The 57,671-nt window shown below is 62.5% G+C and carries 49 protein-coding genes and 3 tRNA genes (1 of these 52 running past the window's edge); 27 read left to right on the forward strand and 25 right to left on the reverse strand.

Annotated features, from left to right (window positions below):
* Positions 1 to 233 precede the first annotated feature (233 nt).
* Positions 234 to 1,346 (reverse strand): branched-chain amino acid aminotransferase, encoded by a 1,113-nt coding sequence (locus tag AC6CH8_RS05505; protein ID WP_498189267.1) that lies wholly within the window; start codon positions 1,344 to 1,346, stop codon positions 234 to 236.
* A 120-nt stretch (positions 1,347 to 1,466) separates the two neighbouring features.
* Positions 1,467 to 2,519, reverse strand: coding sequence for a 3-isopropylmalate dehydrogenase (locus AC6CH8_RS05510; protein ID WP_498189269.1), 1,053 nt, complete (start codon positions 2,517 to 2,519; stop codon positions 1,467 to 1,469).
* 136 nt (positions 2,520 to 2,655) lie between these two features.
* Between AC6CH8_RS05510 and AC6CH8_RS05515 the strand changes: the two genes are divergently transcribed.
* The 4 genes from AC6CH8_RS05515 to AC6CH8_RS05530 all read left to right on the forward strand — a co-directional run bounded on the left by AC6CH8_RS05515 (position 2,656) and on the right by AC6CH8_RS05530 (position 7,909).
* Positions 2,656 to 3,840 carry a sensor histidine kinase gene (locus AC6CH8_RS05515; protein ID WP_498189271.1) on the forward strand — a complete coding sequence of 395 codons (1,185 nt, stop codon included), beginning with the start codon at positions 2,656 to 2,658 and terminating at the stop codon, positions 3,838 to 3,840.
* A gap of 3 nt (positions 3,841 to 3,843) precedes the next feature.
* Positions 3,844 to 4,557: a response regulator gene (locus tag AC6CH8_RS05520; protein ID WP_498189273.1), complete on the forward strand. Its 714-nt coding sequence runs from the start codon at positions 3,844 to 3,846 to the stop codon at positions 4,555 to 4,557.
* A gap of 88 nt (positions 4,558 to 4,645) precedes the next feature.
* Positions 4,646 to 5,440: an ABC transporter ATP-binding protein gene (locus AC6CH8_RS05525; RefSeq protein ID WP_498189275.1), complete on the forward strand. Its 795-nt coding sequence runs from the start codon at positions 4,646 to 4,648 to the stop codon at positions 5,438 to 5,440.
* Between the two features lie 27 nt (positions 5,441 to 5,467).
* The gene (locus AC6CH8_RS05530) at positions 5,468 to 7,909 is read left to right on the forward strand and encodes an ABC transporter permease (protein ID WP_498189277.1); all 2,442 of its coding nucleotides are present in this window, start codon (positions 5,468 to 5,470) and stop codon (positions 7,907 to 7,909) included.
* Positions 7,910 to 8,021: 112 nt separating this feature from the next.
* Here AC6CH8_RS05530 and metG read toward each other — a convergent pair whose 3' ends face one another.
* The 10 genes from metG to AC6CH8_RS05580 form a co-directional block, all read right to left on the reverse strand.
* Entirely contained in the window at positions 8,022 to 9,581 is a 1,560-nt protein-coding gene (gene metG / locus AC6CH8_RS05535; RefSeq protein ID WP_498189279.1) for a methionine--tRNA ligase, read from the reverse strand.
* Positions 9,582 to 9,615: 34 nt separating this feature from the next.
* Entirely contained in the window at positions 9,616 to 10,371 is a 756-nt protein-coding gene (locus tag AC6CH8_RS05540; RefSeq protein WP_498189281.1) for an ABC transporter ATP-binding protein, read from the reverse strand.
* Positions 10,368 to 13,178, reverse strand: coding sequence for an FtsX-like permease family protein (locus tag AC6CH8_RS05545; RefSeq protein ID WP_498189283.1), 2,811 nt, complete (start codon positions 13,176 to 13,178; stop codon positions 10,368 to 10,370). Before AC6CH8_RS05545 ends, AC6CH8_RS05540 begins: the two co-directional genes overlap by 4 nt.
* Positions 13,179 to 13,387: 209 nt before the next feature.
* Positions 13,388 to 14,983, reverse strand: a complete 1,596-nt coding sequence (gene serA / locus AC6CH8_RS05550) for a phosphoglycerate dehydrogenase (protein WP_091468213.1) — start codon at positions 14,981 to 14,983, stop codon at positions 13,388 to 13,390.
* A 290-nt stretch (positions 14,984 to 15,273) separates the two neighbouring features.
* The gene (gene ilvC / locus AC6CH8_RS05555) at positions 15,274 to 16,299 is read right to left on the reverse strand and encodes a ketol-acid reductoisomerase (protein WP_309072880.1); all 1,026 of its coding nucleotides are present in this window, start codon (positions 16,297 to 16,299) and stop codon (positions 15,274 to 15,276) included.
* 67 nt (positions 16,300 to 16,366) lie between these two features.
* A complete protein-coding gene (gene ilvN / locus AC6CH8_RS05560) occupies positions 16,367 to 16,879 on the reverse strand; it encodes an acetolactate synthase small subunit (protein ID WP_011775174.1) in 513 nt (170 codons plus the stop codon).
* Between the two features lie 2 nt (positions 16,880 to 16,881).
* Complete coding sequence (locus tag AC6CH8_RS05565) at positions 16,882 to 18,786, reverse strand: acetolactate synthase large subunit (RefSeq protein WP_498189287.1); 1,905 nt, start codon at positions 18,784 to 18,786, stop codon at positions 16,882 to 16,884.
* Positions 18,787 to 19,080: 294 nt separating this feature from the next.
* Complete coding sequence (ilvD, locus tag AC6CH8_RS05570; RefSeq protein WP_179017214.1) at positions 19,081 to 20,802, reverse strand: dihydroxy-acid dehydratase; 1,722 nt, start codon at positions 20,800 to 20,802, stop codon at positions 19,081 to 19,083.
* 10 nt (positions 20,803 to 20,812) lie between these two features.
* A complete protein-coding gene (locus AC6CH8_RS05575) occupies positions 20,813 to 20,956 on the reverse strand; it encodes a hypothetical protein (protein ID WP_498189572.1) in 144 nt (47 codons plus the stop codon).
* Complete coding sequence (locus AC6CH8_RS05580; RefSeq protein WP_091468222.1) at positions 20,934 to 21,866, reverse strand: LysR family transcriptional regulator; 933 nt, start codon at positions 21,864 to 21,866, stop codon at positions 20,934 to 20,936. The genes AC6CH8_RS05575 and AC6CH8_RS05580 overlap by 23 nt, the downstream gene beginning before the upstream one ends.
* A 179-nt stretch (positions 21,867 to 22,045) precedes the next feature.
* Between AC6CH8_RS05580 and AC6CH8_RS05585 the strand changes: the two genes are divergently transcribed.
* The 4 genes from AC6CH8_RS05585 to AC6CH8_RS05600 all read left to right on the forward strand — a co-directional run bounded on the left by AC6CH8_RS05585 (position 22,046) and on the right by AC6CH8_RS05600 (position 24,743).
* Positions 22,046 to 23,047, forward strand: a complete 1,002-nt coding sequence (locus AC6CH8_RS05585; RefSeq protein WP_498189291.1) for a sunset domain-containing protein — start codon at positions 22,046 to 22,048, stop codon at positions 23,045 to 23,047.
* A gap of 55 nt (positions 23,048 to 23,102) precedes the next feature.
* Positions 23,103 to 24,281, forward strand: a complete 1,179-nt coding sequence (locus tag AC6CH8_RS05590) for a PQQ-dependent sugar dehydrogenase (RefSeq protein ID WP_498189293.1) — start codon at positions 23,103 to 23,105, stop codon at positions 24,279 to 24,281.
* A 117-nt stretch (positions 24,282 to 24,398) separates the two neighbouring features.
* Positions 24,399 to 24,474, forward strand: a tRNA-Lys gene (locus AC6CH8_RS05595).
* 193 nt (positions 24,475 to 24,667) lie between these two features.
* Positions 24,668 to 24,743 (forward strand) — tRNA-Lys (locus AC6CH8_RS05600).
* A gap of 103 nt (positions 24,744 to 24,846) precedes the next feature.
* Here AC6CH8_RS05600 and AC6CH8_RS05605 read toward each other — a convergent pair.
* A complete protein-coding gene (locus AC6CH8_RS05605) occupies positions 24,847 to 25,308 on the reverse strand; it encodes a MarR family winged helix-turn-helix transcriptional regulator (RefSeq protein WP_091468228.1) in 462 nt (153 codons plus the stop codon).
* 84 nt (positions 25,309 to 25,392) lie between these two features.
* Between AC6CH8_RS05605 and bcp the strand changes: the two genes are divergently transcribed.
* The 7 genes from bcp (at position 25,393) to AC6CH8_RS05640 (ending at position 34,475) form a co-directional block, all read left to right on the forward strand.
* Positions 25,393 to 25,866: a thioredoxin-dependent thiol peroxidase gene (gene bcp, locus AC6CH8_RS05610; protein ID WP_498189295.1), complete on the forward strand. Its 474-nt coding sequence runs from the start codon at positions 25,393 to 25,395 to the stop codon at positions 25,864 to 25,866.
* A gap of 63 nt (positions 25,867 to 25,929) precedes the next feature.
* Positions 25,930 to 26,011 (forward strand) — tRNA-Leu (locus tag AC6CH8_RS05615).
* 168 nt (positions 26,012 to 26,179) lie between these two features.
* Positions 26,180 to 27,847 (forward strand): ABC transporter substrate-binding protein, encoded by a 1,668-nt coding sequence (locus AC6CH8_RS05620; RefSeq protein ID WP_091468234.1) that lies wholly within the window; start codon positions 26,180 to 26,182, stop codon positions 27,845 to 27,847.
* A gap of 79 nt (positions 27,848 to 27,926) precedes the next feature.
* Positions 27,927 to 29,432, forward strand: coding sequence for a malate:quinone oxidoreductase (locus AC6CH8_RS05625; RefSeq protein WP_420178358.1), 1,506 nt, complete (start codon positions 27,927 to 27,929; stop codon positions 29,430 to 29,432).
* Between the two features lie 67 nt (positions 29,433 to 29,499).
* Positions 29,500 to 32,739: an efflux RND transporter permease subunit gene (locus AC6CH8_RS05630; RefSeq protein ID WP_498189298.1), complete on the forward strand. Its 3,240-nt coding sequence runs from the start codon at positions 29,500 to 29,502 to the stop codon at positions 32,737 to 32,739.
* A 150-nt stretch (positions 32,740 to 32,889) separates the two neighbouring features.
* A complete protein-coding gene (locus tag AC6CH8_RS05635) occupies positions 32,890 to 34,014 on the forward strand; it encodes an LLM class flavin-dependent oxidoreductase (RefSeq protein ID WP_429330077.1) in 1,125 nt (374 codons plus the stop codon).
* Positions 34,014 to 34,475, forward strand: coding sequence for a MarR family winged helix-turn-helix transcriptional regulator (locus AC6CH8_RS05640; RefSeq protein WP_054808488.1), 462 nt, complete (start codon positions 34,014 to 34,016; stop codon positions 34,473 to 34,475). Before AC6CH8_RS05635 ends, AC6CH8_RS05640 begins: the two co-directional genes overlap by 1 nt.
* Here the strand turns inward: AC6CH8_RS05640 and AC6CH8_RS05645 are convergent.
* Positions 34,472 to 35,278: a transglutaminase-like domain-containing protein gene (locus AC6CH8_RS05645; protein WP_498189301.1), complete on the reverse strand. Its 807-nt coding sequence runs from the start codon at positions 35,276 to 35,278 to the stop codon at positions 34,472 to 34,474. The two genes, AC6CH8_RS05640 and AC6CH8_RS05645, sit on opposite strands and share 4 nt — an antisense overlap.
* Positions 35,279 to 35,347: 69 nt before the next feature.
* Entirely contained in the window at positions 35,348 to 36,202 is an 855-nt protein-coding gene (locus AC6CH8_RS05650) for a RodZ family helix-turn-helix domain-containing protein (RefSeq protein ID WP_498189303.1), read from the reverse strand.
* Positions 36,203 to 36,256: 54 nt separating this feature from the next.
* Between AC6CH8_RS05650 and AC6CH8_RS05655 the strand changes: the two genes are divergently transcribed.
* Entirely contained in the window at positions 36,257 to 36,925 is a 669-nt protein-coding gene (locus AC6CH8_RS05655) for a DUF1684 domain-containing protein (protein WP_420178363.1), read from the forward strand.
* Here AC6CH8_RS05655 and AC6CH8_RS05660 read toward each other — a convergent pair.
* A complete protein-coding gene (locus AC6CH8_RS05660; RefSeq protein WP_498189306.1) occupies positions 36,922 to 38,118 on the reverse strand; it encodes an SLC13 family permease in 1,197 nt (398 codons plus the stop codon). The two genes, AC6CH8_RS05655 and AC6CH8_RS05660, sit on opposite strands and share 4 nt — an antisense overlap.
* Before the next feature lie 116 nt (positions 38,119 to 38,234).
* Here AC6CH8_RS05660 and AC6CH8_RS05665 point away from each other — a divergent pair, with 116 nt between their 5' ends.
* The 3 genes from AC6CH8_RS05665 (at position 38,235) to AC6CH8_RS05675 (ending at position 40,353) form a co-directional block, all read left to right on the forward strand.
* Complete coding sequence (locus AC6CH8_RS05665; RefSeq protein WP_256871379.1) at positions 38,235 to 38,855, forward strand: DM13 domain-containing protein; 621 nt, start codon at positions 38,235 to 38,237, stop codon at positions 38,853 to 38,855.
* 100 nt (positions 38,856 to 38,955) lie between these two features.
* Complete coding sequence (locus AC6CH8_RS05670; RefSeq protein WP_498189308.1) at positions 38,956 to 39,840, forward strand: fumarylacetoacetate hydrolase family protein; 885 nt, start codon at positions 38,956 to 38,958, stop codon at positions 39,838 to 39,840.
* A 27-nt stretch (positions 39,841 to 39,867) separates the two neighbouring features.
* Positions 39,868 to 40,353 carry a GtrA family protein gene (locus AC6CH8_RS05675; RefSeq protein ID WP_498189310.1) on the forward strand — a complete coding sequence of 162 codons (486 nt, stop codon included), beginning with the start codon at positions 39,868 to 39,870 and terminating at the stop codon, positions 40,351 to 40,353.
* Between the two features lie 18 nt (positions 40,354 to 40,371).
* On the opposite strand, the gene AC6CH8_RS05680 is transcribed toward AC6CH8_RS05675, so the two are convergent.
* The 6 genes from AC6CH8_RS05680 to AC6CH8_RS05705 form a co-directional block, all read right to left on the reverse strand.
* The gene (locus AC6CH8_RS05680) at positions 40,372 to 41,538 is read right to left on the reverse strand and encodes a cysteine desulfurase family protein (RefSeq protein ID WP_498189312.1); all 1,167 of its coding nucleotides are present in this window, start codon (positions 41,536 to 41,538) and stop codon (positions 40,372 to 40,374) included.
* Between the two features lie 13 nt (positions 41,539 to 41,551).
* On the reverse strand, positions 41,552 to 42,430 hold the full coding sequence (gene nadC / locus AC6CH8_RS05685) for a carboxylating nicotinate-nucleotide diphosphorylase (protein ID WP_498189314.1): 879 nt from the start codon (positions 42,428 to 42,430) through the stop codon (positions 41,552 to 41,554).
* Positions 42,423 to 44,342, reverse strand: a complete 1,920-nt coding sequence (locus tag AC6CH8_RS05690; protein ID WP_498189316.1) for an L-aspartate oxidase — start codon at positions 44,340 to 44,342, stop codon at positions 42,423 to 42,425. The genes nadC and AC6CH8_RS05690 overlap by 8 nt, the downstream gene beginning before the upstream one ends.
* Before the next feature lie 57 nt (positions 44,343 to 44,399).
* Complete coding sequence (gene nadA / locus AC6CH8_RS05695; protein ID WP_498189318.1) at positions 44,400 to 45,707, reverse strand: quinolinate synthase NadA; 1,308 nt, start codon at positions 45,705 to 45,707, stop codon at positions 44,400 to 44,402.
* The gene (locus AC6CH8_RS05700) at positions 45,704 to 46,423 is read right to left on the reverse strand and encodes an NUDIX hydrolase (RefSeq protein WP_498189320.1); all 720 of its coding nucleotides are present in this window, start codon (positions 46,421 to 46,423) and stop codon (positions 45,704 to 45,706) included. The genes nadA and AC6CH8_RS05700 overlap by 4 nt, the downstream gene beginning before the upstream one ends.
* 110 nt (positions 46,424 to 46,533) lie before the next feature.
* On the reverse strand, positions 46,534 to 47,007 hold the full coding sequence (locus AC6CH8_RS05705; RefSeq protein ID WP_420178371.1) for an Lrp/AsnC family transcriptional regulator: 474 nt from the start codon (positions 47,005 to 47,007) through the stop codon (positions 46,534 to 46,536).
* Positions 47,008 to 47,181: 174 nt separating this feature from the next.
* Between AC6CH8_RS05705 and AC6CH8_RS05710 the strand changes: the two genes are divergently transcribed.
* The 5 genes from AC6CH8_RS05710 (at position 47,182) to AC6CH8_RS05730 (ending at position 51,990) form a co-directional block, all read left to right on the forward strand.
* Positions 47,182 to 48,567 carry an amino acid permease gene (locus tag AC6CH8_RS05710; protein WP_091468278.1) on the forward strand — a complete coding sequence of 462 codons (1,386 nt, stop codon included), beginning with the start codon at positions 47,182 to 47,184 and terminating at the stop codon, positions 48,565 to 48,567.
* A gap of 138 nt (positions 48,568 to 48,705) precedes the next feature.
* A complete protein-coding gene (locus AC6CH8_RS05715; RefSeq protein ID WP_420178373.1) occupies positions 48,706 to 49,758 on the forward strand; it encodes a thiamine pyrophosphate-dependent enzyme in 1,053 nt (350 codons plus the stop codon).
* Complete coding sequence (locus AC6CH8_RS05720; protein WP_498189324.1) at positions 49,751 to 50,836, forward strand: alpha-ketoacid dehydrogenase subunit beta; 1,086 nt, start codon at positions 49,751 to 49,753, stop codon at positions 50,834 to 50,836. Before AC6CH8_RS05715 ends, AC6CH8_RS05720 begins: the two co-directional genes overlap by 8 nt.
* The gene (locus AC6CH8_RS05725) at positions 50,829 to 51,158 is read left to right on the forward strand and encodes a biotin/lipoyl-containing protein (RefSeq protein WP_017200407.1); all 330 of its coding nucleotides are present in this window, start codon (positions 50,829 to 50,831) and stop codon (positions 51,156 to 51,158) included. The genes AC6CH8_RS05720 and AC6CH8_RS05725 overlap by 8 nt, the downstream gene beginning before the upstream one ends.
* A gap of 1 nt (position 51,159) precedes the next feature.
* Entirely contained in the window at positions 51,160 to 51,990 is an 831-nt protein-coding gene (locus AC6CH8_RS05730) for an alpha/beta fold hydrolase (protein ID WP_498189326.1), read from the forward strand.
* A gap of 4 nt (positions 51,991 to 51,994) precedes the next feature.
* On the opposite strand, the gene AC6CH8_RS05735 is transcribed toward AC6CH8_RS05730, so the two are convergent.
* Complete coding sequence (locus AC6CH8_RS05735; RefSeq protein ID WP_091468286.1) at positions 51,995 to 52,408, reverse strand: winged helix DNA-binding protein; 414 nt, start codon at positions 52,406 to 52,408, stop codon at positions 51,995 to 51,997.
* Positions 52,409 to 52,494: 86 nt separating this feature from the next.
* On the opposite strand from AC6CH8_RS05735, the gene AC6CH8_RS05740 reads away from it, so the two are divergent.
* Positions 52,495 to 53,163 carry a phosphoribosyltransferase gene (locus AC6CH8_RS05740; protein WP_243836842.1) on the forward strand — a complete coding sequence of 223 codons (669 nt, stop codon included), beginning with the start codon at positions 52,495 to 52,497 and terminating at the stop codon, positions 53,161 to 53,163.
* A 96-nt stretch (positions 53,164 to 53,259) separates the two neighbouring features.
* On the opposite strand, the gene AC6CH8_RS05745 is transcribed toward AC6CH8_RS05740, so the two are convergent.
* Positions 53,260 to 54,594, reverse strand: a complete 1,335-nt coding sequence (locus AC6CH8_RS05745) for an MFS transporter (protein ID WP_091468291.1) — start codon at positions 54,592 to 54,594, stop codon at positions 53,260 to 53,262.
* 129 nt (positions 54,595 to 54,723) lie between these two features.
* On the opposite strand from AC6CH8_RS05745, the gene AC6CH8_RS05750 reads away from it, so the two are divergent.
* Positions 54,724 to 55,470 carry an IclR family transcriptional regulator gene (locus AC6CH8_RS05750; RefSeq protein ID WP_370628992.1) on the forward strand — a complete coding sequence of 249 codons (747 nt, stop codon included), beginning with the start codon at positions 54,724 to 54,726 and terminating at the stop codon, positions 55,468 to 55,470.
* Positions 55,471 to 55,606: 136 nt separating this feature from the next.
* Positions 55,607 to 56,419, forward strand: a complete 813-nt coding sequence (locus AC6CH8_RS05755; protein ID WP_498189329.1) for a MoaF C-terminal domain-containing protein — start codon at positions 55,607 to 55,609, stop codon at positions 56,417 to 56,419.
* A gap of 76 nt (positions 56,420 to 56,495) precedes the next feature.
* On the opposite strand, the gene AC6CH8_RS05760 is transcribed toward AC6CH8_RS05755, so the two are convergent.
* On the reverse strand, positions 56,496 to 57,671 hold the 3' portion of the coding sequence (locus AC6CH8_RS05760) for an APC family permease (protein ID WP_420178376.1). 300 nt of this gene lie beyond the right edge of the window; the window shows 1,176 of its 1,476 coding nt (coding positions 301–1,476); the start codon falls outside the window, past its right edge — the gene reads right to left on this strand; it ends in the stop codon at positions 56,496 to 56,498.

Raw genomic sequence — 57,671 nt, forward strand, 5'->3', positions numbered from 1 at the left:
CCTTCCCACCAACCCTCACTCACCTCCCTAGCCCTTCCCACCAACCCTCACTCACCTCCCTAGACCTTCCGCCGGGAGGTGATAGAGCGTCCGCCCCAAACCCGAGGGAGGTGATAGAGCGTCCGCCCCAAACCCGAGGGATCTGATAGAGCGTTGGGGGAAGCAGAACGGCGGCCCTTCCGCTTGTTGCCAAGTGGAAGGGCCGCCGTCGTGCGTGCTGTTGAGCCGAAAGCCTAGACCAGGCGGGTCAGCCAGCCGTGGGTGTCCTCGACGGTTCCGGTTTGGATGCCCAGGAGCTGCTGGCGGATGGCCATAGTGGTTTCCCCGGCCTTCGCGTCCTCGGAACCGATGAATTCGGTGGCGTCCTTGAGCACACCGATCGGCGTGATCACGGCTGCGGTGCCACAAGCGAAGACTTCGGAGATCTCACCTGAGGCCACGCCGTCGCGCCACTCGTCCAGGGTGATCTTGCGCTCGGTGACTTCACGGCCCATGTCCTTGGCCACCTGGATAACGGACATGCGGGTGACGCCTTCAAGGATGGTGCCGCTAAGGGCCGGAGTGACCAGGGAGCCGTCCTTCATGACGAAGAACACGTTCATGCCGCCGAGTTCTTCCACGGCGTCGTCGTTGAAGTGGTCCAGGAAAAGCACCTGCTTGCAACCGTTCGCTTCGGCTTCCTGCTGCGCGATCAGGGAAGCTGCGTAGTTGCCTCCGCACTTGGCGGCACCGGTTCCGCCGCGGCCGGCACGGGCATATTCGCGGGAGATCCAGATGGAGACGGGCTTGAGCTCGCCGCCGAAGTAGTTGCCGGCAGGAGAGGCGATGACGCGGAAGGACACTTCGCGGGCGGCACGAACACCAAGGAACGCCTCCGTGGCGATCATGAACGGACGCAGGTAGAGGGCTTCACCGTCGCCGGAAGGAACCCATTCCCTATCAGCCTGGACGAGTTCCCGGATGGCGCCGAGGAAGTACTCCTCGGGCAGCTCCGGAAGGGCGAGGCGACGGGCGGACTTGTTCAAGCGCGCGGCGTTGGCTTCGGGCCGGAAAGTCCAAACGGAGCCGTCAGCGTGGCGGTAAGCCTTAAGGCCTTCGAAGATTTCCTGGCCGTAGTGCAGAACCGCAGCCGACGGGTCCAGGGAGATGGGTCCGTAAGGCTCGATCCGGGCATTCTGCCAACCGCCATTTCCGTCGGCGTCAACCTTGTAGTCGACGACGGCGGTGTGGTCGGTGAAGTAGTCGCCGAAGCCTGGGTTCGCCAGGACGGCTGCACGCTCCTCAGCAGACTTCGGGGTATCCGAAAGCTGCTGGCTGAATTCGACGCCATGGGCAGTCTGAGTCATGTTTCCTCCACAGTCAGCTACCTGGCAGGGCGAACCGGGCCCCAAAAAAGGGTGTGGTTCAGCGATGGACCAGGGAAGCAGGTAAATAATTCAACACAAGCTTACGCCTGAGAAATGGGCCTAAAGTGCGGCCGCAATGGCATCGCCAATAGCAGCCGTGCTGCGTGGCTCGCCGGTGCGGGTTTCGACGTCGGCGACTACTGCCGCTTCGATCTTGCGGGCCGCCGTGGTGTAGCCAAGGTGGTCCAGGAGGAGCACTGCGGAGAGGATGGCCGCGGTGGGATCGGCTTTCTGCTGTCCGGCGATGTCCGGGGCTGAGCCGTGGACGGGCTCGAACATGGACGGTGCGGTGCGGTCCATGTTGATGTTGCCCGATGCCGCCAGGCCGATGCCGCCGGTGATGGCAGCGGCGAGGTCGGTGAGGATGTCGCCGAACAGGTTGTCGGTGACTATGACATCGAAACGGGAGGGGTCGGTCACCATGAAGATGGTGGCGGCGTCAATGTGGAGGTAGTCGTGGGTGACCTCGGGGAATTCCAGGGCCACAGCCTCGACCGTGCGCTTCCACAAGTGCCCGGCGAAGACCAGCACATTGTGCTTGTGGACGAGCGTGACGTGCTTGCGCGGACGCTCGTTGGCGCGGCGGAAGGCATCGCGGACGACCCGCTCCACACCGTGAGCCGTGTTGAGGGAAACTTCCGTGGCCACTTCGTGTGGTGTTCCGCCGCGCAGGGTGCCACCGTTGCCCACATAGGGACCTTCAGTACCTTCGCGGACGACGATGAAATCGATGGTGCCGGGGTTCGCCAGGGGGCTGCCGACGGTGCCGTACAAGCGGGACGGGCGCAGGTTCACGTAGTGGTCCAGGCTGAAGCGGAGCTTGAGCAGCATCTCGCGTTCGATTATGCCGGAAGGGATGCGGGTATCCCCCGGGGCTGCGCCCACTGCTCCGATTAGGATGGCGTCACGCGTGCGCAGGTCTTCCAGGACCTCGTCCGGGAGGGTCTCGCCAGTCTCAAGCCAGTGCTGGGCGCCGAGCTTGTAGTTGGTCAGCTCGAGGGCCACGCCTTCGGCGGCGACAGCCTTTTCGAGGACCTTGACGGCTTCGGCGATGACCTCAGGGCCAATGCCGTCGCCAGGGATGACAGCGAGATTGATGGACGTTGCACTCATAGCTCTATCTAGCCAAGCAATCCACATGCTGGTCAAAATCGTCTCACTCTTTGAACACTGGCCGTGCCCCGGACTTGGGTAAGAATCAGACCACGGCATGATGCCCGGGCCGGTCGAGGGCACATAGAGTCATAGCGTGGATAGAAGGCACGAGATATACGAATGGTTCCGGATCAACCGCTTCAAAGTTGATATGACGGCCACGTGCCTCCTCATCCTCCTCTTTGGTCCCGTATATCTGGTCGCGGACCGCCCTTGGCTGTTCCTCTTGTCCTGCAGCCTCCTGCTGCCCCTCGCATGGCGACGCACCCGCCCGGCCGTGGCGGCCGGCGTCGTCATCCTGGTGTGCCTCATCCAGTGGGCAGCGGGCGTCGAACCCGTAGCTGGCCAAATCGCCGTCCCGCTGGTCATCTACGCTACGGCGGCTTATGGGCCCGCGTGGGCAAGCCGGACGGTTCTTCTGGCCGGACTGTTGGGTGGAGTCATGCTCACTACCCGGCTCTTTTCAACCACAGCTGAGTCCGGCATCCTGGGTCTCACCATCGGTGCGCTCTACACCGTGCTGATATGGATGCTGGTGCTGGTGAGCTGGACACTGGGCGACCTCACACGCGTACGCCGGTTACAACTTCAGGCTCTTGAGGATCGCACGCGGAGGCTTGAAGTGGAGCAGATGCAGGAGCGCAAGCTGGCCGCCGCCGACGAACGTTCCCACATTGCCCGGGAAATGCACGACATCGTGGCGCACTCCCTGTCCGTCATCATCACCCAGGCCGACGGAGCCCGATACGCTGCCGCCGCCAAACCCGAACTCGCGACCGAGGCGCTGGCCACTATTGCGGCTACGGGCCGGGATTCGCTGGGCGAGATGCGAAGACTGCTGGGCGTACTCCGCTCCGACGACGACTCCCCTACCCGCCCTCAACCCCGGCTTTCCGATCTTGACGAACTCCTCCTCGGCTTCCGCGCCGCAACACTGCATTTGGCGTTCGAACAGACCGGTGTACCACGCAGGGCCCTACCATCCGGCGCGGAACTCACGGCTTATCGAATCATCCAGGAAGCCTTGACCAACGTGATGAAACACGCAGGACCGAAGGCGACGGCGGGTGTCACCCTGACGTGGCAGACCCGCGGCCTGCAACTGGACATCATCGACGACGGCCGGGGCGCCGCTGCTGATCCGCCCTCGGCAGGGGGCGGTAACGGACTATTGGGAATGGGTGAGCGTGTCTCCCTCTACGATGGTTCCTTGACCGCGGGACCCGAACAGGGCGGCGGTTTCCGTGTGTCCGCATTTATCCCGTATTCGGAGGCCTGATCCATGCCTGAAGTTCCCGCACTCATCCGGGTGGCCCTCGTTGATGACCAGCAGTTGGTCCGATCGGGCTTCGGCATGCTCATCAATTCGCAGCCGGACCTTGAAGTAGTTGCTGAGGCCGGCAACGGCATCGAGGCGGTCCAAGCCCTGAGCGCCACCGCTGCCGACGTGGTCCTGATGGATGTTCGAATGCCTGGTATGGACGGGATTGAAGCGACCCGTCGAATCCTGGAACAGGCAGCGGCCCAGCCCGTCGGTTCGCAGCGGGCCGATGTCAAAATTGTGGTCCTCACCACCTTTGACCTTGACGAGTACGCCCTTGCTGCCATTCAGGCCGGCGCCAGCGGATTCCTCCTGAAGGATGCGCCGCCGGAGGAACTGCTGGAGGCCATCCGCACTGTCTACCGCGGGGACGCCGTGATTGCCCCCTCCACAACCCGACGCCTGCTTGACCACGTGGCGCCACTACTGAGGACGCAGACACCGGAGCAGACTGAACATGCTGCCGCCGTCGAGCGCCTCACAGCCCGCGAGCGCGAGGTTTTCCAGCTGATCGCGCAGGGACAATCAAACCCGGAAATCGCGGCGGGGCTGTTCTTGTCCGAGGCTACGGTCAAGACCCACGTGGGGCATATCCTGGCGAAGCTTGGTGCACGGGACCGCGTTCAAGTAGTGGTCATCGCCTATGAGACCGGCGTTGTAGCCCCGGGTACCTAGCAACTCAGACCAGGGTATGAGCAAGCCTCCGGGATAATGGGCCTGCGGCCCGATCCGGCAGGGCCGGCCGGAAACATAGCGTGGAACCATGACAACATTCACGCCTCTCCCCTACCCGTCAGGAACCGACCGTCCCGCAGGCCCGGAAGACGCCCACGCTCGTCCCGCCGTGGAGGCGCATGAGCTGACCAAGAGCTACGGCCGTGCTGATACCACCGTCACTGCCTTGAACAAAGTGTCAGTGAGCTTTGATGCCGGAAAATTCACTGCCATCATGGGACCGTCCGGCTCCGGCAAGTCCACCTTGATGCATTGCCTTGCCGGCTTGGACACTGCTGACTCCGGACGGATCTTGTTGGGCGGCACCGAATTGACGGGGCTCAATGACCGTCAGCTCACCGCTTTGCGCCGCGAGCGGATCGGTTTCGTTTTCCAGGCGTTCAACCTGGTGCCCACCTTGACCGCCGAACAGAACATCACGCTTCCGCTCGCCTTGGCGGGAACCACCGCCGACGCCGGGTGGCTGGATACGGTTGTCACAACGCTAGGGCTCAAGGACCGTTTGAAGCACCGGCCCCATGAGCTCTCGGGTGGCCAACAGCAGCGCGTGGCGGTTGCCCGGGCGTTGCTGACGCGTCCCGACGTCGTCTTCGGCGACGAACCCACTGGAAACCTGGACTCACGGGCGGGCGGGGAAGTCCTGGCGTTGCTGCGCAGGAGCAGCCAGGAGATGGGGCAAACCATCATCATGGTCACCCATGATCCCGTGGCGGCGAGTTACGCGGACCGCGTGGTGCTGATGAGTGATGGAGGCCTGGTGGGTGAGATCCACGATCCCACTGCCGATTCTGTGCTGGCTGCGCTCGGCAAGCTGGGGGCCTAGAGCATGTTGCGTGTTGCCCTTTCCCAATTGACCACCCATTTCCGGCGTTTCGTGGCCATCGGGCTTGCAGTTATGTTGTCTGTCATGTTCCTCTCCGCCACGCTGATGGTGGGCGCGAGCACCAATGCATCATTGGGCGCGAGCATCGGCGAGGCGTACCGCAACGCCGACGTTGTGGCTACGTCCAAGAACGGGGAGCCGTTCACCCAGGCAGCGGTGGACGCAGCGGTTTCCGCGCCCGCAGTGCAGGACAACTATCCCGAGCGTTCCACCTACGTGACGTTCGAGGCTGGTGGCGGTGAACAATACGGCCGGTTGCGCAATGCGGCACCGGCTTCCCTGGAGGGCGCAGTGCTTTCCTCCGGGTCCATGCCATCGGGTGCCTCGGAAGCGGTCATTGACGTCAAGTCGGCCGGGCATTTAGGCCTCACAGTGGGCAGCACCTTGGAGCTGCGGGGGTCAGGACCCGTCAAGACTGCAAGAGTGACTATCTCGGGCCTGACGAAGGCAACCAATGATCCCTTCTCGTCGTCGACTGCCCAGCTGGTGGGTTCTGAGTCAGTATTGAATGCGGTCCAGGACGCGGGCGCCGGATACTCGGGGCTACAGTTTGCACTCAAGCCCGGGGAAGACGTCACCGCAGCCAAGGACTACATTGCGCGCCGCATGGAAGCAGCAGGTGCCGTTGAGCCCGTGCTGGAAACGGCGCAGGAGAAAGTCACCTCCACAGTGGCCATGCTCAGTGCAGGCCAGGACCAGCTGACCGTTGTCCTGCTCGCCTTCGCAGGGGTGGCCATCCTCGTTTCCACGTTGGTGGTGGCCAATACGTTCTCAGTGCTGGTAGCTCAACGGACCAGGGAGTTGGCGTTGCTCCGATGCTTGGGCGCCGGCCGGGCACAGATCCGCGGGTCGGTGATGCTGGAGGCCGTCGTGGTTGGTTTCATCTCTTCAGTGTTGGGTGTCCTCGCTGCCACGGGACTGATGACCGGCTTGATCGCCTGGGCCAAATCCCAGCCCGAGCAGGCGTTCGCTACGTTGGCGGTGCCGCCGTCGGCCATCATTGCCGGCTTGGTGGCCGGAACGCTTCTGACCGTAGTTGCCGCGCTGGTGCCCGCGAAGGCGGCCACCGCCGTCGCACCACTCGCCGCCCTCCGCCCGGCCGACGACGCCTCCGTAAGCAACCGCCGCGGCAGGATTCGCCTTGTCCTGGGCCTGTTGGCCCTGCTGGGCGGAACAGCCCTGCTGGTGTACGGCAGCATGACTGTTTCCTTGCTTGTGGCGCTGCTGGGTGGAGCTGCCTCGTTTGTGGGCATCCTGTTGTGCTCCACCCTGTTCATTCCCTCCGTGGTGGCCCTGGCCGGACGTCTGGCCGCACCGGCCGGTGTGCCAGGCAAGCTTGCCGCCGTCAACGCGACGCGGAACCCGGCACGTACCTCCGCTACTGCCGCCGCGCTGCTGATCGGCGTCACCTTGGTTTCCCTCATGATGACGGGGGCGGCTACCTCCAGGCACGCCTTCAACGACACCTTGGCTGAAAACTACCCGGTGGACCTGTCCGCCCAGACCGCGGTGGACGCCAGCGATCCCGCCCAGGCTGTATCCCGGATCAAAGCGCTCGACGGCGTCAGCGCTGCAGTGCTGCTGCAGCCGGTGGGGACGCTGAATGACAAGGCGACGCCCGACGGCGGCATGACCATCTATGGTCTCTCCGCCGCAGACGCTGCATCCGTGGTGCGTGATAACCACCTGAAGCCGTCCGCGGGCACCGTGTATCTGCCTGAGGACTCCCCCGAAGGCCCGGCAAGCATCACGACGGCGGCCGGAACCATTTCGCTCGATGCCAAAGTCCTGCGGACCCGCCATGTGCCTGCCTTCGTGGAAAGCTCCAGCATCTCTTCCGGTACGCTGCCGGAAATGCCCGGGATGGTGTGGGTGAAACTGGATGATTCCGTGTCCGCAGATCGGGTTCAGGCCATCCAGAAGGAGATCGCCGCAGAGCTGGGCGTGCATGAGCGCACTGTCAGCGGTGCCGCGATTGAGCGGGTGACGTTCAACAGCATCATCGATGTCCTGTTGCTGGTAGTCACGGGGCTCCTTGGTGTCGCGGTGGTGATCGCGTTGATCGGCGTGGCCAACACGTTGTCACTTTCGGTCCTGGAACGGACGCGCGAGAACTCCTTGCTCCGTGCTTTGGGGCTGACCAGGGGCCAACTCCGCGGCATGCTGGCCATCGAGGCCGTGCTCGTCGCAGGTGTGGCAGCGATCATGGGGGCAGGTTTGGGCATCGTTTATGGCTGGCTTGGCGCGCAGGCAAGCCTGGGAGGCGTAGCCACTGTTGTTCCGGCCGTGCCGTGGCTTCAGCTGACGGCTGTCTTTGGGGTCGCCGTGGTGGCCGGACTCCTGGCTTCGGTGGTCCCTGCCAGGCGCGCGGCACGCTTGTCACCGGTGGAGGGACTAGCCACAGCCTAGACCCTCTCCCACCTCATCGCCCTATAACAGGAAACGCTCTCTCACTACCCCGGACGGACCGGAGGGAAGTGAGAGAGCGTTTCCTGTTTATGGCTGTTATGTGAAAGACGGTCTACGCTTCGACGGGTGATTCGTAGCGTGGGAAGACGGGCGCCGGGGCGGGCAATTCCGTGCCGGCAACAATCGGGGTGGCGACGGCGGCGAACCGGCGCGACTCGCCTTCAGGCTGCCCGAGCACCTCAAGGAGCTTCGCGGACGACGACGGCATGACCGGCTGGGCGAGGATCGCCACGATGCGGACAACCTCCAAGGTGACGTACAGGACCGTATTCATACGCTCCGGGTCAGTCTTGCGCAGCACCCACGGAGCCTGCTCCGCGAAGTAAGCGTTGGTGTCGCCGAGGACAGTCCAGATCGCTTCAAGGGCCCTGCTGAATTCCTGCTTATCGAAGGCAGCACGTGCAGTGCCCAACAATTCGCCGGCCTGGGCCAACAAAGCGCTGTCCTCGGCCGTATACGCGCCGGGAACCGGAACCTTGCCTTCACAGTTCTTCGCCACCATGGACAGCGAACGCTGCGCGAGGTTGCCGAAGTTGTTGGCCAGATCCGAGTTCATGCGGCCCACGATGGCTTCGTGGTTGTAGTTGCCGTCCGCCCCGAAAGGAACTTCACGGAGGAAGAAGTAGCGGCACTGGTCCAGGCCGTACTGCGCCACAAAATCCTGGGGTGCCACAACATTCCCCAAGGACTTGGACATCTTCACACCGTTGTTGGTGAGGAAGCCATGGATCATGACGCGCTTGGGCAGTTCCAGCCCTGCGCTCATGAGGAACGCGGGCCAGTAGATGGCGTGGAAGCGTGAGATGTCCTTGCCGATGACGTGCACGTCAGCGGGCCAGAACTTCTTGAAGGATTCCGACTCGATGTCCGGGTAGCCGACGCCGGTCAGGTAGTTGGTGAGCGCGTCAACCCAGACGTACATGACGTGCTTCTCGTCGCCAGGGACCGGGACACCCCAGTCGAAGGTGGTGCGGCTGATGGACAGGTCCTCCAGACCACGTCGCACAAAGCTGATGACCTCATTGAAACGGGATTGCGGCGCACCGAATTCAGGCTGTTCCTCATACAGGGCAAGGAGTTTGTCCTGGTAGTTGGAGAGCCGGAAGAAGTAGCTTTCCTCGGCAGTCCAGGTGACAAGGGTGTCCGTCTCCTTGGAGTAGCGGAGCCCGTCCTCCTTCACCACGGTGTCGTCCTCGACGTAGTAGGCCTCGTCGCGGACCGAGTACCAGCCCTCGTACTTGGACAGGTAGATATCACCGTTGGCTTCCATCTTCTTCCAGATGGCCTGGGAAGCCGCGTAGTGGTCCTTATCCGTGGTGCGGATGAAGCGGTCGTGGGAGATCCCCAAGTCCTGGCTCATCTGCTTGAAGGCTGCCGAGTTGCGGTCAGCGAGCTGCTCGGCAGTAATGCCTTCCTTCTCGGCTGATTGCTGCATCTTGAGTCCGTGCTCGTCCGTTCCGGTCATGAAGAACACCTCATGGCCGTCAAGGCGCTTGAACCGCGCCATGGCATCAGTCGCGATGACCTCGTAGGCGTGGCCGATGTGCGGCACGCCATTGGGGTAGCTGATTGCGGTGGTGATGTAGAACGGGGATTTCTCTGGAGACGTCACTCTAAGAAGTTACCTTTTTTTGGGATGAAATAGCTTAGTTAAGTTCGGTCAGCGTATCGCTGAGCCGGACCAGTTCATGGTCGTGGGAAGCAACCAGGACGGCAATGCCATCGCTGGTGGTGTCCTTGAGAATGCCGATGATGCGGTTGGCCGCTGCGCGGTCGAGGCTGGCCGTGGGCTCGTCCACCACCAGTACGCGGGTGCCCAGAATCAGGGCGCGGGCAATGGCGACACGCTGGCGTTCACCACCGGAGAGCTGCGCGGGACGGTGGCGCATACGGCGTCCGAGGCCCACCAGGTCCAGGAGGTCCTTTGCCATCTCGGTACGCTGTTCCACTTCGCCGTCGGGTACGGCGGGGAGCAGGACGTTCTCCAAGGCGCTCATGCCATCGATCAAGGCGCCGCCCTGGTCCACGTAACCAATCAGGGCCCGTCGGCGGTCCGCGATCTCGTCGTCGCCCACGGTGTCCAACGGCTGGCCTTCCCACAAGACCTTGCCCGACGTCGGGAGCGTAAGTCCCGCGCTCACCGTCAGGATGCTGGTCTTACCGGAACCGCTTCGTCCGGCGATGCAGTGCATCTCACCAGCGTGAAGGGTGAGGTTGAAGTCGTCCACGACGTCCACTTCCTCGGCACCGCCCTTGTCTCCACCGTAATGAATGGTGACCCGGCTCAGTTCCAAGGGAGTTGCGTGGTCCGTGGCCCTCACGATGGTGTTGGCACGGGTCTGCAGCGACTCGTCCGCGGATTCCGGGGTGGCCGTCAGCTCGGGGTTGAGGTTGTCAGTCATTTGACTACTTTCGTTGCAATCGGAATCCAGCAAATTACGGCCAGCAGACCGGCCAAACCGGCCCAAAGAGCCGCGTAGGGAGCCAGGAGCAGTCCCAGCCCCAGGGCACCTAGGACACCCAAGGGAAGTGCCACGGTGCCCACAAGTGCGTTTTCGAAGAAGCGGACCTGGCCAAGCATGTCCGGGTTCCAGCCCATGGCACGCAAAGTACCGAGGTACTCCCGTTTGGCGTGGAGCTCGAAGCGGCCGGTGACCAAGGTCAGGAGAAGGCCAACAACCACACCGAACACAGCGAGGATGATGCTCGGCAAGGTGATGCTGGCAGCGGCCAGACCGCTCAAAGCGCTTGCGCCGGCTGCTCGGGGAATGTCGATCAGGAGCGCGATCAGGGCACCCACTGCTGCACCGAACACACCCACTGCCACGGCCAGGGAGATCGAGTTGAAGCGGTTGGTGGTGAGCTGCCTGTTGGCGAACGTCAGGGGCGAGTCAACAGTCACCAGGCGTTCATCGTGCTGCGGTTCCTGATCAATCACCACGCGGTGGCGCAACTGCTGGGCGGCGAGCAACGCGGCAGCGCTGTAGATGACCAGCATGGTGACTGAGACGATCACGGTGGCAACGTTCCAGCTCAGCAAGCTGAGGACGAGTCCCGCCGCCGCGAGTGCGGCAGCTCCCACAGCGAATTCCTCCAGGACCCAGGAGCGGATCCGTTTCTGGGTCCAACCCATGGCGCGGAGGATGCCGGCTTCGCTTCGGCGTTGTCGGATGTAGCTGACTGTGGAGGCGCCTGTCAGGAGCGTTGCACCAAGCAGCGTCAGGAACAGCAGGGTGATGTTGGTTCCGGTGAGGGAACCTGAGACGGCATCGGCCGCGTCCTGGCGCACCCACGACTGCTGGATAGTACCCAGGGGTGATTCCTTGCCGGCGTCGTCCTTGCTGTAGCCGGGGACGAAGATATTGGCATCTTCACGGGCGGAACCCGCCACGACCGTAGCCTCAAGGCCGAGCTCACGGATCTGGGTGGCCAGCTTCTCAACCTCGGGCTGTGCCGTCTTCCAGTTTCCGGTTGCCGACGCCTTGACACGGATAGCGTCAATGACGTCCGCGTTGGTGTCGTAACCACGGGCGGCTGCCAGACCGTAGTAATCGGTGATGGCGCCGGCGGACTGGCTGACCAAGCCCGTAGCACTCAGCGATGGCTTCAGCTCTGTGCCCTCAACCTCTTTGCCCTCAGCGTCCTTGGTGAGGGTCATCGGCGTGGGGTCGTAGCCGCCCAAGGGCAGCTTGTTGACGTCCCCGGCAGCTGACTTCACCGCGGCAGGGTCGAAGGTGCCGTACACCATGGGCAGCGGCGTTGCCGGCTTCTTGCCTGTTTCCAGGTCTTCCCGGTATGAGCGCTCCTCCACTGGCTTACGCTGCGTCTGGTCCACGGGCGCACCGAAGGACGACTTCTCCGGCAGACGGTTCACCGTAACCCAGTCCCCCGGTGTGGCGCTCTTATCCGAAGCGCCGTTGGAAGCTTCGTCGCCGTCCTTGTACTGGGGCGCTGCGGCAAATGCCGTGCTCCACGTGGCGGGATTGTACAAACCCTGGCTGAAGGAGGCCGTGCTGCCCAGCAATTTGCTGTGGTCCGTTGATCCAGGCCACTCGAGGGCGAACGGGGACTTCGACACGAACGGAAGGTAGTCCTTGTCCAGTGAACGCGTTACCGTGCCCACCTCATTGACTACCTTGCCGCTGGCGTCAAGTTCCTCGATCTTCACCGAGTACTGCAGGTCAAGGGATGTGCCTGAACGGACAATCAGCGGAATGGCTTGGGAGTCCGCAGTCAGCAGGCCGTCGCGCTTGGCCTGCTGGTACTGCGTCATCAGCGGCGCCCAATGCTTGAGCTTGACGCCCAGGAAATCGGGACCTTCTTCCAACTGGTCCATGCTGAGGCCGGTGGTGAAAAGACTCTCGAAGTGGCGTCCGATAGCGCCCGCGTCACGGGCATCCGCCGGAGGAGCCTTCTCCAAAGGGGCCAGGAAGTCTCCTGCCGAGCCCAGCAGCGCCCGCTCAGCGGCAGGGTCGACGGCGACGACGGACTCTGTCACCTCAGGCGCCAGGGGAAGCGCCACGGAGAGATTGAAAAGATTGTGCTCCGAGCCCAGGGCGGGAGCGGGGAACTTAACACCTGTCTCGCCCTCGGGGCCGGCGATCCGGACATTGGTGCCGCCAGCAGTCTGTTCCTGGATCAGTCGGCCTTTGCCCAGGGTGCCTTCAGCGCTGGTCTTAAAGAGGGTCTTCTCGTTAGCTCCGTCCGAGCTCGTGGCCGAAGCGGTCAGGCGGTACTTCTTGGGAGAATCAGGCAGTACGGATTCCGCGGCAGGCCACTTGTTGGAATCCATCGCGGATGGATCCCCCGCCGTCACTGCCCCGGCAAGGCCCGCGTTATAGCCGAGGTAGTCCATGGCGTTGAGCCGCGGAGCTTCAAGGTTCTGCGATACACGCGAGACCAGGCTGATGGGCGCGGCCACGGCCGTTTGGCCCATGGTCCGGATCTTCTCCAGCTGCTCAAAGCTGATGCCGCCTTGGCCGTTGGCGATTTCCGGCTGAATCAATGCACCGCCGTCGCCATCTTGTGATTGGTCAGGCTTTGCCTGGACCAGGATGTCGTAGAGTCCCCGCGAGTTCTCGTCCACTGTCCTGTTCAGAGCCGCCTGCGACTGGCTCTGGACGAGGACGGACAAGCACATGGCGACGATCAAAATGGCCGCGGTCAGCAGCAGCACACGGCTTCTGATGAACCTTTGGACGGCGTTCATTGGGCTCCCTGAGACCTTGATTGCGGGCGCGCACACACGCACCGTGATTCCTCAAAAGACACAGAGGAAGACCGGGCTGTATGTGCAAAAAGTTGTGGCCGGCCTGCTGCCGGGTCCGAATCCCGGACCCAGCCATTGTAAGCAGACCGGCCACTCCTGCGTGCCATGGTGTGTCGCCGGCACGCGAACCTAGCTGATGAAGATCAGTGCTAGTCCTCCAGGTCCACTTCGCGAACCATCTCTGCGCCGATACCGGCCTTGATGGCTTCCAGCACCTGCTGCGGAACCGAGCTGTCGATGGTCAGGAGCGCAAGAACCTGGCCGCCTTCGGTCTGGCGCGCAACCTGCATCCCGCCGATGTTGATGTTGTTCATGCCCAAAATATGTCCGATGGTGCCAATCACACCCGGACGGTCGGCGTAGGCCACAACAACCAGGTGCTCGCTGATGGGAATTTCGACGTCGTATCCGTTGACGCCTACGAGCTTCTCCACCTGCTTGGGACCCGTGAGGGTACCGGCAACAGAGATCTGAGACCCATCGCTGAGGGCACCACGGATGGTCAGGACATTGCGGTAGTCCTCGGCGTCGGGGGTGGTGATCAACCGGGTATTGATGCCACGCTGTTCTGCGATTACCGGAGCATTCACGTAGGAGACCTGCTCCGTGACCACATCAGCGAAGACGCCCTTCAGCGCAGCCAGTTCGAGTACCTTGACGTCCAGCGCGGCAATTTCACCGGCCACCTCAACGTCGATCTGGGTGAGGGACGCGTGGGTAAGCGCCGTGAAGATCCGGCCCAGCTTTTCGATCAGCGGGATACCCGGGCGAACATCGGGAGCGATGACGCCTCCGGCAACGTTCACGGCATCGGGAACCAGTTCGCCTGCAAGGGCAAGGCGAACCGACTTGGCCACTGACACGCCGGCCTTCTCCTGGGCCTCATCCGTGGATGCTCCAAGGTGCGGGGTGACAACCACGTTGTCGAGTTCGAAGAACGGCAGGTCGGTGCTGGGTTCCTTGACGAAGACGTCCACGCCGGCGCCCGCGATCTGGCCTTCCTTCAAAGCCGTGTACAGGGCTTCTTCGTCCACCAGGCCGCCACGTGCCACGTTGATGACGTACGCCGTTTCCTTCATCTTGCGGAAGGCGTCGGCGCCCAGCATGCCTACCGTCTCCGGCGTCTTGGGCATGTGGATGGTGATGAAATCGGCGTTTTCCAACAGTTCATCCAAAGTTACAAGCTTGACGCCCAACTGGGCCGCGCGTGCAGCCGTGATGTAGGGGTCATAGGCGAGGATTTCGGTTTCGAATCCCTGCAGGCGTGCTGCTACCAGTGCGCCGATACGGCCAAGGCCGATGATGCCGATCTTCTTCTCGAAGAGTTCAATGCCGGTGTACTTTGAGCGCTTCCACTCGCCGTTCTTCAGCGCAGAGCTGGCCTGCGGAATGTGGCGGGCGAGGCTCAGGATGTGGCCCACGGTGAGCTCTGCGGCAGAAACAATGTTGGACGTGGGTGCGTTGACCACCATGACGCCTGCTTGCGTTGCGGACTTGATGTCCACGTTGTCCAGCCCCACGCCGGCGCGGGCGATGACCTTGAGGTTCTTGGCCGCAGCGATGGCTTCGGCATCCACTTGGGTGGCCGAACGGACCAGGATGGCGTCAACGTCGGCAATGGCGGACAGCAGCTGGGAACGGTCGGCGCCGTCGGTCTGTCGGATTTCAAAGTCCGGGCCCAATGCCTCGACTGTGGCGGGCGAAAGTTCCTCGGCGAGGAGGACGACGGGTTTGCTGACTGACACGGGGTGGCACCTTACTTTGGACAACTTTGGACAGAACTGGACAAGGAGCGGATGCGTGGCCCGGGGCACGGCGCCGGGACCAGCCCAGAATATCGAATCCGGGCAGGGTTTCCGGTGCCGGGGAGGGATGTTACGGCCGGACCGGTAGTTGTTGTGAAGAAGTTCACAGCCCATGAGGCTGGGCAATTCACTGGAGAAACTGGTGTCGATGGAGAAACGACGACGCCCGCCCGGCTATGTTCTCCGGACGGGCGTCGTAGTGCGCCGGCCGTTAGGCCAGCACCGAAGGATCAGCGGGCTGCGGAACCTTCAACATAGTCAGCGTCCTGCTGCTGCCAGGAGAACAGGGAGCGCAGTTCGCGGCCGACCTCTTCGATCGGGTGCTGCTCTGCCTTGGCACGCAGTTCCTTGAACTCGGTGCCACCGTTGTCCTGGTCGTCGATGAAGCGCTTGGCGAACGCACCGCTCTGGATGTCGGCGAGGACAGCCTTCATGTTTTCCTTCACCTCGGGGGTGATGACGCGCGGGCCGGAGACGTAGTCGCCGTACTCTGCGGTGTCGGAAACGCTCCAGCGCTGCTTGGCAATGCCGCCTTCCCACATGAGGTCAACGATGAGCTTGAGCTCGTGGAGAACCTCGAAGTAGGCGATCTGCGGCTGGTAGCCGGCTTCGGTCAGGGTTTCGAAGCCGTACTGGACGAGCTGGGAAACGCCGCCGCAAAGAACGGACTGCTCGCCGAAGAGGTCGGTCTCGGTCTCTTCGGTGAACGTGGTCTTGATGACGCCGGCGCGGGTTCCGCCGATTGCCTTGGCGTAGGACTTCGCCAGGTCCCATGCGGAACCCGATGCGTCCTGCTCAACAGCAATGATGTCCGGGATACCGCGGCCGGCTTCGAATTCGCGGCGCACAGTGTGGCCCGGAGCCTTCGGGGCAATCAGGATGACGTCGACGCCTGCCGGAGCTTCGATGTAGCCGAAGCGGATGTTGAAGCCGTGAGCGAAGGCGAGTGCCTTGCCCTCGGTCAGCTTGTCCTTGATGGAGTCGTTGTAGATGGAGCGCTGGTGCTGGTCCGGTGCCAGGATCATGATGACGTCTGCCCATTCGGCGGCATCCGCAACGTTCTTGACAGTGAAGCCTGCGTCCTGTGCCTTGGCGGCCGACTTGGAGCCGTCCTTCAGCGCGATGACAACCTCGACGCCGGAATCGCGGAGGTTCAGTGCGTGGGCGTGGCCCTGGGAGCCGTAGCCAACGATGGCTACCTTGCGGCCCTGGATGATCGACAGGTCTGCGTCGTCGTCGTAGAACATTTCAGTCACTTGCGTAACTCCTCTTGAGTGGTTTTCGTAGATATTGATAGTGGTGCTGCGGTACTGGACGCAACGCTCACGCGGAGCGGAGCGCCCTGTCACTCATGGAGCGGGATCCCCGTCCAACGGCCAAGGTGCCGGACTGCACGATTTCACGGATGCCGAACGGCTCGAGCACTGACAGCAGCGCAGCGAGCTTCTCGGGGGTACCGGTTGCCTCAATCACCAACGAGTCTGTGGACACGTCGACGACAGCGGCACGGAACAGGTCTGCAGCCTGGGTAACCTGCAGACGTGTCGCGGCATCCGCACGTACTTTGACCAGGATGTGGTCACGTTGTACGGAAGATTCGGAAGTCAGCTCAACAATCTTGATGACGTTGACCAACTTGTTGAGCTGCTTGGTGACCTGCTCGATGAGGTCGCCGTCGGCGTCGACGACAACCGTCATGCGGGACATGCCAGGAACCTCGGTGGGTCCCACAGCCAGGGAATTGATGTTGAACGCGCGCCGGGCGAAGAGGCTGGCCACGCGGGTCAGCACGCCGGGCTTGTCTTCTACCAGAACGGACAGTGTGTGGCGGCTCATGCCTAGTCCTCCTCTTCCCATTCCGGGGTCATGTTGCGGGCAACCTGGATCTGGTCGTTGCTGACGCCCGAAGGCACCATCGGCCACACCATCGAGTTGGGGCTGACGACAAAGTCGATGACCACGGGACGGTCATTGATTTCGAGTGCCTTCTGGATGGTGGCATCGATGTCTTCGTCGCGTTCACAACGCAGTGCAGCACAACCGTAGGCATCGGCCAGTTTCACGAAGTCCGGAATCCGGATGGTGTCGTGGCCTGTATTCAGATCCGTGTTCGAGTAGCGGCCCTCGTAGAACAGCGTCTGCCATTGGCGGACCATGCCCAGCGAGGAGTTGTTGATGATGGCGACCTTGATCGGGATGTTGTTGATGGCACAGGTGGCCAGCTCCTGATTGGTCATTTGGAAGCAGCCGTCACCGTCGATGGCCCAGACCACGCGGTCCGGTTCACCGACCTTGGCGCCCATGGCCGCCGGAACCGAGTATCCCATGGTTCCTGCACCGCCTGAGTTCAGCCAGGCGTGGGGCCGTTCGTACTTGATGAACTGGGCGGCCCACATCTGGTGCTGGCCAACGCCGGCAACGTAGATGCCTTCGGGACCCGTGAGCTCGCCGATCCGCTTGATCACGCGCTGCGGGGCGGTGAGCCCGTCCTCGGGCTCGGTCCATCCCAGCGGGTACGTGTCGCGAAGGTTGCCCAGGAAGGCCCACCACGAGTCCAGGTCCGGGGTCCCGCTCAGTTCGAACTGCGTTTTCACGGCTTCGGTGAGTTCCGGGATGATTTCCTTGACCGAGCCAACGATCGGGACATCGGCCGTGCGGTTCTTGGAGATTTCCGCGGGGTCGATGTCAGCGTGGATGACCTTGGCAAACGGGGCAAAGGTCTTCAGCACGCCAGTGACGCGGTCATCGAACCTGGCACCGAGGGTGATCAGGAGGTCAGCCTGCTGAAGCGCAGTCACGGCGGAGACAGAGCCATGCATGCCCGGCATGCCAACGTGCTGCGGGTGCGAATCAGGGAATGCACCGCGCGCCATCAGGGTGGTGACCACGGGAGCGCCGGTAGCCAGCGCGAGCTCCATGAGCTCTGCTGACGCATGGCCCTTGACCACACCGCCGCCCACGTAGAGGACCGGCTTGCTGGCGGCAGCGATCAACCTGGCAGCTTCGCGGACCTGCTTGTTGTGGCCGCGCACTACGGGGCGATAGCCCGGCAAATCAACCTTCGGCGGCCAGGAGAAGGTCATCTGGCCAACCTGGGCGTCCTTGGCGATATCCACCAGGACGGGGCCCGGACGGCCAGTGGACGCGAGGTGGAAAGCCTCAGCCATGACATGCGGGATGTCGTTGGGGTCAGTCACCAGGAACGAATGCTTGGTAATGGGCATCGTGATACCCACGATGTCCGCTTCCTGGAAGGCATCGGTGCCGATGACACCGCTGGAAACCTGGCCGGTGATGGCCACCATGGGCACGGAATCCATGTGGGCGTCCATGATGGCGGTAACGAGGTTGGTGGCACCGGGTCCCGAGGTGGCGATGCAAACGCCAACCCGTCCGGTAACCATGGCGTAGCCTTGCGCGGCGTGGCCGGCTCCCTGTTCGTGACGGACCAGGATGTGATTCATGCTGGAGGCCATCAAGGGGTCGTAGGTGGGCAGGATCGCGCCACCGGGCAAACCGAAAATATCGTCCACGCCGAGTTCTTCGAGCGAACGGACAATTGCTTGCGAGCCGGACATCACCGTTGGGGGTACAACGGTGTTCGGCCCAAGTACAGGAGAGAGAGGTGCAGCAGCGTCGACGACGACGGCCTCAGCCGTACGGTCGACCTTTTCCGGAGCTTTGTGGGCTCCAGCGGACTTTGCAGCCATCAGCGAGGGGCTGATCGGCGATCCTTTGCTCATCGGACTCTTCCTTAGTGGATCTTCAATAGGTGGGTCTTGCTTCGGGGAATAAAAAAACCCCTCAGCCTTCCGGCTCTTCGAGGGGTTTGCGCGTGACGGTTCGTTACCAGTCGGGCTAAGCCACGCGCTTGGTAAGGACGACGATGCCGACGGTAACGAATGTGATCATGCGTTCAGTGTTCCCTCAAAGTGAGATACGTGTCAATCGGGCACTATCGTATCTCACTATTTGGACAGCAATGTCCGCCTGCCGGACTCCGGCCGCCGCAAGGCAGCCGGAGTCCGAAGCAGGAACTACCCGCAGTACGCTCCCGTGGAGGCACTGTGGACAAGCTTGGCGTACTTGGCAAGCACGCCCTTGGTGAACTTGGCTGGCAGTGGCTCCCAGCCCTCCTTGCGGGCCTCGAGCTCGGCTTCGTCGACCAAGAGGTCGAAGGAGCGGGCAGCGATGTCAACACGGATGCGGTCGCCGTCCTTCACGAAAGCGATGGGGCCGCCGTCGACGGCTTCCGGCGCAACGTGGCCGATGCACAGGCCCGTTGTGCCTCCGGAGAAGCGGCCATCGGTCAGCAGCAGGACATCCTTGCCAAGCCCTGCACCCTTGATGGCTCCGGTAATGGCCAACATCTCGCGCATGCCGGGGCCGCCCTTGGGGCCTTCATAGCGGATGACCACGACGTCACCCTTGTTGATTTCGCCATTGTCCAACGCGCTGAGGGCGCCCTGTTCGCGCTCGAAGACACGCGCAGTTCCTTCGAAGACGTCAGCATCGAAGCCTGCACTCTTCACTACGGCACCTTCCGGAGCCATGGACCCGTGCAGGATGGTGATGCCACCGGTCTTGTGGATGGGGTTGTCCAAGGCACGGAGGATCTTGCCGTCAAGGTCCGGTGGATTGATCGAGGCGAGGTTTTCGGCAAGCGTCTTGCCGGTAACGGTGAGGCAGTCACCATGCAGCAATCCGGCGTCGAGCAGTGCCTTCATGATGACCGGCACGCCACCAATCTTGTCCACGTCGGTCATAACGTAGCGCCCGAAAGGCTTGAGGTCCCCCAGGTGGGGAATTTTGTCGCCGATGCGGTTGAAGTCGTCCAACGTCAGCTCGACTTCGGCTTCGCGGGCGATCGCGAGCAGGTGGAGCACGGCATTGGTGGAGCCGCCGAATGCCATGGTGACGGCGATGGCGTTCTCGAAGGCCTTTTTGGTCATGATGTCGCGGGCCGTGATGCCCAGGCGCAACAGGTTCACCACCGCTTCGCCGGACTTGCGGGCGAAATCATCACGACGGCGGTCTGCCGACGGCGGAGCGGCCGAACCCGGCAGGGACATACCCAAGGCCTCGCCGATGCAGGCCATGGTGTTGGCCGTGTACATGCCGCCACAAGCGCCTTCGCCGGGACAGATGGCTTTTTCGATGCGGGTGAGGTCTTCCATGCTCATTTTGCCGGCGGCACAGGCGCCCACGGCCTCGAAGGCGTCAATGAGGGTGACTTCCTTCTCCGAGCCGTCTTCCAGCTTGACCCAGCCCGGCATGATGGAACCTGCGTAAAGGAACACCGATGCGAGGTCCAGGCGGGCAGCAGCCATGAGCATCCCGGGAAGGGACTTGTCACAGCCGGCCAGCAGCACAGAGCCATCGATGCGTTCAGCCTGCATCACCGTTTCCACGGAGTCGGCGATGACCTCACGGGAAACCAACGAGAAGTGCATTCCCTCGTGGCCCATGGAAATACCGTCCGAGACGGAGATGGTGCCGAACTGCATCGGGAAGCCACCGCCCGCATGGACGCCTTCTTTGGCACCCTGCGCTAGGCGGTTAAGGGAAAGGTTGCAGGGGGTAATTTCGTTCCACGAACTGGCAACACCAATTTGGGGTTTGGCGAAGTCGTCGTCTCCCATGCCCACCGCACGGAACATGCCACGGGCAGGCGCCGCGTGAATGCCGTCGGTCACCACCCGGCTGCGGGGTTTAATGTCCGGCGTGTTGTCTGTCGCAATTCGGGTGGTGTCACTCATGGTCCAAAGTCTATGTGTACCGGGCGGCTGCGAACGTTGCTGCACGCCGGGTTAAGCCGAAACTGCCGAATGTTGCGATTTTGCGGCCACCCTGCCCCAACGGAAGGTCGGTGCCTCGAATGGCCTGCGCCTCAAACGTTGGGGCGTGTCTCATTGAGTTCCTTGGCAATGGATTCAGCTTCGCTTTTGAGCATATCCAGGACACTTGCAATGGTGGCCCGCGCGGCAACTTCCTGCCGCGACAAAGCCACGATGCTTCTGCTTGCTTTGACCCCTGCAAGTGGCCGAAGAACGAGTCCCCGCCGCGCACTTGCCCGGGCGGTGTATCGAGGCAGTAGGCAGATGCCATGGCCCGCGCCCACCAGAGCCTCAAGCACCCTCAAATCCGGATATCGCTGACCCCTCAGGGCCTGCCTGCCTGCATGGAGTTCGATCTGGCGAAGCACCGTGTCGAACGGGAAGCCCTCCGGGACGCCGATCCACGGGTAATCAACAACGTCCTGGGGGCTGAGCCGGACTTTTGCGGCCAAGGGATGACCGGCCGGCATGGCGACGTCCAGGGCTTCCTCCAGGAGCGGCACCACGGTCAGGCCCCGCCGGGCGAAAACTTCCGGCCCGTCCACGCTGTGCGCCAGCACGATGTCGTAGTCCGCCACCAAGGGAGCGAAATGGGCGGTTCCCGGATCCTCGAAATGTGCATCGAAAGTCAGACCATCCACGGAGGAGACCCGGTGCAGGACACCTGGGAGGAGCATTTCCGCAGCGCTGGGAAAGAAAGCAGCAGAAACACGTGTTTGCCAGCCCTTCCGGTAGGTGTCAATGGTGGACTCCGCCCGGGCCATGGCTGTGGCTATATCCGCTGCTGCTGCCGCCATGGCCAGCCCTGCTTCGGTCAACTGAACGCCCCGGCCCACTTTCTCCACCAGGACAACACCGATCTCGGCCTGTAGCGTTTTCAGCTGCTGTGATACCGCCGAGGCTGTGACATTCATGGCCTCGGCGGTGGCGCCAACACTTTGCCGGTCCGCCAATTCGCGCAGAATCTGCAGCCTTTTGAAGTCCATGGAGCCAGACTAGGCGACTCCCGGAGAATTGCCTGCCCACGAATTATCCCGGCCTGCAATTAGTAAGGCAACTGATATTTCGGACAAACCGGCAGGTCAAACGCTGGACAGCCCATAAGCAGGCACGTAACGTCGGCATTACCACGAGCTTCACCCCAGTGAGCAGAAGGGCTTCCACCATGGATTGGTTAATTTGGGTCATTGTCATTGTTTTGGTCGTCGCAATTGTTTGGTGGCTAATGAACCGCAACAAGGCAGGAAACGTCGATACCACCCCAAGCCAAGCTCCGGCCGATGATCGCCTTTCCGGGACAACCAGCACCACGGCCCCGGCAGCGATGGAGCCCAGTAACACAGCTTCCATGCCTGACCCTGGTGCAACGGCAGCAGGTGTGGCCGGCCTGGCCGGGGTAACCAACCTGGGCAAGACCGCCGCCGAAGGCAGCGGCCCGACTGTCGACGAACCAAGGGTTGCCGAACCCGACATTGCCGAACCCGACATTGCCGAACCGGACGTTGCCGAACCCGGACCTTCCGAAGAAATCCACGGCGCCTCCCCTGTCACCGATGACACACAAGCCGAGCCCCGCACCGCCGTCGACGACTCACCACCTGTTGTAGCCTCAGACGCTCAGCCGGCCACCACACCCGGATTGACCGTGGCCGAACCAGTCATCGCACCCCCCGCGGTGGCCGAACCCGTGATTGACGAACCAGTGGTGGCCGAACCCGTGGTGGACACGGACGCGAAGGTCCACGCCGCAGACGCCGGTGACATGAACGCCGGTGACGTGGACGACTGGGACACAGGTGCTTCCGCTGCCGCCTCCAAGGAGGCAGCAGATAAGGCTGAGTGGGAGTCTTCCTGGACAGACGAAAGCGGCACCCCTGTCCATCATCACGAGTACACCGATGCCCACTCACCCACCCTGCCGGGAGCAGAGTCCGCAGCGGCCGAAGATTCGGCGGCCTCTGGTCACCTGGCCGTCGAGCATCCCTACGGCACCGGATCATCCAGCGCACCAGGGAATGCGTATCCGGTCAAGGCTGACGCCTCGGCCATGACCTACCACGACGAGGACACGGCAGGGTACGACGACGCTGCTGCCGATGTGTGGTTTGAGTCTTCCGCACACGCAGAGGCTGCCGGATTCCGCCCACCCCGCCGCAGCAGGCACTGAGAAGAACACACGCTGGGAAGAACGCGCGCGGCCAGACATACAGGCAGGCAGGAACATGGACAGGCTCTCTCCGGAACGGCGTGATCGCCTCATGCGCGCCTCTGCGCTTGTCCTGCTCTTGTCGCTAACGGGATGCACGGGCAGTCCGTCGTCGCCGGGCACCGCGGCAACACCCAACGCGTCGGCGACCCAGGAGGGGACAACCGCTTCAGGGACAACCGCTTCAGGGACATCCGCCCCCGGAAGCAGCCAAACGACGCCCGCGTCGCCACGGAGCCCGGAAGTCGCTCAAAAGCTCGACGTCGGACTGCAACTGCCATGGTCGGTCGTCTTCCTGCCAAACGGCACAGCTGTGGTTTCCGAACGCGACTCCGCCCAGGTCAAGAGCATCCGAAACGGCGAGGCCACCACCATAGGCGAGGTGTCCGGCGTCGACCCCGGCGGAGAAGGCGGATTGCTCGGACTGGCCCTCTCACCTGACTTCGCAACGGACCGGTGGCTGTACGCATACTTCACTTCGCCGAGCGACAACCGGATTGCGCGGATGAAGTTGACTGAGGACTCTGGTGGTCAATTGGCCTTGGGCGAGGCTGAAGTGATCTTCTCCGGAATGTCCAAGGCCTCAACCCATAACGGTGGTCGAATCCGTTTTGGCCCGGATGGGTTCCTGTACGTGGGCACCGGCGATTCCCAGCGCCGGGAGCAACCCCAGGATACAAACGCCCTGGGAGGAAAAATCCTTAGGCTTACTGCGGAAGGACGCCCGGCGCCGGGTAATCCCTTCGGCGATAACCCTGTCTACAGCTATGGGCACCGTAACGTGCAGGGCCTGGCGTGGGACAGTGACGGACGCCTCTGGGCCAGCGAATTCGGGCCGGACGTGGATGACGAACTGAACCTGATCACCTCGGGCGGCAACTACGGTTGGCCTACCGTGACCGGCGCGCCGGGCAGAAGCGGGCTGATCGATGCGAAGGTCGTCTGGCCCTCAACGTCGGACGCCTCACCGAGCGGACTCGAAATCGTGGATGGCATTGCCTACACCGGTGCGCTTCGTGGTCAAAGACTGTGGGCGGTTCCCCTTGAGGGTGAGAACGCGGGCACCCCTGTGGCCTATTTCACAGGGCAATACGGGCGGCTCAGGGACGTAGCCCGAGCTCCAGATGGCACCCTCTGGGTTATCAGCAACAACAGAAACCCTGATTTCGCGGTGATTCTGAAGGTTGGGCGGTGACACCGCAGGCGACGAGGTGCCGATTTCCCTCTTCGGCGGAAGTCGTGTAGAGTTACATGTCGTTGCGGAGATCGCCGGGGAAAGAAAAGCTTCCGGGTTTGATCAGAATCAACAGCTGCACCTCTAGCTCAACTGGCAGAGCAATTGACTCTTAATCAATGGGTTCCGGGTTCGAGTCCCGGGGGGTGCACCAAGCAAAAGGCCTTGGAGTGAATCTCACTCCAAGGCCTTTTTTGTTGTTCAATACTCTTTTCGGGTCAATCAAATGGCGTTCATCACGCATTGCGCCTTTTGGTCTCCAGCAGTCAAATAGTGGTGTAGAGTTATTTGTCGTTGCGGAGGTCGACGGGGAATGTGAATTTCCCGGATAAGCCGAAACAATAGCTGCACCTCTAGCTCAACTGGCAGAGCAATTGACTCTTAATCAATGGGTTCCGGGTTCGAGTCCCGGGGGGTGCACCACAGAGGAAAGGCTCCGGATCGTAGATACGATCCGGAGCCTTTCTGTATTCCATCTGTTTCCATGCCGGGGCTTGGCAACTTAAACCCCGGCCACAGGCTTCGGTCAGACTTGAGGCAGGTCGGTGTCAACCTGGTGCGATTCCGGCGCCGGAAGCCCGGCAAGGCCCCTGACAACAATCCGAAGTTCCTCGCGGAGGCGGGCGGTGTCCACGGCGACGGGCGACAAGACATCCTGCTCAAGCTTTACTGCTTCTGCAAGCGCTGCAATACCGGCGTCGGTAAGGGTCACCACGTGACTTCTGCGGTCGGAATCACTGCGTTGTCGGGTGACATGCCCGTGCAGCTCAAGCCTCGCCAGGGTGGTCCCCATTGTTTGGGCCTTGACCCGCGCAACTTCGGCCAAAGCCGCCTGCGTAATGGCACCCTTGGCGGCCAATACCTGCATGGCAATGACACCGGCGTGGGTCAGGCCGATGGACTTCAATTTTTCGTTCCACGAGATTTCCACCAGGCGTGCAGCTGTCGAAAGCAATCGGGTGGTGGGCCATCTCTCCATATCTGGCATGCCGACAGTATATGCGCGGAAGGGGTGAGGACGCGGCTTCTCCTACTAAACTGGGAAATCGCGATCACTGGCAAGGAGCACATTTTGGCTGAACGACTTATCCCGGGAGACATCGCCCCGGACTTCACACTTCAGGACGAAACCGGCAAAAGCATGAGCTTGGGGGACCTCCGGGGACGGAAAACCATCCTCTACTTCTACCCGGCCGCTTCCACTCCCGGATGCACCAAGGAAGCCTGCGATTTCCGCGACACGCTCGGGTCACTGCAGGCTGCAGGGTACGAAGTGGTTGGAGTCTCCCCCGACCCCGTCAAGGCTCTTGCCAAGTTCAGTGAGGAAGAGCAACTGACCTTCCGCCTCCTCTCGGACGAGGACCACTCCGTTGCCGAAGCGTATGGGGCCTGGGGCGAGAAGAAGAACTACGGCCGCAGCTATATGGGGCTGATCCGATCCACCTTTGTGGTCGATCCCGATGGAAAGCTCTCCGTGGCGCAATACAACGTACGCGCTACGGGGCACGTGGCCAAGCTCCGGCGGGATCTCAAGCTGGACAAGTAGCGGGTACACTGGAGGCCGGTATATGGCATCGACCGTCCAACTAGGCGGTTCGGTAGCCAGCCAGCGCGAGTGGTGAAATTGGCAGACACGCAGGATTTAGGTTCCTGTGCCTTCGGGCGTGGGGGTTCAAGTCCCCCCTTGCGCACAGATACATGAATACCCCCGGTTGCACGACCGGGGGTATTTTTCTCCTCAAGCAGCGGGGGGCATCCTGACGGTGCGCTGGGAAGTGCACTCAGGACGTTCAACTAGACTGGAATGCGGTCTGGCCGAAGCCGGCCACAGCACTTCCAACCGGCTTGAGGGGACAAGAGTGGCAAGCAGCAAAATGCGGCACCTAAGCATTCAGTTCGGAGCTGCCGTACTGGCTTTGGGACTGGCAGGGTGCACAGGAACACCCGGCCCCGCGCTGTCTACATCCACCAGCAACTCCCCCGCCGTTGAACCTTCGGCAACCTTCAATTTCGGCACGGCGTCCATGCCCTTGGGCCTCGATCCTGCAGTCACCGCCGATTCCGAGTCCTACCGTGTCACCCGTCAAGTCCTCGAAGGGCTCGTAGGGGTAGACGGTGAGACAGGGCAGACCACTCCCCTCCTCGCCACTGAGTGGAAAGACAGCAACAACGGGCTGAGCTACGACTTCACGCTCCGCTCCGACGTGACATTTCACGACGGCACTCCACTGGACGCAACCGCAGTATGCGCCAATTTCAACCGCTGGTTCACCTTCCCCGAGGACCTCCGAAAGCAGGCGCCCGGGATTTCGTTCCAAAGCGTATTCAAGGCTTACTCGGACCAGCCGGTGTTCTCCATCTTCAAAGACTGCAAAGTGGTCTCGGCCAGCGACGTCCGGATCAATCTGACGCGTCCCTTCACGGGATTCCTCCAGGCGTTGACACTGCCGGCCTTCGCAATATCCTCCCCGACCGCTCTGCAGGCACAGAAAGCCAACGTCCTTGACCAGGTCCGGAATGGCCAGGCCATGTCCAGCTACGCCGGCCATCCCGTGGGTACGGGCCCGTACGAGTTCACTGGCTGGGACGAGAAGAAACTCACCCTGTCCAGTTACAAGGGCTACTGGGGCAACAGGGGACAAATAGCAACCATCAACTTCGTCCCCTACGATCGCGCCGAAACCCGTCAACAGGCCCTGCTGGACGGCAAGATCGACGCCTATGATCTTGTGACCTCCGGAACCTTTGACCAGTTGGTCAAGAAGGGTGTCCAGATCATCCAGCGCGACCCGTTCTCGGTGATGTACCTCGGCATCAACCAGGCTGTGGCACCGTTGGAAAAGCCAGAGGTCCGCCAAGCGATAGAAATGGCGATCGACAAGGAAGCGTTGATCCGAAAGTTCTTCATCGACAACACCGCGCAGGCGTCCCAGTTCGTGCCGCCCAAACTAAGTGGCTTCAACAACAATGCTCCCTCGTTGGGATACAACCCGGAGAAGGCTAAAGAGCTCTTGAAGAAGGCCGGCTATAAGGGCGAAGAACTGAAGTTCTACTACCCGCTCAACGCCACACGGGCCTACATGCCCACGCCGGAAAAGATCTACGCCGAACTCAGCCGCCAACTCGTGGCTGTCGGCTTCAACATCAAGCCGGTTCCCATCGATTGGGAAGACGGCTACCTCCAGCGGGTCCAATCGGCCGGTGACCGCGGTCTGCACCTGCTCGGTTGGAATGGCTCCTACGCTGACGCGGACAACTTCCTGGGACCCTTGTTCGGCGAATCACGCGCCGAGTTCGGCTACGCAGACTCGGAGGTCTTCCACAAGATAGAACGCGCGCGGGCCATGCCCGAAGGCGACGACCGCAACACCCAGTATCAAGCCATCAACGCAGAGATCGCGGCGTCGGTACCGGCTGTGCCCATCGCCTTCCCCATCTCTGCCCTGGCACTGTCCAACAAGGTGGAAAGCTACCCGGCTTCCCCCGTCCTCAACGAAGTTTTCACAAACGTCCGCCTAAAGCCTTGACGATTCCCCGCAATTTCAGTATTGAGTCTGCGCGGGGATATTCTGTGACAGCCAGTGCCGCCGCTAACGGAGATTGATCGTGACCTTCATTTCCAAGACTCAACATGCCGACGTCGTCCTTATTGGCGGTGGAATCATGAGTGCCACCCTTGGTGCGTTCATCAAGCAACTTGAACCCACCTGGACCATCTCCCTCTTCGAAAGACTCGACGAAGCAGGGCTCGAGAGTTCCGGACCATGGAACAACGCCGGCACCGGCCATGCTGCGCTGTGTGAGCTTAACTACTCTCCCGCTGCAAAAGACGGTTCCGTAGACCCCTCCAAGGCCCTGCACATCAACGAGCAGTTCCAGCTTTCCCGCCAGTTCTGGTCCCACTTGGTGGACAGCAACGTGATCGGGTCCCCCAAAGGTTTTATCAACACCGTCCCGCACATGAGCTTCGTCATTGGCGATGACCACGCAAACTTCCTGAAGACCCGGTACGAGGCCCTGAAGCCCAACACGCTGTTCCGCAGCATGGAGTACACCGAGGACCAGGACAAAATCGCCAAGTGGGCCCCCTTGATCGTCAAGGGCCGCGACCGCAAGCAGCGCGTTGCCGCAACCCGTGCTTCGGAAGGCACCGACGTCGATTTCGGCGCCTTGACCCGCGAACTGACCGGCTACCTGCAAAGCAGCGGCGCCGAGGTCAACTACGGACACGACGTCACCAACATCCACCGCGCAGCAGGTGGTGGATGGGACCTCTCCATCAAACACCCCAAGTCCGGCGAGCACGGCCGCATCCACGCGAAGTTCGTCTTCGTTGGAGCAGGCGGCGGTGCCCTCCACCTGCTACAGGCCTCGGGGATCCCCGAGAGCAAGGGATACGGCGGCTTCCCCGTGTCCGGCCAGTTCTTCCGCTGCACGGATGACGCCATTACCTCCCAGCACAGCGCCAAGGTCTACGGCCAGGCGTCCGTTGGCGCTCCGCCCATGTCCGTTCCGCACCTGGACACCCGCTACGTGGACGGCAAGCGTTCCCTCCTCTTTGGCCCGTATGCGGGTTTCTCCACCAACTTCCTGAAGACCTCCAGCTACCTGGACCTTCCGCTGTCCATCCGGCCGGGAAACATCATTCCCATGTTGGCAGTAGCCAAAGACAACATGGACCTCACCGCCTACCTCATCAAGGAGGTTGCCAAGCGGCATGAGGCCAAGGTGGAGGCACTGCGTGAGTACTACCCCGAAGCAGCCGGGAGCAATTGGGAACTGATCACCGCCGGCCAGCGTGTACAAATCATCAAGAAACACCCTCAAAAGGGTGGCGTCCTGCAGTTCGGCACTGAAGTCATCGCTTCCCGCGATGGTTCCATCGGCGCCCTGCTGGGCGCTTCTCCGGGTGCTTCAACCGCAGTGCCCATCATGATCGAACTGTTGCAAAAGTCGTTCCCCAAGAACTTCAAGGGATGGCAGTCCAAGCTCAAGGACATGATGCCGGGCTACGGCGTCAAGCTCAACGAGAATCCGGACCTGGCCGCGGAACTGGAAGCAAGCACCGCCAGGTCGCTGCAATTGGAAGTGGCCAACGCCATCCAGAGCTAGGCCACACCCGGGGCTGCGGCCGGTTCCCGTCAGTCGAATCGTTACGTAGACCGCAGGAGTCAATGCAATGTTCCGCTTGGCCAAACTGTCCCTGGGAAACCGGGCCCTGATCGCGCTGATCACCGTCTTTGCGGCGGTGTTCGGCGTGATCACCATGGGGTCGCTCAAGCAGGAACTCATTCCTTCCATCGAGTTCCCGCAGATCACCGTGGTGACCTCCATGCCTGGTGCCTCCCCGGAGGTGGTGGACAAGCAGTTGAGCCAGCCGTTGGAAACAGCCCTGAACAGTGTCGAGGGTCTGGAATCCACCACATCGACGTCCCGCAACGGCGTTTCGCAGATCACCATGGTGTTCACGTACGGCTCCAACCTGGACCGGGCACGCAACCAGATTGACCGGGCGATCTCCAACGCCAAGCGGGTGCTGCCGGCCGACGTCGAACCCCAGTCCATCGCGGGCAACATCAGCGACTTCCCGATCGTCTATTTGGCGGTGTCCTCGGACAAACCCCTGAGCGAGCTCAACGCTGACCTCCTGCGACTCAGCGTGCCCCGGTTGCAGAAGATCGACGGCGTCCGCGGCGCCGATGTGACCGGCGGTTCCAGCCAACACATCCTGATTCAGCCCCGCCCCGCGGACCTCGCAACTACAGGGGCTTCGGTCCAGTCCATCAGCAATGCGTTGAAAAACAACGGCACCCTGGTTCCTGTCGGCACCATCGAGGATCAAGGCAAGACCCTGTCCCTCCAGCTCGGCAGCCCCGTGGATTCCCTCGACATCATCAAGGGACTTCCTTTGGCCGGTGCCAAGGGTGCTGCAACCATCGGAGCCGTGGCCGACGTCAGCATCGAGGACGACGCCGCTACTTCCATCACCCGCACCAACGGCAAGCCCACCCTGGCGCTGTCTGTCACCAAGAAGCCCGAGGGCGATACGGTGGCGATTTCGCATGCGGTGCGGGACGCCGTCGGCCCCATGGAAGACGAGCTCGGCAACAACGCGACCTTCACACCGGTATTCGACCAGGCACCTTTCATTGAGAAGTCCATTAAGGACCTCACTACGGAAGGGCTCCTTGGTCTGGGCTTCGCTGTCGCCGTCATCCTGGTTTTCCTGATGTCCGTGCGCTCCACCCTGGTCACGGCCGTTTCCATCCCGTTGTCCCTGCTGATCACCTTCATCGGCATCTCCGCCACAGGCTATTCGCTGAACATCCTTACCCTGGGCGCCCTCACCATTGCGATCGGGCGCGTGGTGGACGATTCCATCGTGGTCATCGAGAACATCAAGCGGCACCTCAGCTACGGCGAACACAAGCTGACAGCCATCCTGACGTCCATCCGGGAGGTGGCCGGGGCCATCACGGCTTCCACGCTGACCACTGTGGCCGTGTTCCTCCCCATCGCTTTCGTGGGCGACCTCGCCGGTGAGCTGTTCCGTCCCTTCGCCTTGACTGTGACCATCGCGCTGTTGTCGTCTCTCTTGGTTTCCCTGACGATCGTTCCGGTCCTGGCCTACTGGTTCCTGTCCTCCCCCGGGAAAGGCCCTGAAGCACAGGCATCTGCCAAGGAAGCTGCCGAGAAGGCCAAGGAATCCGAACAGCGGAGTCGCCTCCAGCGCGGCTACCTTCCCATTCTTGCGAAGACGCAAAAGCACCCGGTCATCACCCTGTCCGCGGCAGCGTTGGTGCTGGTGGCGACCATCGCCGTCTCGCCACTTCTGGCCACTGACCTCCTGGGCCGTTCCGGAGAGAACAGCATGACGGTGCGCCAGGTCCTTCCGCCCGGCACCAGCCTGCAGGCCACCAGCGATGAGGCGTCCAAGATTGAGGAATCCCTCAAGGGCATTGAGGGTATCAAGGACGTGCAGGTCACTTCAGGGAATGCCCAAACGGGTTTCGCTGCCCTGACGTCAACCGGGTCCTCCAACTCAACGTTCACCATTGTCACCGACGAGAAAATAAATCAAGGCAAACTCCAGGACGAGGTCCGATCCAGGCTGGAGGGGGCCGCCGGAAAAGTCACTGTGGGATCCCAGCAAGGTGGATTCGGTACTTCCTCTACTGTGGACATCACCATCAGGGCAGCCAACTCCGCAGACCTGCAGACAGCAAGCGATGCCATGGTGAAGGCCATGGAAGGCGTCCCGGGCAGCTCGGAAGTCGCCACGAACCTCGCTTCAAAGCAGTCGGTGGTCCAGGTTCGCGTTGACCGGGCAAAGGCTGTCGCAGCAGGACTGACGGAAGAGCAGATAGGTGCCTTCCTCGCATCCACGGTAAGCCCTATTCCGGCCGGTACCGTCCGGATCGAAACCAACGACTACCCGGTGCAAATCGGCGAGGGCACGCGCTTCACCAGCGTTGCCGCAGTACGTGCGCTCCAGCTCCCAACGGCCCGCGGTGGCGTCGCGCTGGAGACGATTGCCGCCGTCGAGCAGGTTGATACCCCCGTATCCATCACCAGCAGCAATGGGCAGAGGACCGCGAGGGTGACTGTGACGCCTTCCGGTTCCAACCTTGGCAGCGTCAGCGCCGCAGTGCAGGAAAGGCTGGCAGCTGTGGAACTGCCCGCGGGGGTCACGGCAACTATCGGCGGTGCCACCACACAACAGGCCGAGTCCTTCCGCCAGCTGGGCCTGGCCCTCCTGGCAGCCATCGCGATCGTCTACGTGATTATGGTGGCCGCATTCAAATCACTCGTGCAACCGCTCATCCTGTTGGTCTCTGTACCCTTCGCTGCCACAGGCGCAGTGGGTCTGCTGTTGGTGACAGGCGTTCCGTTGGGCCTGCCGTCACTGATCGGCATGCTGATGCTGGTGGGCATCGTGGTCACCAACGCCATCGTGTTGATCGACCTCATCAACCAATACCGCAAACCACATGACGGCAGTCAGGGCATGAACGTTGCCGATGCCATCACACACGGTGCACGGCAGCGCCTGCGTCCCATCCTCATGACCGCATTGGCCACCGTTTTCGCCCTGACTCCCATGGCGCTGGGCCTCACGGGTGGCGGCGGGTTCATCTCGCAACCACTGGCCATCGTGGTGATCGGTGGACTGGTTTCATCCACTGCCTTGACGCTGGTTCTGGTCCCGGTTCTTTACAAACTTGTGGAGGGCCGCCGGGAGAAGAAAGAGTTGCTGAAGGCCCTGCAGGACAAGCCGACGACGAAACGTGACGACGGACCCGGCGGCACTGACAGCAGCGGTGCCTCCAGCAACGGCTCGGGCGAGTTCCAAGACTGGACCACTGGAATGATTCCCCGCGTTACGGGCCGCCGCGCGGCGCACAATCCCGGAGAATAGCAAGCTCCCCAGCACACTAACCTTCGATGGGCAGGGCCGGGAACAATTCCCGGCCCTGCCCTGTTACAGGTATCGATACATGCAAATGCATCTAGTTTGAGGTACACTGTTTACAGAGCCCGGGACCTCGGGCAGGGAGAAAGGCACATCATGCAGATCGGCGTATTCAGCGTCAGCGATATCACCGCTGACCCCACCACGGGCCGCACGCCCACGGAAAACGAACGCATCAAGGCCTCCGTTGCCATTGCCAAGAAGGTCGAAGAAATCGGTATGGACGTCTACGCCCTTGGCGAGCACCACAACCGGCCCTTCTTCTCCTCCTCGCCCACCACCACCCTGGCTTACATCGCAGCCCAGACCGAGCGCATCACGCTGTCCACGGCCACCACCCTGATCACCACCAATGACCCGGTCAAGATCGCCGAAGACTTCGCCATGCTCCAGCACCTCTCCGATGGCCGCGTGGATCTGGTCCTCGGCCGTGGCAACACAGCGCCGGTGTACCCCTGGTTCGGCAAGAACATCCAGGACGGCATCGAACTCGCCATTGAGAACTACAGCCTGCTCCGCAAATTGTGGGATGAGGACACGGTCAACTGGTCCGGAAAGTTCCGCACACCCCTGCAGAACTTCACGTCCACACCGCGGCCTCTCGACGGCGTGGCCCCCTTCGTGTGGCACGGCTCCATCCGGACGCCGCAGATCGCAGAAGTTGCCGCTTACTACGGCGACGGTTTCTTCGCCAACAACATCTTCTGGCCCAAGGAGCACTACCAGCAGCTGATCGGCCTGTACCGGGAGCGCTACGAGCACTACGGACACGGCAAGGCAGACCAGGCAATTGTTGGCCTTGGTGGTCAGTTCTTCATGAGGAAGAACTCGCAGGACGCCGTCAAGGAGTTCCGCCCGTACTTCGACAACGCGCCGGTCTACGGGCACGGACCGTCCCTGGAGGACTTCACCTCGCAGACTCCGCTGACAGTGGGCAGCCCGCAGGAAGTCATCGAGAAGACGCTGACATTCCGCGAGGCCTTCGGTGACTACCAGCGGCAACTGTTCCTGATCGACCACGCCGGCCTGCCGCTGAAGACCGTGCTGGAACAGTTGGACCTCTTCGGCGAAGAAGTCCTGCCGGTACTCCGCAAGGAATACGCCGCCATGAAGCCAGCGCACGTGCCTGACGCACCGACGCACGCCTCACGCGCCGCCGCCGCCCTGGAAGCCACGGTCAGCGAATCCGCTACCGCTGGTGCTGCGGGGCAGGACGCCTGATGTCCAGCCCCTCGGCGTCCTCCGCCGTTCGCCTCGCCGCCGAAACCTGGGAGTCGTTGTTCCGCTCCCAGGTGGCGGTGATGCGGAAGCTGCAGTCGGGACCGGCCTTCAAGACACTGCCCGTCAAGGAATACGATGTCCTCTTCACGTTGTCCAAATGCCCTTCGGGCCAACTTCGGCTCAATGAGATCAACGACAAAGTCCTGCTGAGCCAGTCCAGCTTGAGCCGCTTGGTGGACCGTTTGGAGAAGCGCGGCTTGGTGGAAAGAACAACAGCGCCCGACGACGGCCGCGGAGTCCTGCTCTCACTCACCGAAGCGGGCAGTGAACTTCAAAAGACCATCGGCCGCGAACATGTCCGGGACATCGCGCACCTGGTGGCGCCTGCGCTCACAGCTGAGGAACAGCGGGAGCTTTTGCGGCTGACCGAGAAGCTCCGTGCTTCGGTTGCGGGACACTAACGCAAGCTGATGAGCTCCCGGGGGTCCTCCACCGGGAGCTCTCCGTTTACCGACGCACTGACCTTGAGCGTTTTCAAGGTCAGGCTGCCGCCCACGGTGGACAGGAACGCGGTATCCGATGAATCGCGTCCGGCAGTGATGCGGAGCATGGATTGGCGGGGAGCCAGTCCGGTGGGGTCGATGATGTGCCAGGCGCCGTTGATATGTGCCTCGGCAACAGCATGGAAATCCATTGGACTCAGCCCTGGAGCGTACACCGCCGCCAGGCGCGTAGGAACGTCCTTTGACCTCAACAGGGCGATGGCGAGGTGGGCGAAGTCCCGGCACACACCTTTGCGGTGAAGCAAGGTTTCCACGGCTCCGTCAGTTCCCCGCGACGAACCGCTGACGTAGCGCAATTCCCCGTTCACCCAGTCGCGTACCGCTTGGAGCAGTTCGGGACCTTGCAGGCTGCCGAACTCGGCATAGGAAGTAGGCAGCAGCCTGTCTGACTCCGCGTACCGGCTGGGCCTGACGTACCTGATGAGCTCCATCGGGCTGGACGTATCGGGTTCTCCATAGCCATGAACCGTTGCCCGGTAGTCCACTGTCACCTCACCGGGCTCAGTGAACTCCAGGTAGTGGAAGCGGCCGCCATGGTGGTCGCTGAGTTCGGCAAAGGGAACCTCAGCACCATCCTTGGTGATGGACAGGGTTTCCTCCACTGCGTCGTAGCCATGGTTGTTGGCCACGGCTACGGCCATGGCCACCTTGGTGTTGGCTGCAGTCTTGAAAACGAGCGAGGCAGCAACATTGCGTTCCATTGATCTCCGGGGTGGGTTGCGGCGGGCATCCCCATCGCCGCCGTATGTGTGAATCAGCCAATCGCAGGACTACAGATTGACCTTCAGAGACAGTAGCATCCGCTGGACATTGGCGAATTCAGATCCGTGGACCGCGTACTTCGCGGCCAGGTCCAGAGTATCGAAAGCCTTGGCCGGGGCCACCTTCTCGTCTGCGGCGAAGGCATGGATCGCCAGGACGTCGCCAAAGGAGATATCGCCCTTTCCGGCAGGGCCGAGCACCCTGTTCCTCAGTTCGCAGGACTGCCCGTCCACACCAGCCACCATATTGGTGATGCCGTAGGAGCCGAAAAATTTGTAGCCTTGGACCACACGGAAAACCACGCGCGGGTCAATGGTGTCCGGGCCATCCGAGTGCGGGACGTCCAAGGGCACGCTGCTGATTACTACGTACGGGCGGGCCTGTCCGGCGGGGCATGCAACGGGCGCAGCCGAAGGCAGGCCTGTCTGGAGGGTGGCGATGTAGCGTCCTTCAGCATCCTTGACCTCCACCTTCACGGCATGGGCCAGCGAGCCTGCCTCCGGCGTCACCGACTGCGCTATCCACTCCTGCGGTAGCTCAAAGCTGACGGTTTTGGCGGAGTCCGTGTACGTCTTCCAGGACACCGCCGTTGCGGCCGGACTGGGTTCCGCGCTGGCCGAGGCGCTGCCGCCGTCGCTGGGGGCTTCGGAAGGCGAGCCTGCCGCGGAGGCCGTTGCCGGCGTCGTGCTTTCCGCAGTACCGGTCCCTGATTCCGAGGTGTTGGGCTGGGAGCTGGCCGTCGAGGTTACTTGCGGGCCTTTGTTCTCAGCGGAGCAGGATGTTGTGGCCGCGAGTACGGAACCAGCCAGTACCACGGCTGCGACCCGCATCGGAATGCGGTGCAGGTTCAGGATGCCCTTCATGAGCCCAGCCTAGCTGCGGCGATCCCGCGACACGCACAGGACTAGGCTGAGGGTATGGCTCCCGATCAGCAGGACTATTTCGAGGACGACATCCCCACTATGTCAGCGGTTGATATTGCTGACTGGCGCCTGCGGACGTTCGCTCTCTACGACAAGGTGCGTCAGCTCGCAGCCACCAACCCGTTCGACGCGCATGTCTTCTGGCGGCAGGAACGGGACCTGATGTTCGCTACCCATCCTGCTTCAGCGCTGACCGCGGAAATGAAAGCCTCATTTTCCGGGCTGCGAACCGCTGATTACGATCCCTCCTTCCGAATGTACGCCGCCTTGTCCCCCGACGGAGCCGGCCAGGAGATGAACGTCGAAACAGGGACTGACGGCGTAGTGCCTTTTACAAGGATCGGCACCCTTGAGCTACCCGGGCTGGGCTCCTTGGCGGCCTGGCGGCTACGCAGCTATGGTGGCGGCATCTTCGTGCCCTTCCGTGACTCGACTGCCGGCAAAGAGGGCGGAAGCTACGGAGCAGGAAGATATCTGCTGGACACAGTCAAAGGCTCGTTCCATGGGACGCGGGAAACCGGCGCCGGGCAAGAGCTCGTGCTGGACTTCAACTTTGCGTACAACCCGTCGTGCGCCTACAACGAAGCTTGGGCGTGCCCGCTGGCTGGACCAGCCAACCGATTGGCGGCAGAAGTACCTGTGGGAGAACTTTACCTGGGCTAGCCGAACAGCCCACCCGGGCCAAAAACCGCGAGCGCCGCAACGGCGGCCAGTATTGTCAGGGGCGCCACGATCAGGCCGAAGAGCGCGTATCCCCTCCACTTGACCAGCACGTTCATGCGCACCAACCGGTCGTGCCATAACAGGGTGGCCAGTGATGCCCACGGCGTGATCAAGGGCCCCGCGTTGACTCCCACAAGAAGGGCAGCCATCCTCTCAGGGTTTCCTGCCAGTGGTTCGGCCAGCAGGTAGGCGGGGAGGTTGTTGACCACATTGGAGCCCAGGGCTCCCGTCATGGCCAGTCTCAATAGTTCAAGGAACCCATCCCCTTGCCCCGCCACTTGGCCAAGAAGCACTGACGCTCCAAGGTATTGACCTGCCTCGACCATCAGGAAGAGTCCGCACGTGAACAGCAACAGGGACCACGGAATCAACGTCACCCTGAGCACCTTGGGCCTACGGACTGCGAACGCCACCCCAAGGGTGGCCGCGGCCGCTGCAGCAGGAATCCAGATGGCAACTCCGGATACCAGCGCCGGCAACAGCAACAACAGGACCACGGCACTGACCAACAGCAGGACCCTGTCGGTGGTTGCTTTGGACGAAATTCCTTGGGCTGGACGGGTGGAATCGCGTGCATAGGTCTTGCGCAGTTCGCGCCTGAAAACGATGGCTATGAACGCCAAAGGGACCAGGACGGCCGCAACCGACGGCGCCCACATCAGTTGGGCGAACTGTGCGGGACTGATTCCGCCCAGGTTGTGTTGCGCCAAGAGATTGGTCAAGTTGGAGATGGGAAGCAACAAGCTGGCGGTGTTCGCGAGCCACACGGTTGTCAGAGCAAAGGGCAGGACGGGTAGGCCCGCTTGGCGGGCAACGGTGACCACCACCGGGGTGAGGAGAACCGCCGTCGTATCCAGCGACAGGAAGATAGTGCTCAAGGTGGCAAACAACGCCAAAAGCAACCACAGAAGGATGCTGCGTCCGCGCCCCCAACCGCGCAGATGGCGGGCTATCCATTGGAAGGCGCCGGCCTCACTGACGAGTTCTGTCACCACCGTCATGGCAACCACGAAGCCGAGGATGGGTGCCACCCGGTCCACCAGGACCGCCACTTCCTGCCACGGCAGGACACCCGTGGCCACGGTGATCCCACCAGCCACAAGGAGGACCAACCCAATGATTGCCAGACGCATGGAACGGATTCTAAGCCCGGCCCCTGTGTCCTTCCTCCGCGCCACGAGGACAACGCGTCATCGAACCGTAAGCCTTGGAGCACCCGCACCGGTCCTGCGAAGCCTAGCCTTGGAGCATGAACACACTGTGGAGCATGACCCGATTCCGGAGACTGGTCCGGGCCCACAGGATCCTTGCGGCCGTGGCAGGTTTGGTGATCCTTTCAGCGGTGGTGGCGGGAGCCGCGTTGTTCCAGCCGTGGCGCCTCTTCACCAGCAGCACCCTCAATGAAGCGCTGCCCGCTGCACCGTTTTCTGCGAGCTCGGGACCTGCCGACAGGCCCGCCGTCCCAGGCTCACCACCGCCCGCGTCCTCCGGTCCCGCAGCACCGGCTCCCACCCCACCCGTCCCCGCAGCTCCGCTGGTTCTTAGCTCGGGTGCTTTCCAATCCCAGGAGCATGAGACAACTGGCACGGCCCAGCTGGTGAAACTCGCCGACGGGAGCCATCTGCTGCGACTTGAGAACCTGGCCAGCAGCGACGGTCCGGACGTCAAAGTCTGGTTGAGCAGCCTGGAAGCCGGTGGCGACTGGTTCAAGTACCGTTCAGGACGATACGTGGATCTGGGAGCGATCAAAGCCACACACGGCAACCACAACTACGCCATCCCCGCCGGGACCGACGTCGCCGGCCTGACGTCGGTGGTTCTGTGGTGTGACCGCTTCAGCGTTGCGTTCGGATCGGCCCCACTCTCCTGACGCGTTGCGAGGCCCGCTCTGCGCGCTAAGGGCGTGTCATGGGGTGTAAAACGGGCCTCGCAACGCAGGGCGAAGCTCAGGGAGGACGTAGGATGTCATCATGACCTCGCTGCTTCCCCGTCGCATCGCCCGCGTCCGGCCCGTCCCTGCCCAGTCCCCGACCAGTGAGTCCTTGAGTGGCCTGCCTTCGACGAGCGCGTATCCGGACGAGCAGTTCTTCGTAGCCAACAACGCCACGGATTTCGATTCGCCCGCAGGAACCCAGTGGACCGTGGTGGACTCCCCTTTCCCGGGATCGAGGGCGAACGCCAACAGCCCGGCCAGGGAGGGCTGGGAGCTTGGCGATGTGGTCAGCCAAGATTCGTTTAACTTCCTGGCACCATCGGCACCTGTCAACGTCTTCGGTATGGCCCACAACACCGGGCAGCCTGGCCGGGACCTGCCGCCCCAGGCCTTCCACAAAGCAGCATCCAGCGTCATCGGACCCGGCGAAGCAATCCAACTGAGCTCCACCGTGGGTTATGTGGACCCGGAAGCTGAACTGACCGTCGTCGTCGGCCGTGCCGCGCGGGGTTTGACCTTGGAGACGGCGAGGTCGGCAATCCTTGGATACACCATCGGCAACGACGTCTCCGCCCGAGACCTCCAGAAGTCCGACGAACTCTGGATCAGCGCCAAAAGCCAGGACACGTTCACGCCCGTCGGCCCGTGGATAGTCACGGACCTGGATGACTCGAACCTTGAAATCGGCATTGTCCACAATGGCCACGCCCTCAGGACCGCCGGTACAGCTGATCTCGGCTGGAAAGTGGACGAGATCATGGTTTATCTGACTTCGTTCATGACCCTCCAAGCCGGCGACCTCGTGCTCTCAGGGTTCCCCGCAGAGTGCGCGCGAATCCAGCCTGGCGACACCGTAGTTTGCCGTGTGGAAGGAATCGGAGAGCTCCACAACCCTGTAACCGGCGCTTCCTGGGAACAGTAGCCCGCATAGTGTGTCAGGCTTAACTTCATGGAGATAGCTGCGGGGGCCACTGAGCTACGCGCATCTCCCTCCCCTAAGCTCCCACGCAAGCGGCATCGCGGCATCCTGAAGTACCCGGTGGTCCGGCAGTTGATCCGCTTCACCGGGGTTGGTGTCGTCTGCACAGCGAGTTCCCTGGCCATCTATGCCTTGCTGCGTCCGTGGATTGATCCCCAACTGGCCAACGCTGTGGCACTGATCCTGACGTCGCTGATGAACACGGCCCTGAACCGCCGCCTGACGTTCAAGATCACGGGCCGCAAGAAGCGCACGCAGGATCACCTGAGTGGAGTGATCGTGATCGGCATTGCACTGATCATCACCGGGGGGAGCCTTGGCATGCTGCATCTCCTCCGGCCCGAAGCCACGGTGGCCGAGGAGCTCTGGACCACTACATTGTCCGGGTTCGTGGCCACGGCCGTTCGGTTTACCCTGTTGCGGCACTGGATTTTCCGGCGGGCCCGGCACGTATAGCCGGCCCGGCTGCGGGTTTTAGCCTGGCTGCGGAGCCGCCAGATTCCGGACACGTCCGACGGCGGTTTCCACGGCAACGGCTGCCTGTTCCAGTTCGGCGTCAGTGACAGTTGACGTGAAGCTGAAACGCACCGCAGTCTGTGCCGTTTCAGGGGCGATGCCGAGGGCAAGCAGCACCGGCGAGGGCGCGTCCGATCCTGCCGCGCAGGCCGAGCCACTGGAACACACCACCCCAAGCCGCTCGAGCTCAAGCAGCACCGACTCGCCGCTGGTGCCCGGGAAGCAGAAAGAGGCTACTGAAGGCAGCCGTTGGCTTCGGTGCCCCGTGAGCAAGGCGTCCGGAACGGTGGCGAGGATCTGATCGATGAACTGATTCCTCAGAGCGGAAACCCGCGCAGCCTGTTCGGGTTGCTCCGCGTGGGAGAGCCTTAGTGCCGTGGACAGTGCCACAGCTCCAGCCACGTTCTCCGTGCCCGAGCGCCTTGCCCTCTCCTGGCCGCCACCGTGAACCAGTGGTTCTACGCGGAGACGCCCCTTGGTGAACAGGACGCCGGATCCTTTGGGCGCACCAAGTTTGTGTCCGGAAATACTCAATGCATCGACGCCAAGCGATTTGACGTCCAGCGGCAACCATCCGGCGGCCTGCACCGCGTCAGTATGGAAAGGCACGCCGTGTTCCCGTGACACTGTCGCCAAGGCAGCGATCGGCTGGATGGTTCCGATCTCATTGTTCGCGTACATGATGCTCACCAACGCCGTTTCGGGCCTTATTGCCGCCCGCAGGTCGTCGATCGACACCAGACCTTCTCCATCGACCGCAAGCACATCCACGGCGAACCCGTGCACTCGTTCCAGGTAGCGGGCCGACTCTTCCACCGCGGGATGCTCGATTGCGCTGATGACCACCCTGTTCAGCGAAGGGTCGGCCGCCTGACGGGCCAGAGCAATGCCCTTCACGGCAAGATTGTCCGCTTCCGTGCCTCCGGAGGTGAAGGTCACCTCGCCGGCACGGCAGTTCAGGACCTTCGCGACGCCGGAACGGGCCCCTGCGAGCGCAGCTGCTGCCGCTTCGCCCAGGCTGTGATGGCTGGACGGGTTGCCGAACTCGCCGCTCAGATAAGGCCACATGGCTTCGAGAGCCTCGCGGCGGACCGGAGTGGTGGCTGCGGCATCAAGGAAGATCATGGCGGAAACGCCTTCAGTCCTGTGTGGCTTTGAGTTCGATGTCGAGGCCGAGGTCGAGCGCGCTTACGCTGTGCGTCAGGCCTCCGATGGAGATGACGTCCACTCCCGTCGAAGCGATTTCGGTGACAGTGTTGATGTTCACGTTGCCGCTCGCTTCCACGATAGCCCGCCCGTCCACCTGCTTGACACCGGCCCGGAGCTCGTCGACGGAGAAGTTGTCCAGCATGATGGTGTCCACACCGGCCGCCAGCACCGGTTCAATCTGCTCGGCCCTGTCCACTTCAACTTCGAAGTGGGTGGTGTGGCCCAGCTGGGCTTTGGCGGCAACCAGCAATTCGGTCAGCTTGCTGGAGTCGCCTCCGGTCATGACGGCCAGGTGGTTGTCCTTGGCCAGAACGGCATCTGAAAGGCTGTAGCGGTGGTTCGCTCCCCCACCGCAGCGCACGGCGTAACGTTCCAGGACACGAAGGCCGGGCGTGGTCTTGCGGGTATCAGTGATCCGCGCACGCGTCCCTTCCACGAGCTTTACGAATTCTGCGGTCTTGGTGGCGATGGCACTCATCCGCTGCACCAGGTTCAGGCCCACCCTTTCGGCAAGCAGCACTGAGCGGGCCCTGCCACTGACCCGCGCCAGGTGGGTTCCGGCGTCGAACGCTTCACCGTCAGCGAGCAGTAGCTCCACCTCGGTGTCCGGGTCCACAAGCTTCATGGCGTCGCGGAAAACGGTACCGCCGCTGAAAACTCCGGGGACGCGCGCGTTCAGCACGGCGGTGGCCCGGGCATCGGCAGGGATCAGTAGTTGCGAGGTGATGTCGCCGCTGGGTGCGTCCTCCGCGAATGCCCGTTCCAGGATGTCCCGGACGGGGGCTGCGGGGAGGGTCAGGTTAGTCATTGACGAGGCTCGCTTTCCGGCTCATGGTGTAACGCTTATCAAATTCCTCGACGGCGGCTGGTTCCCTCACGCTGTCATTGCGGTAATGCGCTCCCAGCGACTCCCGCCGCTCCCGGGCCGCGTGGACGAGCAACTGGGCCGCCAACAGCAGATTGGCGTCCTCATGCTCCCGGACATCAAGGGAATCCGGAACATTCAACGGCAGAACATCCCCCGCCCACGCAGACAATGCCACGCCGGCCTCTCGAAGCAATCCGCCATCACGCAAAACCCCGGCCCTCGCAGTCATCAAACGCCGCAAAGCCCCCCGCGAAAACGCCCCCGCCTGCCCAAGCGACGTCTCAAGAGCACCCGGCCCCGGCAAAGACTCAAACTCCCAGGAAACCGGAGCAGGCACCGGATCCAACTCCAACTCCCAAGCGTCCGGCGAGTGGGTGGAGGTAACACTTTCCAGCAGCGGCGCCGAAGGCCCCGACAGCGGACGGGCGCGGTCAACAACCGGTAGTTCCAGAGGTCCCGACAGCGCCGTTGTCGCGTGAGAGCTGGCGTCTTGTTGGTCGGCTGGCGGGGTCCCGGCAGCGTGCGTAAAAGCGAGGCCGCCCGCGGCCGAGTTAGCACGCAGAGGGACTCCGTTAGTCGACCCGAGGAACCCCTCAACAGCCCTGCGCCCGAACACGAGGCCTTCGAGCAGGGAGTTGCTGGCCAGCCGGTTGGCACCTTGTACACCGGTGCAAGCGACTTCGCCGGCAGCGAGCAAACCAGGAACAGACGTGCGGCCGTACAGGTCGGTCACCACCCCGCCCATCCAGTAGTGGGCCGCTGGTGCAACGGGAACAAGTTGCCGGGTCCAGTCGACGCCGGCCTGGCGTGTCCGCTTGCTGAGGGTGGGGAAGCGCTTGGCCAGGAAGCCTTGGCCTCGCTGTTCTTCGATCACGGTGGCGTCGAGGAAGACGTGGCCGTTGGGGTCGCCGAGTTTTGCCAGGTGCAGGGCGATGCTGCGGGAGACGACGTCCCGTGGCGCGAGTTCTGCGTCAGGATGGTAGTCGGGCATGAACCGGAGCCCGGTGGCATCGACCAGGATGGCCCCTTCGCCACGCACTGCTTCAGAGATGAGCAGGGGGTCGTTGTTCCCTTCTGCTTCCCTGGCCGCTGCCGGGAGCACCATGCATGTTGGGTGGAACTGGAAGAACTCGAGGTCTGCAACCGCGGCTCCAACACGCCATGCGAGCGCCAAACCATCTGCTGTGGCAACCGCCGGGTTGGTGGTTTGGGCGAAAAGCTGTCCGGCTCCGCCCGTGGCGAGGAGGACGGAGTCGCCGTGGACGCCGAGGTGGCGTCCGTCGTGGAGGAAATTGGCTCCCACCACGCGGCTACCCTGCGGTCCGCCCAACGAGAGCGAGGTGACCTGGGCGTGCCCGATGACTTGGATCCTGCCCGCGGCTTGGAAATCCAGGACTGTCCTGATCAGCGCTGCCGCCACTCCCGCACCGGTGGCGTCGCCGCCGGCGTGCAGGATACGCGGAGCCGAGTGGGCGGCTTCGAGACCCAAGGCGGGGTCGCCGTCGTCGTCGAGGTCGAACTGCACGCCGAACCGTCCAAGCCCGGCAATGTCCAGCCGCGCCTCGGTGCACAACACCCGTACTGATTCTTCGTTGCAGTGGCCTGCCCCGGCTTTGAGGGTGTCAGCGATGTGCGCAGCCACCGTGTCACCGGGGGCTGGCTCGTCCAGCACGGCGGAGATCCCACCCTGGGCGTAGTAGGTGTTGCTGTCCGCGAGCGCACCCTTGGTCAGCAGTACCACTTCCGCACCGGCTTCCGCGGCAAGCAGCGCGGAGTACAGTCCTGCAATTCCGCTTCCGACGACGATCAGCCGCTTGGGGGCAGGCCCTTCAGCAACGCTCGCTGTAGTCATGTGAGGCTCGATTCGGCTAGTCCGGAGTGAAGTGCCAGATGGGGTGTGCCGACTGGCTTAGGCCGGCTTGGCTGCCAGCATGCGCTCCAGCGCAATCTTGGCGTTTTCCTGCACGGAGTCGTCCACAGTGATCCGGTTGACAATGCGTCCTTCCACGAGCTCCTCAAGGACCCAGGCGAGATAGCCGGGGTGGATGCGGTACATGGTGGAGCACGGGCAGATGACGGGATCGAGGCAGAAGATGGTGTGCTGCGGGTTTTCGGCGGCGAGCCGGTTCACCATGTTGATCTCGGTGCCGATAGCGAACGTGGTGGGTTCAGTTGCGGCAGCGATAGCCTTCTTGATGAAGTCGGTGGAACCGGCGGAGTCGGCGGCGTCCACTACCTCCATGGGGCACTCGGGGTGGACGATCACGTTGACGCCAGGGAAGTCCAGCCGGGCTTTTTCGATCTGGCCTACGTTGAAGCGCTTGTGGACTGAGCAGAAGCCATGCCAGAGGATGACGCGGGAGTCCAGGAGCGCTTGTTCGTCGTTGCCGCCGAGTTCCTTGCGCGGGTTCCACATGGGCATCTGTTCCAGCGGGACGCCCAGTGCCTTGGCGGTGTTGCGGCCCAAGTGCTGATCGGGGAAGAACAGGACCCGCTGACCGCGCTCGAAGGCCCATTCCAGGACCACTTTGGCGTTGGACGAGGTGCAGACGATTCCACCGTTGCGCCCACAGAACGCCTTGAGCGCAGCGGAAGAGTTCATGTACGTGACGGGGATGACGGGTACACGCCCTGATGCGTCCGGCTCCGTGCCGAATATTTCCTCCAACTGCTCCCAGCACTCCTCAACGGAGTCTTCGTCCGCCATGTCCGCCATGGAGCAACCCGCAGCGAGGTTCGGCAGGATCACGGCCTGTTCAGGCATTGAGAGGATGTCTGCCGTTTCGGCCATGAAGTGCACGCCACAGAAGATGATGGCTTCCGCGTCCGGCTTGGTCAGTGCTGCGTTGGCGAGCTGGAACGAGTCGCCGACGAAGTCTGCGTACTGGATGACTTCGTCACGCTGGTAGAAGTGGCCCAGAATTACGGCGCGGTCACCGAGCGTCGCCTTGGCGGCCCGGATGCGGGCGTCAAGTTCGGCGTCGGTGGCCTTCTTGTACTCTTCCGGAAGCTGGCCTTGGCGCGGCGTGGCTTGGGGCGCAACGTCGTCGCTTGAGGCTCCCGGGCCGTAGGCGGGCTCGCCGGCGAGGACCTCGGCAAGGTCGTACTCCCATGGGCCCCTGGCCAAGGCCGGGCTGCACGTGGACCCTGCGCGGGAGAGGCCCTTCTCGGCTTCCTCGCGAGTGATCAGCTGGACGGCAGTGTTGACGCTGCTCATGGTGTACTCCTGTTATCTGGCCCGAGGCCGGGCGTGCCGGTAAAGCGGTAGAGGCGTGGTGGGCGGTGTTTTCCGCCTTGGAGGTATTCACCGGTTTCTTCGATTTCCGGTGTTGCCTTGACGTGCCTGCGGAAGTTTGCGGGATCGAGCTGGCGGTCCAGCACGGCCTCGTAGACTTCGCGGACCTGGGCGAGGGTGAAGAACTCTCCCAGCAGGTGGTAAGCGATGGACCCGTACGCCATCTTGTTGCGGAGCCGCCAGAGGGCGTAGTCAACGATTGCGTTGTGGTCAAAGGCCAGTTCGCCTAGCCGGTCTGCCCGGAACCAGCGCACATTCTCGGATTCGTCGGCGAGGGCAGCTTCGGTGGGTTGAACCAAAGCCCAGTACACAATGGAGACGACCCGCTGGGTGGGTGACCTGTGGAGGCCTCCAAACGCGTAGAGCTGCTCCAGGTAGTGGGGCGCGAGGCCGGTGGTTTCGCGGAGGTTCCGCGAAGCCGCGTCCTGGAGCGATTCGTCGTGGGCCAACGGCCCACCGGGGAGGGCCCACATGTCTTTGTAGGGTTCGCGGATGCGGCGGACCAGCGGCAGCCACAGCGTGGGGCGCCCGGACTTCTCGCTGGGACGGAGGGCGAAAATCACCGTAGAAATAGCCAACGACGGCGGCGCGAGCCGCCTCTCGGCGACGTTTGCTGAGCTGGTGTTCACGGCGTTCACCTCGCTTCATCGCCGTCCCAAACGCTCCCACCAAGGCGGAGTGTTAGTTAAAGTCATGTTGACTAGAACTAATGGTACGACTCGACCGGTTGTTAGCAAAATGCCTTGCGTCACACTGCCTTCACGGCCGCTTCCAGCAGCGGCAAAGTGCGACCTTGGATGTGGCTGTTCAGGACAATGACCGACGAGCACCGGACCACCGATTTGGTTGCGATCATGGCATCGAGGACGCGCTGCATATCCGGGTTGGACCGCGCCGCGATCCTCACCATGAGGTCCGAGTTTCCCGTGACTGTGTGGACCTCAATAATCTCCGGGATGGCACTCAGGCTTTCGATGATTGCGTCGTGGCCTATCTCCTGCGTGATGGTCACCGAGCAGAACGCCACCACCGGGAAACCGAAATTGGCGGGATCAGGCTGTGGAACCCAGGAACCAATAACACCGTTCTCAATCATTCGGTCGATCCTGGACTGCACCGTTGCCCGGGCAACCTTGAGCACGCGGGAGGCCTCCAGCACTGAGGATCGCGGTGAATCGGTGAAGAAACGTACAATTTTTGCATCAAGCGCATCGACCAGCATCAAAGTTCCTGTCCCCGGGGATCCGTACCCATCACATCGCTAAAACAAAAAGTGATGTATCTTACAAACTGCGAGAATTATTCCACGGCTCTTGCTGCGTCGTCGACGCCTGCGTGCCAAGCCCATGAGGCCAGCACGCCAAACCAGCATGTAATCCATAGAAGGTAGACACGTATGACAACGAAGTCCATCGCGGCTCCTGCCCCAACATCCGGCCTCGGCCATTCACTCAAACCGCGCCAGCTCACCATGATGGGGCTCGGAAGTGCGATCGGCGCAGGCCTCTTCCTCGGCTCCGGAGCGGGCGTTCAGGCCGCCGGCCCGGCAGTGCTTATTTCCTACCTCGTGGCCGGGACGCTGATCATCCTGGTCATGTGGGCCCTCGGCGAGATGGCAGCCGCCAACCCGAACAGCGGCGCGTTCTCCGTATACGCGGAGAAAGCCATGGGCAAGACCGCCGGCGGAACCATCGGCTGGCTGTGGTGGCTCCAGCTGGTGGTGGTCATTGCCGCCGAAGCCATCGGCGCAGCCGGACTCCTGTTCTCCATCTGGCCGGTCATCCCCGTTTGGGTCCTTGCACTGGTCTTCATGGTGGTCTTCACCGGAATCAACCTGGTGGGCGTCCGCAACTTCGGCGAGTTCGAATTCTGGTTCGCCATCCTCAAGGTGGCAGCAATCGTCATCTTCCTGCTGATCGGCGCAGCCCTGCTGTTCGGTTGGCTCCCGAACGTCCCCTCCCCCGGATTCTCAGCTTTTGGCGACTTTGCACCCAACGGCATCGGTGGCATCGCCGCCGCCCTGTTCGTCGTGATCTTCGCGTTCGGTGGAACCGAGATCGTCAGCGTTGCTGCTGCCGAAACAGAGAACCCTGCCCATAGCGTTGGCAAGGCCATCCGCACGGTGGTCTGGCGCATCCTGGTCTTCTACATCGGCTCCGTGTTTGTCATCGCAGCCGTTCTCCCCGTGGGCTCGGAGGGCCTGAAGTCCCCGTTCGCCGGCGTGCTGGACCTCGCGGGAATCCCCGGCGCCGGCGCAGCCATCACCCTGGTGGCTGTCGTTGCCCTGCTGTCCGCGCTCAACGCCAATCTCTACGGCGCCTCCCGCATGATTTTCTCCCTTTCAGAGCGGGGGGAAGCTCCCCGCTTCCTGTCCCGCCTCAGCGGCTCAAAGGTTCCCGTTGCCGCCGTCGGAATTTCGGTTGCCTTCGGCTTCATCGCAACGGTCCTTGAACTGCTGTTCCCGGAAAAAATCCTGCCCGCCTTGCTGAACCTTGTGGGCTCCACTTGCCTGGTGGTCTGGGGTACGGCGCTGGTGTCGCAATTTATCCTGCGCCGCAGGGCGGATCGGGACGGCACAGAGCTGCCGCTGCGCATGAAGGGATTCCCCTTCCTCACCATCGTCGGCCTCGTCCTGCTGGGCCTGATCCTGGTGGTGGGCTTCGCCAACCCGGAAAGTGCCGGACAGCTGATCGGAACATTCATTTTGATCCTGGTCATAGCCGCCGGTTGCTTCATCAACGCCAAGTCAAAGGCCGCCAAACACTCCACATCCGTCGAGTAACCAACTGCTCATCACCGCAAGAAAGCCCTGCACAGTTTGTACTGTGCAGGGCTTCTTTATGTACCCAAATTGTACAAAGTGTTTCGTTTGAACTGAGCTGATTGCGCACACCCCCGCTGGGTGACTAGGGTCACAGCCATGACTACACATCCTGTGCTGGCCGCCGTCGATGATGACGCGGCCCCGCTCACCCACCAGCAACTACGTGAGCTGTACACCCTGATGGCAGCCGTCCGGCACCTGGACACTTCGGCCGTGGCTTGGCAGCGCCAAGGGATCATCCCGGGCTACGCACCGGAGCTCGGCCAGGAGGCCGCGCAGGTGGGCAGCGGCTACGCCGTTGACCGGACCAGGGACTTCGTCTTCCCCACCTACCGCGAGATGGGTGTTGCACGGGCGATGGGCCTGGACATGGTGGGCTACATGTCCACACACAAGGCCACATGGCACGGCGGAATGTACAACCCGTTGGAATCCAGGTTCGCACCCATCCAGGCCGTGGTGGCAGGGTCAGTGCTGCACGCTGTGGGTTGGGCCCACGGCCAAACCCTGGCCGGCCATGCCACAGGTGAAACGGGCGTAGCCATGACGTACTTTGGCGACGGAGCTTCCTCCCAGGGCGACGTCCACGAAGCCATGAACTTCGCCGCAGTCATGAAAGCCCCTGTGGTCTTCTTCATCCAAAACAACGGCTGGGCCATCTCCGTCCCTACGGAACGCCAAGTTGCCGGAGGCTCCGTCGCAGCTCGCGCCGCAGGGTACGGAATCCCGTCCGTGCAAGTGGACGGCAATGACGTCGTGGCAGTCTACGAAGCCACTCGTTCTGCTTTCGCGCATTGCCGTGCGGGCAACGGACCCGTGGTCATCGAGGCCATGACCTACCGCCGCGGTCCGCACTCCACCGCGGACGATCCCGGCCGCTACCGCACGCTGGAGGAGGAACGCCTCGACGCCGGCGAGGATCCGCTGGAGCGGTTCAAGCAGCGCCTCCTCGCCGAAGGAGTGGCCGACGAGGCCTTCTTCGCGGATGCACAACGATTGGCCGTAGAGGAAGAAGAGGCCGTCCGGGCGGGCATAGCGGACCTGGGCCCAAGGCCCGGCGCCGAAATGTTCAGCCTGGTCTTCCAGGAACCAACGCCAGCCCTTCAATCCCAGGCCACCGCGTGGCGCGAGGAGTCAGAACATGCCTGAGACCATCACCGATCTGCGAATAAAAGACAACAGCACGGAAACCGCCACAGCCGGCGTTCAACAGCTGTCCATGCAGCAAGCACTCAACCGTGCACTCGACGAAATCCTGGCTGAGAACCCCAAGGCCGTCATCTTTGGCGAGGACTGCGGACAGCTGGGCGGCGTCTTCCGCATCACCGACGGCCTCCAGGCGAAACATGGCGAGGCACGCGTCTTCGACACCCCGCTTGCCGAGTCCGGCATCCTCGGCATGTCCGTGGGCCTGGCAATGGCAGGCTTCCACCCCATCCCGGAAGTCCAGTTCGACGGTTTCGCCTACCCGGCCATCAACCAGATCGTCTGCCAAATCGCGAGGATGAACTACCGCAGCCGCGGCACCCTGCCCATGCCCATCACCTTGCGCGTACCCAGCTTCGGCGGCATTCGCGCACCGGAACACCACGGCGAGAGCCTGGAGGCGCTCTTCGCCCACGTTCCCGGGCTCAAGGTGGTCTCCCCCTCCAACCCGCACGACGCCTACCACCTGCTGAAGTACGCTGCCACCCGGCCGGACCCGGTGATCTTCATGGAGCCCAAATCGCGCTACTGGCAAAAGGGGCCGGTGGACGTCACCACCGCGGTGCCCGGCGAGGCAGCCCACGACGGCGACACGCCCTACGGCGGCAGCCTCACCGGCGCCCGGGTGGCCAGGGAAGGCCGTCACCTCACCCTGGTTGCCTGGGGTGCCATGGTCTCGCGCTGCCTGCAGGTTGCCGAGCTGGCGGCCGAGGACGGCATCGACGTCGAGGTCCTGGACCTGCGCTGGCTGAAACCGATCGACGAAGAAGCCCTGGCGAGGTCCGTCGGGAAGACGCGCCGCGCCGTCGTCGTCCATGAAGCGCCGCTGACCTCGGGTTTGGGTGCGGAGGTGGCCCAGCTCATCACGCAGAGCTGCTTCGCCACACTCAAGGCGCCGGTTGAACGCGTGACCGGCTTCGACGTGCCCTACCCCTCCGGAGACCTGGAGGACGAATACATCCCCAACATCGACCGCATCCTCTTTGGGATCCAACGCGTACTGGAGTACCGCCGTGGCTGAAATTTCCTTCCCGCTCCCCGACCTCGGCGAGGGCCTCATTGAGGCGACCGTGCTGGACTGGCTCGTGGAGCCCGGCCAGCAGGTGGAACGCAACCAACCGATCGTGGAGCTCGAAACCACAAAATCGGCCCTCGAATTGCCGAGCCCGCAGGCGGGTAAAGTGGTGCGTATTCACGGGGCGCCCGGTGACACCATCAACGTTGGCGAACCGCTGATTGTGTTCGAGGTTCCGGACGACACCGCCGGGATCGTGGGCACTGTTCCGAAGGACGAAGCACCCAAGCGCCGGGTCCGCCTGAGCGCCGTACTCGATGAGGACTGACATGATGACCGGCAGGCACACCATGGAACAGCACAGGCACACGGTAGAGGGAACGGACCCCGGGTTGTTCGTGGAAGTTCACGAGCCGGTCGCCGACGCCGGCCTGCGCCCCGTCCTGCTGATTCACGGCTTCTCTTCTTCCACGAAACTGAACTGGGTGGACAGCGGATGGATCACCACCCTTCAGGATGCCGGCCGCCGGGTCATCACTGTGGACCTTCCGGGTCACGGCCGGAGCCACTCCCCCGAGGACCTGGATTCGTACACGCCCAGCCGCATCCGCGCTGACCTTCTCCAAATAGTGACCGACGCCGGCGCGCGGCCCTTGCGCGACGGCGACCCGTCCACGGGACTGGACGTCATCGGCTACTCGCTGGGATCGCGGCTGGCTTGGGAGTTTGGCGCCACCCAGCCGGACCTGGTTCACCGCATTGTCCTGGGTGGGCCGAGTTCAGCAGATCCGTTGGCAGCTTTCGACCTCGTCGCTGCGCAGCGGCACCTGGCAGACGGCACACCTATTGAAGACGCCTCCACCGCCGGGCTGCTGAAGATGGCCCAGATGCTTCCTAGCAACAACCTGTTCGCCATGTTGTCGCTCATAGAGGCCATCAAGGGCGAGCCCTTTGATCCCGCGGAGGCCGCCCCGCACATGCCCCTCTTGCTCGTAGCCGGGGAGAAAGACGAACGGGCGGCCACCATGCCCGAGTTGGCCTCGATCGCCGGCAAGCGTGGAGGCATGGTGGAGACCCTGGTGATTCCGGGGCGCACCCATACCAATGTGATAACCAGCCGGGCGTTCAAGGAAGCCGCCGTCGAATTCCTCGGGGTATAGAAGGTCAGCGGGCCAGCCGCTCAGCATTAAGGCTCATGCGTTCCAGCACGCTGAGGGCCATTGCGTACTCGTCGATGCCGATGCCCATGGACAGGTCCTGACGCGCATCTTCCACCATCCGCTGGGCCTCGTGGTATTTTTCCCGACCGCGTTCGCTCAGTGCCAGCCTGTCATCGATCATGGTGATCATTCCCCGCCCCACCAAGGCTGCAAGTTCCCGCTCGCGCAGCCGGACGTCGCCGCCCCACAGCGGCTGGAGGATGTCCTCCAGCTGATCAGGCAGCAGGGCACCCTCCGAAAGAGTGCCCAAGGTGTGCCATTGGCGCTTAGTGAGCTTGATCCTGGCCAAGGTGGCGTCCAGCTGGACTTCCAATGCGGCGTCCAGCCTTTTGATCCAATATCCGATGGGCTTGTTCACAAGGCCATGCTTTCAGCGGGGGCGCCACCGGGCAAGGTCTGGACGGTAGGCTTGGGAGTGCAACGAATTACGTGGAAGTGGAGCAGATGGGCATGCGTTTCAAGGACCGCGCGGAAGCCGGTCGACGCCTGGCTGAAGGACTGCCCCAGCTGAGGGAACGGCCGGATACCATCGTCCTTGGCCTGGCCCGTGGCGGGGTCCCGGTAGCCGCAGCCGCAGCTGCAGAACTGTACTTGCCGTTTGGCGCTGTGCTGGTCCGCAAGCTGGGCATTCCGGGGCGTGACGAGACCGCTTTCGGGGCATTGGCTTGGTCCCGGGGGGACGTCCTGCGGATCGTCAACAGGCCCCTGAAGGAGCTCGTCCTCGCCCACGGCATTTCCCAGTCCGCCTTGGATGCAGTGGAAGCGCATGAGCGTGCCGAACTTATCCGACGCGCCAACCGCTACCCGGGTATCGGCCACGATCTCCGGGGGAAGACTGTGGTGCTGGCCGACGACGGACTGGCTACGGGAGCCACCATGCGGGCAGCCGTGGAGGCGGTCCGGGCGGGCGGTGCCAGCACCATCGTCGCCGCGGTACCGGTTGCCTCGCTGGAAGCCTCGACGTCGCTGGGTCGGGTTTGCGACTTTGTGATGGCATTGCACACGCCCGGAAAGTTCCATGCTGTTGGCGCCTTCTACGAACGCTTCGAGCAGTTGTCGGACGACGACGTCGTAGGTCAACTTGAAGCTGCAGAGGCCAGCGGCCGCAAGTAGTCGCCGTCGTCCATAAACGCGAAGAGTCCCGCATGGACGCAAAGACGGGCGCGGTCCCCTCGACCGCGCCCGTCTTTTTGGACTCTGTTGGAGCGTCTAGTGATGGACGCTGTAGCCCAACGGCCGGCCGCGGGTTTCCTTGGCCAGGATCACGCCTATGGCAGAGATGACGCACAGCACCATGATGTAGATGCCTACTGAGCCGGACCACTTGGTGGTGTCCAGGAGTGCTTGGGCAATGAGCGGAGCGAAAGCGCCGCCCAGAATTGCACCCAACGCGTACCCGATGGAAATTCCCGAATAGCGGACCTGCGCCGGGAACATTTCGGCATACATGGCAGACATCGGACCGTAGGACAGACCCAACCCAATGGTGAGGACGAACAATGCGGTTCCGTAGAGCACGATGTCCTTGGAATCGATCAGCACGAACATCGGAATCATCCAGGCAAAGACCAGGCCGTAGCCGATGAGGAAAGTCTTGACGCGGCCTATCTTGTCCGACAACCAGCCGCCCACCATAGTGAAGATGAGCCAGCCGAAGGACGCGATGGTGGTGGCCAGCAAAACCTGGGGCGTGGGCATCTTCAACGTACGTGTGGCGTAGGAGATGAAGAAGGCAATCAACAAGTAACCAGCGGCGTTGTTGGCGATGAAGATCAGCGCGGCCAGGACTACTTCCTTCTTGTTCTTCCGGAACAGTTCGCCCAAGGGTGCCTTGCTTTCAGCCTTTCGCTGAGCGATCTCCTTGAAGACAGGGCTTTCGCCAACTGCGCGTCGAATCAGGTAGCCCACCACAATGAGGACCACGGACAGCAGGAACGGAACGCGCCATCCCCAAGACGCGAAATCTTCCTTGGACATGCCCGACTGCAGCAGGAACAACAGCCCGGTGGCCAGGATCATGCCGATCGGAACACCGATCTGCGGGTAGGCGCCGAAAAGTCCGCGCTTTTTGAGGGGCGCGTGCTCCACAGCCATCAGCGCAGCACCACCCCATTCGCCGCCGGCCGAGAATCCTTGGACAACGCGCAGGGTGATCAGCAGGATAGGAGCCCAGACGCCGATGGTGGCGTAGGTGGGCAGCATCCCGATCAACGCGGTGGCAGCACCCATCATGACCAACGTCATAACCAGCACGGCCTTGCGGCCGAGGCGGTCACCGAGGTGCCCGGCTACGAACGCACCCAGAGGCCTGAACAAGAAGCTGATGCCGATCGTGGCGAACGACAGGAGCTGAGCGACGCCCGGGTTGGACTTCTCCAAAGGCGAAAGGAACAACGGGGCCAACAGCGTGGCCGTCAGCTGGGCAAAGATGAAGAAGTCGTACCACTCAATGGTGGTGCCCACCAGCGTCCCGGCCAGAACCCGGCGCTCTTCGCGCTTGGTGCTGGGCCCTGACGGTGAATCGACAGTGGAAGTTTCGGTCATTGGAACTCCATGGGGTGAGAGTGACTGGTCGGCTCGGGACTTGCATTAACCGACAGAACGGTCAGTTAGGAAAGAATACTACAACCTGTGACTCAAAGCACAGACCCCTGTCGTGTCGGCCACCATAGAATGGTTCGCATGAATCCCCGCAGCGACGTCAAAGGTCCGCCGGAAACGGCAACGCAGGTTCCGCCGTCGCAAACGCTCTCCCGCGGAATCCGTGCGCTGGAAATTCTGGCGGCAGCCGAACGCCCCCTCAGCATCGCCGAACTCACGGAGGCCCTCGGCGTCCATCGGTCCGTGGCCTACCGAATTCTGCGGACGCTGGAGGACCATTCGCTGCTGGTGCGTGACGACTCCGGCCGCGTGCAGCCTGGCCCCGGGCTGTCGGTCCTGGCCCGCGGAGTCTCGCGGAACCTGCAATCGGCAGCACTACCCGAGCTCACCCAGTTGGCGAACACACTGCACATGACTGCATTCGTGGCGGTGTGGGACCACCAGGAATGCATCAACCTGGTCACCGTTGAGCCGCGACACTCAGGTGCCGCCCTCGCCCAGCACCCGGGCAACCGCCACCCCATCGCCACCGGCGCTCCCGGGATCGCCATCCAATCAACCATGACCGAGGACCGCTGGCAGCAGGTAGGAGCAGGAAACCCCTACCGCGCCGAAGCGCACGAGGCCCGTCGCCTGGGATACGCAACCAGCCACGACGAAGTCATCGCCGGCCTGTCCTCCATCGCTGCCCCCATCCGGGTGCCTGGCGGCCGGCCGGCGGCGATCGCCGTCGTCTATATCCGCTTGGACCAGGACGCTGACGCCGTGGGCAAGGCGCTGGCCGCCAGTGCTGCGCGGATCGAAAGCCAGCTGGCTTGAAACCTTCTTGTTGAACCATTCCTTTCAGGTCAAGCGACGTGCCCCACAGCACAAGACGGCAGCCTGGGGAAAGCGAATACTCGAACAAGGACCGGACACACCGTCCGGTCCTTCTTTCGAGCACGAGAAGGAACCCATGAGCCTGAATCTCCTTGATACCTCCAACTGGCTGCCACTGGACGGCCTGGCCCCCGGCTTCGACGCCAACAAGGCCCCTACCGTGCAAGACCTGGCAGGAAAACAGTTCTCCGTCAGCGGCGACGGCGGACCCATGACTTTCAGCTTCGACGACGAAGAAGTCCAATGGGCTGCCGCCAGTCACGCCGGAACATCCGCCTATGAGGCCTTCCTGGTGGCCGAGGAGTTGTACTACGCCCAATGGCAGAGTCCCCAGGACCCGGAACTCGCCGTTTCCCTGGTGTTGGACCTCTTACACGGCCGCGCACTCTACATTGGCGCCACGCTCGGCAGGGCAACCCCCTCCACCGTGGCCGTCAATCACGATTTCCGCCCGGGGACGCTCGATGGATACCGCGCCACGGGCACGGAAATCTCCGAAAGCCGTGCACTCATCGGCCGCCGCGTCGAATGGGTCTACAGCGAAACGCATGCTTACGAACACATCTACCTCAGCCCAACCTGGTACACGTGGCAGTGCTTGGCAGGTCCGGAGCGCGGATTGGCAGACACGGACTCCAACACCGTATTTCAGGTCCGCCCCGGGATTTTCGTCTTCACTTGGCGCGAGAAGGTCATACCCTGCGGCTCGGTCACCGTCGCCGACCACCGTGATCCCAACGCCATCAGGTCCCATGGCAGCCTCTTCGGCTGGGACGAGGCAGGAACGGAACCCGTGCACTTCACCTTCGGTGCACACGGCCGCCTGATCAGCATCACCCAGCACAGCCCGGCATTGAACCCCGCCCTGGACCCGGCCATGCGGGATTAGCCCAAGCAAAGAGGACAACAATGAAGCCCCGGCGAGCGCAACGCCCGCCGGGGCTTCATCTTTGTTGCGCGGGTTATCAGTCCTCCGAGCCGTGGCCGATCCGAGCGTACAACGCAGGCTGCGAGCGCCGGAGGCGCAAGCCCCAGATGACGCCCGCAACCCCGGGCAGCAGCACCAGCAACGGCAAGACGAACGTAGCGGCCGTTGACTCGGTCTGTCCCAGCAGGACGTTGAAGTTCGCCATGATGAGCACAAAGACAACGGCAAGAAGCACGAAACCCAGGCTTGGAGCGATCACCCTTACCCACAGGTTTGCCCCGTGCTGCTGCCGCCGGAAGAAACCGATTACAGCTACCGACACCACGGTCATCAGCAGCACCAGCCCCATGGCACCGCTGTTGGTCAGCCAAGTGAACATGGTCAGCACGGGATACAGTTCACCGAGTTCGGAACTTGCACCGGCAATCGCAAAGCCAAGCGTTACGACGACGGCGATCACCGTTTGCGCCAGCGAACCGGCGAACGGCGCCCCACTTTCCGCCCGCACCTTGGCGAGCGCCGACGGCAGGACGCGCTCGCGGCCGAGGGAGAAGAAATAGCGCGCTACGGCATTGTGGAAACTAACGAGTGCGGCGAAAAGGCTGGTGACAAAGAGAACCTGGGCGATGTCGCTGAGCAACAGGCCCCCGTGGGCGCCAAGGAAAGCGAACATCATATCTGGTCCGTTGGTAGTTGCCGCCTCGACAACGGCGGACGGTCCTGCCCCTACGGTCATTGCCCAGGCGGAGACGGCATAGAACACGGCAATGATTCCCACAGCTGCAAACGTTGCCCTTGCGACCGTTCGTTTGGGGTCCTTGGATTCCTCACCATAGATTGCAGCGGATTCGAAGCCCATGAAGGCGGCTATTCCAAAGGAGAGGACTGCGCCGATCCCGGGAACAAAGAGGCTTTCGGGGCTGAAAGTCACTGCACTGATGCCTTCCGGAGCCACAGCCAGGCTGACGATGTCGTACACGATCACCACCAGGAATTCGAGGGCCACCAGGACACCAAGCACCTTTGCGGACAGGTCCACCCTGTTCACGCCCAGCCATCCGACGACGGCAATGCAGACGAGCACCGGGATCCACCAGGGAACGCTGATGCCAAGCCGCGCGGACAGGAGCGAGGAGACCGTGAAGCCGAACAACCCGTAAATGCCCACCTGCATCAGGTTGTAGGCCATGAGTGCTATCAGCGATGCCCCCAC

The sequence above is a fragment of the Paenarthrobacter sp. GQ52 genome (genome assembly GCF_059759005.1).

Bases quoted from the DNA above. Each gene is read 5' to 3' on its own strand.
- AC6CH8_RS05755 (WP_498189329.1), top strand. From the start codon at position 55,607: ATGAGCCTGAATCTCCTTGATACCTCCAACTGGCTGCCACTGGACGGC.
- AC6CH8_RS05575 (WP_498189572.1), bottom strand. From the start codon at position 20,956: ATGAGACACGCCCCAACGTTTGAGGCGCAGGCCATTCGAGGCACCGAC.
- AC6CH8_RS05670 (WP_498189308.1), top strand. From the start codon at position 38,956: ATGACCTCGCTGCTTCCCCGTCGCATCGCCCGCGTCCGGCCCGTCCCT.
- AC6CH8_RS05590 (WP_498189293.1), top strand. From the start codon at position 23,103: ATGGACAGGCTCTCTCCGGAACGGCGTGATCGCCTCATGCGCGCCTCT.
- AC6CH8_RS05540 (WP_498189281.1), bottom strand. From the start codon at position 10,371: ATGACTGACAACCTCAACCCCGAGCTGACGGCCACCCCGGAATCCGCG.
- AC6CH8_RS05565 (WP_498189287.1), bottom strand. From the start codon at position 18,786: ATGAGCAAAGGATCGCCGATCAGCCCCTCGCTGATGGCTGCAAAGTCC.
- AC6CH8_RS05710 (WP_091468278.1), top strand. From the start codon at position 47,182: ATGACAACGAAGTCCATCGCGGCTCCTGCCCCAACATCCGGCCTCGGC.
- AC6CH8_RS05745 (WP_091468291.1), bottom strand. From the start codon at position 54,594: ATGACCGAAACTTCCACTGTCGATTCACCGTCAGGGCCCAGCACCAAG.
- AC6CH8_RS05715 (WP_420178373.1), top strand. From the start codon at position 48,706: ATGACTACACATCCTGTGCTGGCCGCCGTCGATGATGACGCGGCCCCG.
- AC6CH8_RS05525 (WP_498189275.1), top strand. From the start codon at position 4,646: ATGACAACATTCACGCCTCTCCCCTACCCGTCAGGAACCGACCGTCCC.
- AC6CH8_RS05510 (WP_498189269.1), bottom strand. From the start codon at position 2,519: ATGAGTGCAACGTCCATCAATCTCGCTGTCATCCCTGGCGACGGCATT.
- AC6CH8_RS05740 (WP_243836842.1), top strand. From the start codon at position 52,495: ATGGGCATGCGTTTCAAGGACCGCGCGGAAGCCGGTCGACGCCTGGCT.
- ilvN (WP_011775174.1), bottom strand. From the start codon at position 16,879: ATGAGCCGCCACACACTGTCCGTTCTGGTAGAAGACAAGCCCGGCGTG.
- nadC (WP_498189314.1), bottom strand. From the start codon at position 42,430: ATGACTAACCTGACCCTCCCCGCAGCCCCCGTCCGGGACATCCTGGAA.
- AC6CH8_RS05505 (WP_498189267.1), bottom strand. From the start codon at position 1,346: ATGACTCAGACTGCCCATGGCGTCGAATTCAGCCAGCAGCTTTCGGAT.
- AC6CH8_RS05635 (WP_429330077.1), top strand. From the start codon at position 32,890: ATGCAGATCGGCGTATTCAGCGTCAGCGATATCACCGCTGACCCCACC.
- AC6CH8_RS05645 (WP_498189301.1), bottom strand. From the start codon at position 35,278: ATGGAACGCAATGTTGCTGCCTCGCTCGTTTTCAAGACTGCAGCCAAC.
- AC6CH8_RS05680 (WP_498189312.1), bottom strand. From the start codon at position 41,538: ATGATCTTCCTTGATGCCGCAGCCACCACTCCGGTCCGCCGCGAGGCT.
- AC6CH8_RS05580 (WP_091468222.1), bottom strand. From the start codon at position 21,866: ATGGACTTCAAAAGGCTGCAGATTCTGCGCGAATTGGCGGACCGGCAA.
- AC6CH8_RS05675 (WP_498189310.1), top strand. From the start codon at position 39,868: ATGGAGATAGCTGCGGGGGCCACTGAGCTACGCGCATCTCCCTCCCCT.
- AC6CH8_RS05520 (WP_498189273.1), top strand. From the start codon at position 3,844: ATGCCTGAAGTTCCCGCACTCATCCGGGTGGCCCTCGTTGATGACCAG.
- AC6CH8_RS05545 (WP_498189283.1), bottom strand. From the start codon at position 13,178: ATGAACGCCGTCCAAAGGTTCATCAGAAGCCGTGTGCTGCTGCTGACC.
- AC6CH8_RS05665 (WP_256871379.1), top strand. From the start codon at position 38,235: ATGAACACACTGTGGAGCATGACCCGATTCCGGAGACTGGTCCGGGCC.
- AC6CH8_RS05640 (WP_054808488.1), top strand. From the start codon at position 34,014: ATGTCCAGCCCCTCGGCGTCCTCCGCCGTTCGCCTCGCCGCCGAAACC.
- AC6CH8_RS05720 (WP_498189324.1), top strand. From the start codon at position 49,751: ATGCCTGAGACCATCACCGATCTGCGAATAAAAGACAACAGCACGGAA.
- AC6CH8_RS05650 (WP_498189303.1), bottom strand. From the start codon at position 36,202: ATGAAGGGCATCCTGAACCTGCACCGCATTCCGATGCGGGTCGCAGCC.
- AC6CH8_RS05605 (WP_091468228.1), bottom strand. From the start codon at position 25,308: ATGCCAGATATGGAGAGATGGCCCACCACCCGATTGCTTTCGACAGCT.
- AC6CH8_RS05750 (WP_370628992.1), top strand. From the start codon at position 54,724: ATGGTTCGCATGAATCCCCGCAGCGACGTCAAAGGTCCGCCGGAAACG.
- ilvD (WP_179017214.1), bottom strand. From the start codon at position 20,802: ATGAGTGACACCACCCGAATTGCGACAGACAACACGCCGGACATTAAA.
- nadA (WP_498189318.1), bottom strand. From the start codon at position 45,707: ATGAGCAGCGTCAACACTGCCGTCCAGCTGATCACTCGCGAGGAAGCC.
- AC6CH8_RS05630 (WP_498189298.1), top strand. From the start codon at position 29,500: ATGTTCCGCTTGGCCAAACTGTCCCTGGGAAACCGGGCCCTGATCGCG.
- AC6CH8_RS05585 (WP_498189291.1), top strand. From the start codon at position 22,046: ATGGATTGGTTAATTTGGGTCATTGTCATTGTTTTGGTCGTCGCAATT.
- AC6CH8_RS05690 (WP_498189316.1), bottom strand. From the start codon at position 44,342: ATGACTACAGCGAGCGTTGCTGAAGGGCCTGCCCCCAAGCGGCTGATC.
- AC6CH8_RS05660 (WP_498189306.1), bottom strand. From the start codon at position 38,118: ATGCGTCTGGCAATCATTGGGTTGGTCCTCCTTGTGGCTGGTGGGATC.
- AC6CH8_RS05705 (WP_420178371.1), bottom strand. From the start codon at position 47,007: ATGCTGGTCGATGCGCTTGATGCAAAAATTGTACGTTTCTTCACCGAT.
- AC6CH8_RS05655 (WP_420178363.1), top strand. From the start codon at position 36,257: ATGGCTCCCGATCAGCAGGACTATTTCGAGGACGACATCCCCACTATG.
- AC6CH8_RS05730 (WP_498189326.1), top strand. From the start codon at position 51,160: ATGATGACCGGCAGGCACACCATGGAACAGCACAGGCACACGGTAGAG.